At 41.6% G+C, this 57671-nt stretch carries 45 protein-coding genes and 1 pseudogene (2 of these 46 cut by a window edge); 30 read left to right on the top strand and 16 right to left on the bottom strand.

Annotation, left to right across the window (positions count from 1 at the left end; translation table 11 throughout):
* A protein-coding gene (locus tag K5Q58_RS06880; RefSeq protein ID WP_220753205.1) for a response regulator crosses the window boundary here: on the top strand, positions 1-1660 show its 3' end. It extends 4211 nt beyond the left edge of the window; the window shows 1660 of its 5871 coding nt (coding positions 4212-5871); its start codon lies beyond the left edge, outside the window; its stop codon occupies positions 1658-1660.
* A 42-nt stretch (positions 1661-1702) separates the two neighbouring features.
* On the top strand, positions 1703-2797 hold the full coding sequence (locus K5Q58_RS06875; RefSeq protein ID WP_220753204.1) for a two-component system response regulator: 1095 nt from the start codon (positions 1703-1705) through the stop codon (positions 2795-2797).
* A gap of 41 nt (positions 2798-2838) precedes the next feature.
* On the opposite strand, the gene K5Q58_RS06870 is transcribed toward K5Q58_RS06875, so the two are convergent.
* The gene (locus K5Q58_RS06870; protein WP_220753203.1) at positions 2839-4380 is read right to left on the bottom strand and encodes a response regulator; all 1542 of its coding nucleotides are present in this window, start codon (positions 4378-4380) and stop codon (positions 2839-2841) included.
* Between the two features lie 272 nt (positions 4381-4652).
* Positions 4653-6341: a nitric oxide reductase transcriptional regulator NorR gene (gene norR, locus K5Q58_RS06865; RefSeq protein WP_220753202.1), complete on the bottom strand. Its 1689-nt coding sequence runs from the start codon at positions 6339-6341 to the stop codon at positions 4653-4655.
* Between the two features lie 236 nt (positions 6342-6577).
* Between norR and norV the strand changes: the two genes are divergently transcribed.
* From norV to K5Q58_RS06795, 14 genes and pseudogenes are all read left to right on the top strand, one after another.
* Complete coding sequence (norV, locus tag K5Q58_RS06860; RefSeq protein ID WP_220753201.1) at positions 6578-8026, top strand: anaerobic nitric oxide reductase flavorubredoxin; 1449 nt, start codon at positions 6578-6580, stop codon at positions 8024-8026.
* Between the two features lie 41 nt (positions 8027-8067).
* Positions 8068-9222: an NADH:flavorubredoxin reductase NorW gene (gene norW, locus K5Q58_RS06855; RefSeq protein WP_220753200.1), complete on the top strand. Its 1155-nt coding sequence runs from the start codon at positions 8068-8070 to the stop codon at positions 9220-9222.
* Between the two features lie 90 nt (positions 9223-9312).
* Positions 9313-9648, top strand: a complete 336-nt coding sequence (locus tag K5Q58_RS06850; RefSeq protein ID WP_220753199.1) for a DUF1971 domain-containing protein — start codon at positions 9313-9315, stop codon at positions 9646-9648.
* A 153-nt stretch (positions 9649-9801) separates the two neighbouring features.
* On the top strand, positions 9802-10092 hold the full coding sequence (locus K5Q58_RS06845) for a hypothetical protein (RefSeq protein WP_374758483.1): 291 nt from the start codon (positions 9802-9804) through the stop codon (positions 10090-10092).
* 248 nt (positions 10093-10340) lie between these two features.
* On the top strand, positions 10341-11729 hold the full coding sequence (locus tag K5Q58_RS06840) for a DASH family cryptochrome (protein ID WP_220753197.1): 1389 nt from the start codon (positions 10341-10343) through the stop codon (positions 11727-11729).
* Complete coding sequence (locus tag K5Q58_RS06835; protein ID WP_220753196.1) at positions 11729-13180, top strand: deoxyribodipyrimidine photo-lyase; 1452 nt, start codon at positions 11729-11731, stop codon at positions 13178-13180. The genes K5Q58_RS06840 and K5Q58_RS06835 overlap by 1 nt, the downstream gene beginning before the upstream one ends.
* Positions 13180-13326 (top strand): annotated as a pseudogene (locus tag K5Q58_RS21125) (DUF2256 domain-containing protein); the annotation flags it as partial. The gene K5Q58_RS06835 and the pseudogene K5Q58_RS21125, both read left to right, overlap by 1 nt.
* Before the next feature lie 107 nt (positions 13327-13433).
* On the top strand, positions 13434-15005 hold the full coding sequence (locus tag K5Q58_RS06825; RefSeq protein WP_220753194.1) for a cryptochrome/photolyase family protein: 1572 nt from the start codon (positions 13434-13436) through the stop codon (positions 15003-15005).
* Positions 15006-15141: 136 nt separating this feature from the next.
* Complete coding sequence (locus K5Q58_RS06820) at positions 15142-15849, top strand: flavin reductase family protein (RefSeq protein ID WP_220753193.1); 708 nt, start codon at positions 15142-15144, stop codon at positions 15847-15849.
* A 169-nt stretch (positions 15850-16018) separates the two neighbouring features.
* On the top strand, positions 16019-18202 hold the full coding sequence (locus K5Q58_RS06815) for an OsmC domain/YcaO domain-containing protein (protein WP_220753192.1): 2184 nt from the start codon (positions 16019-16021) through the stop codon (positions 18200-18202).
* A 325-nt stretch (positions 18203-18527) separates the two neighbouring features.
* Positions 18528-19205, top strand: a complete 678-nt coding sequence (locus tag K5Q58_RS06810; protein ID WP_080915005.1) for a response regulator transcription factor — start codon at positions 18528-18530, stop codon at positions 19203-19205.
* On the top strand, positions 19202-20539 hold the full coding sequence (locus K5Q58_RS06805; RefSeq protein ID WP_192022170.1) for a sensor histidine kinase: 1338 nt from the start codon (positions 19202-19204) through the stop codon (positions 20537-20539). Before K5Q58_RS06810 ends, K5Q58_RS06805 begins: the two co-directional genes overlap by 4 nt.
* 171 nt (positions 20540-20710) lie before the next feature.
* On the top strand, positions 20711-22759 hold the full coding sequence (locus K5Q58_RS06800) for a TonB-dependent receptor (protein ID WP_220753191.1): 2049 nt from the start codon (positions 20711-20713) through the stop codon (positions 22757-22759).
* Between the two features lie 69 nt (positions 22760-22828).
* Positions 22829-23380 carry a PepSY domain-containing protein gene (locus K5Q58_RS06795; RefSeq protein ID WP_119969140.1) on the top strand — a complete coding sequence of 184 codons (552 nt, stop codon included), beginning with the start codon at positions 22829-22831 and terminating at the stop codon, positions 23378-23380.
* Between the two features lie 219 nt (positions 23381-23599).
* Here the strand turns inward: K5Q58_RS06795 and katG are convergent, their stop codons facing one another.
* Complete coding sequence (katG, locus tag K5Q58_RS06790; protein WP_220753190.1) at positions 23600-25780, bottom strand: catalase/peroxidase HPI; 2181 nt, start codon at positions 25778-25780, stop codon at positions 23600-23602.
* Between the two features lie 621 nt (positions 25781-26401).
* Here katG and K5Q58_RS06785 point away from each other — a divergent pair.
* Positions 26402-26893, top strand: a complete 492-nt coding sequence (locus tag K5Q58_RS06785) for a tyrosine-protein phosphatase (protein ID WP_220753189.1) — start codon at positions 26402-26404, stop codon at positions 26891-26893.
* A 370-nt stretch (positions 26894-27263) separates the two neighbouring features.
* On the opposite strand, the gene K5Q58_RS06780 is transcribed toward K5Q58_RS06785, so the two are convergent.
* The gene (locus K5Q58_RS06780) at positions 27264-27482 is read right to left on the bottom strand and encodes a hypothetical protein (RefSeq protein WP_220753188.1); all 219 of its coding nucleotides are present in this window, start codon (positions 27480-27482) and stop codon (positions 27264-27266) included.
* 255 nt (positions 27483-27737) lie between these two features.
* On the opposite strand from K5Q58_RS06780, the gene gloA reads away from it, so the two are divergent.
* The 3 genes from gloA to K5Q58_RS06765 all read left to right on the top strand — a co-directional run bounded on the left by gloA (position 27738) and on the right by K5Q58_RS06765 (position 30527).
* The gene (gene gloA, locus K5Q58_RS06775; RefSeq protein ID WP_080915010.1) at positions 27738-28115 is read left to right on the top strand and encodes a lactoylglutathione lyase; all 378 of its coding nucleotides are present in this window, start codon (positions 27738-27740) and stop codon (positions 28113-28115) included.
* A gap of 56 nt (positions 28116-28171) precedes the next feature.
* Positions 28172-29272, top strand: coding sequence for an alkene reductase (locus K5Q58_RS06770; protein ID WP_220753187.1), 1101 nt, complete (start codon positions 28172-28174; stop codon positions 29270-29272).
* 403 nt (positions 29273-29675) lie between these two features.
* On the top strand, positions 29676-30527 hold the full coding sequence (locus K5Q58_RS06765) for a DMT family transporter (RefSeq protein WP_220753186.1): 852 nt from the start codon (positions 29676-29678) through the stop codon (positions 30525-30527).
* Between the two features lie 237 nt (positions 30528-30764).
* On the opposite strand, the gene K5Q58_RS06760 is transcribed toward K5Q58_RS06765, so the two are convergent.
* Positions 30765-31337 (bottom strand): ELKS/Rab6-interacting/CAST family protein, encoded by a 573-nt coding sequence (locus K5Q58_RS06760; protein WP_220753185.1) that lies wholly within the window; start codon positions 31335-31337, stop codon positions 30765-30767.
* 1226 nt (positions 31338-32563) lie between these two features.
* Between K5Q58_RS06760 and K5Q58_RS06755 the strand changes: the two genes are divergently transcribed.
* Positions 32564-32905, top strand: coding sequence for a cytosolic protein (locus K5Q58_RS06755; RefSeq protein ID WP_220753184.1), 342 nt, complete (start codon positions 32564-32566; stop codon positions 32903-32905).
* Between the two features lie 250 nt (positions 32906-33155).
* On the opposite strand, the gene K5Q58_RS06750 is transcribed toward K5Q58_RS06755, so the two are convergent.
* The gene (locus K5Q58_RS06750; protein WP_220753183.1) at positions 33156-34076 is read right to left on the bottom strand and encodes a LysR family transcriptional regulator; all 921 of its coding nucleotides are present in this window, start codon (positions 34074-34076) and stop codon (positions 33156-33158) included.
* Positions 34077-34200: 124 nt separating this feature from the next.
* On the opposite strand from K5Q58_RS06750, the gene K5Q58_RS06745 reads away from it, so the two are divergent.
* The 5 genes from K5Q58_RS06745 (at position 34201) to K5Q58_RS06725 (ending at position 39547) form a co-directional block, all read left to right on the top strand.
* Positions 34201-36108, top strand: a complete 1908-nt coding sequence (locus K5Q58_RS06745; RefSeq protein WP_220753182.1) for an alkyl/aryl-sulfatase — start codon at positions 34201-34203, stop codon at positions 36106-36108.
* Between the two features lie 110 nt (positions 36109-36218).
* Positions 36219-36533 carry a hypothetical protein gene (locus K5Q58_RS06740; protein ID WP_220753220.1) on the top strand — a complete coding sequence of 105 codons (315 nt, stop codon included), beginning with the start codon at positions 36219-36221 and terminating at the stop codon, positions 36531-36533.
* Positions 36534-36718: 185 nt separating this feature from the next.
* Positions 36719-37261, top strand: coding sequence for a magnesium transporter (locus tag K5Q58_RS06735; protein ID WP_259651264.1), 543 nt, complete (start codon positions 36719-36721; stop codon positions 37259-37261).
* Positions 37258-38247: an efflux RND transporter periplasmic adaptor subunit gene (locus tag K5Q58_RS06730; protein ID WP_119969129.1), complete on the top strand. Its 990-nt coding sequence runs from the start codon at positions 37258-37260 to the stop codon at positions 38245-38247. Before K5Q58_RS06735 ends, K5Q58_RS06730 begins: the two co-directional genes overlap by 4 nt.
* Before the next feature lie 79 nt (positions 38248-38326).
* Positions 38327-39547 carry an OmpP1/FadL family transporter gene (locus K5Q58_RS06725; protein ID WP_080915020.1) on the top strand — a complete coding sequence of 407 codons (1221 nt, stop codon included), beginning with the start codon at positions 38327-38329 and terminating at the stop codon, positions 39545-39547.
* Between the two features lie 135 nt (positions 39548-39682).
* On the opposite strand, the gene K5Q58_RS06720 is transcribed toward K5Q58_RS06725, so the two are convergent.
* Positions 39683-40507, bottom strand: coding sequence for a polysaccharide deacetylase family protein (locus K5Q58_RS06720; RefSeq protein ID WP_162928483.1), 825 nt, complete (start codon positions 40505-40507; stop codon positions 39683-39685).
* Positions 40508-40946: 439 nt separating this feature from the next.
* Positions 40947-42500 carry an amidohydrolase family protein gene (locus K5Q58_RS06715; protein WP_220753181.1) on the bottom strand — a complete coding sequence of 518 codons (1554 nt, stop codon included), beginning with the start codon at positions 42498-42500 and terminating at the stop codon, positions 40947-40949.
* A gap of 329 nt (positions 42501-42829) precedes the next feature.
* Between K5Q58_RS06715 and K5Q58_RS06710 the strand changes: the two genes are divergently transcribed.
* A complete protein-coding gene (locus tag K5Q58_RS06710) occupies positions 42830-43588 on the top strand; it encodes a hypothetical protein (RefSeq protein ID WP_220753180.1) in 759 nt (252 codons plus the stop codon).
* A gap of 171 nt (positions 43589-43759) precedes the next feature.
* Here K5Q58_RS06710 and K5Q58_RS06705 read toward each other — a convergent pair whose 3' ends face one another.
* The 4 genes from K5Q58_RS06705 to K5Q58_RS06690 form a co-directional block, all read right to left on the bottom strand.
* The gene (locus tag K5Q58_RS06705; RefSeq protein WP_065109939.1) at positions 43760-44662 is read right to left on the bottom strand and encodes a LysR family transcriptional regulator; all 903 of its coding nucleotides are present in this window, start codon (positions 44660-44662) and stop codon (positions 43760-43762) included.
* A gap of 278 nt (positions 44663-44940) precedes the next feature.
* On the bottom strand, positions 44941-46422 hold the full coding sequence (locus K5Q58_RS06700; RefSeq protein ID WP_220753179.1) for a phospholipase D family protein: 1482 nt from the start codon (positions 46420-46422) through the stop codon (positions 44941-44943).
* Between the two features lie 125 nt (positions 46423-46547).
* The gene (locus K5Q58_RS06695; protein ID WP_220753178.1) at positions 46548-48614 is read right to left on the bottom strand and encodes a carboxylesterase family protein; all 2067 of its coding nucleotides are present in this window, start codon (positions 48612-48614) and stop codon (positions 46548-46550) included.
* Positions 48615-48905: 291 nt separating this feature from the next.
* Positions 48906-50588 carry a hypothetical protein gene (locus K5Q58_RS06690; protein ID WP_220753177.1) on the bottom strand — a complete coding sequence of 561 codons (1683 nt, stop codon included), beginning with the start codon at positions 50586-50588 and terminating at the stop codon, positions 48906-48908.
* Positions 50589-51150: 562 nt separating this feature from the next.
* Between K5Q58_RS06690 and K5Q58_RS06685 the strand changes: the two genes are divergently transcribed.
* Positions 51151-52329: a patatin-like phospholipase family protein gene (locus K5Q58_RS06685; RefSeq protein WP_259651263.1), complete on the top strand. Its 1179-nt coding sequence runs from the start codon at positions 51151-51153 to the stop codon at positions 52327-52329.
* A gap of 211 nt (positions 52330-52540) precedes the next feature.
* On the opposite strand, the gene K5Q58_RS06680 is transcribed toward K5Q58_RS06685, so the two are convergent.
* Positions 52541-53374: a patatin family protein gene (locus K5Q58_RS06680; protein WP_220753216.1), complete on the bottom strand. Its 834-nt coding sequence runs from the start codon at positions 53372-53374 to the stop codon at positions 52541-52543.
* 280 nt (positions 53375-53654) lie between these two features.
* Here K5Q58_RS06680 and K5Q58_RS06675 point away from each other — a divergent pair, with 280 nt between their 5' ends.
* Complete coding sequence (locus K5Q58_RS06675) at positions 53655-54314, top strand: NAD(P)H-dependent oxidoreductase (RefSeq protein WP_220753176.1); 660 nt, start codon at positions 53655-53657, stop codon at positions 54312-54314.
* A 146-nt stretch (positions 54315-54460) separates the two neighbouring features.
* Here the strand turns inward: K5Q58_RS06675 and K5Q58_RS06670 are convergent, their stop codons facing one another.
* The 3 genes from K5Q58_RS06670 to K5Q58_RS21245 all read right to left on the bottom strand — a co-directional run bounded on the left by K5Q58_RS06670 (position 54461) and on the right by K5Q58_RS21245 (position 56882).
* Positions 54461-55663, bottom strand: coding sequence for an ammonium transporter (locus K5Q58_RS06670; protein ID WP_220753175.1), 1203 nt, complete (start codon positions 55661-55663; stop codon positions 54461-54463).
* 347 nt (positions 55664-56010) lie between these two features.
* Positions 56011-56202 carry a hypothetical protein gene (locus K5Q58_RS06665; protein WP_220753174.1) on the bottom strand — a complete coding sequence of 64 codons (192 nt, stop codon included), beginning with the start codon at positions 56200-56202 and terminating at the stop codon, positions 56011-56013.
* A gap of 185 nt (positions 56203-56387) precedes the next feature.
* Positions 56388-56882: a type II secretion system protein gene (locus tag K5Q58_RS21245; RefSeq protein ID WP_220753173.1), complete on the bottom strand. Its 495-nt coding sequence runs from the start codon at positions 56880-56882 to the stop codon at positions 56388-56390.
* Between the two features lie 186 nt (positions 56883-57068).
* Between K5Q58_RS21245 and K5Q58_RS06655 the strand changes: the two genes are divergently transcribed.
* Positions 57069-57671: the 5' portion of a TetR/AcrR family transcriptional regulator gene (locus tag K5Q58_RS06655; protein ID WP_220753172.1), read on the top strand. The gene runs 42 nt beyond the window's last position; 603 of the gene's 645 nt are visible here — the first part of the coding sequence; the start codon lies at positions 57069-57071; the stop codon falls past the right edge of the window.

Below are 57671 nucleotides of genomic sequence, written 5' to 3'. Positions count from 1 at the left end.
AGCCTCTGGCCATGAAGCAATAGAAAAAATACAAGAAGCAGATGAGAAGGGGGCTCCATATCAGTTAGTGCTTGCTGATTGGAAAATGCCCCAAATGGACGGGTTAGACCTGTGTAGAGCAATTAACACTAACGAGACTTTATCAGCCTTGCCTAAGATGGTGATAGTCACTGCCTACGATAGAGACGAGATGCTTAAAAAAGCCAGTGATATTGGCTTAGATAGTGCCATCACTAAACCGGTTAGTGCCTCTACATTATTAGATACCGTGATGAGTGTTATGGGGAAAAAGTCACTGATAAAACCGAAATCAAACAGTGACAAGTTGAATGTTTCAGCGGCTAAAGACATTGTCGGTGCTCATGTACTATTGGTTGAAGATAATGATATTAACCAAGAGATTGCGATTGAACTGCTCAATATGGCAGGTATCAAGGTTTCTTCTGCATGGAATGGCGAAGAAGCGGTGTCAATGAGTCTAGCCTTTGAGTACGACGCTATTTTGATGGACATTCAAATGCCAGTTATGGATGGGTATGAAGCGACCAGAGCAATTAGGTTACAAGCGAATAGGCAATCTATCCCGATTATTGCAATGACAGCCAATGCAATGAGTGGAGATAAAGAAAAATGTACAGATGCAGGAATGAACGATCATATTCCGAAGCCAATAAACCCACAGGAAGTGTATAAAACCTTAGCTAAATGGATCGAACCGACAGGGAAAACATGGCAGGAAATAGCCCCAGAAGAGCCATCAGATGCAGAGGCTTCAGCTGAAGTAAGTACGCTCGACTTACCTGATTTTGATGTTAGTGCAGCGCTTGAACGTTTATCTGGGAATGAAAAAACTTACCGTAAAATGTTGAAAAAAGTCGCTGCCAGAGAGGCGGATGCGATTCAAAGAGTTGCTGATGCCATTGCTGAAAATGATATAACTTCCGCAATTATAGCAATCCATACGATTAAAGGGGTGGCTGGTAATATTGGGGCGAGTTTTGTTGTGCCGCCAGCAGCTAAACTTGAATCAGCCCTTAATGTGCAAAAACAAGATGATGAGTGTGCTCTTAATGAAGAAATAGAGAGGCTTATGAGTGAGTCTCAGATCCAAATCAGTAAGATGGTATCGACAATTGAAATGGCGATAACAGCACCAACATCAACACCAACAACAGAACACACCTTGTCGATTTCTAATGCGCAATTTGAGTTGCAGTGTGAAAAGTTAAGGGAGCAAATTGAGCTTCTAGATAGTACCGCAGTAGATCAATTAGATATGCTACTCGAGTCAACTAAAGGGCTTGAACAGCACTTTGGTTTGAAGCTACATGCTGCGTTATCAGAGTATGATTTTGATGAAGCTGAAGTCTTACTTGAACAATTTAAACAAGAAACCATTGAACAATTAACAGCTGAGAGTGTTGATATCAACACTGTGACAATGAGCTCTGAGGCTCTGCTTGAACCACTTAAAGCAATAGAAGCACAAATAGAAGATTTTGACGCCACCGTGGTAGACAGTGTTGAAACATTATTGGAAAAAGAGCTGGAAGCGAGCATAAATCAGCAGCTAGAGGCATTGCATAGCACGCTTGGCGAGTATGACTTTGAAGCAGCAGAAGCGCAAATTAAGCAGTTAATCGCTACATTAGAGCACTAATTTACGGATAAAGAAGCAATCAATATCGATAGGGATAGGGAAATGGTTGAAGTTAAAAAAGCAACAATACTTGCCGTTGATGATACAGCGACCAACATTGAAGTGGTAAAAGGGGTGCTATCGCAAGATTATCTTATACAAGCAGCATTAAGTGGCAAAGTTGCATTAAAAATTATCGAAAAACGAAAGCCTGACTTAATTCTACTTGATGTCATGATGCCTGAAATGGACGGTTATGAAGTCTGTAAGACATTAAAATCGAATGAAGAAACCCAAGATATACCTGTTATATTCTTAACCGCAAAAGTGCAAGAAGAAGATGAAACTAAAGGCCTAGCACTTGGCGCTGTGGATTATATTACCAAGCCCATTAGCCCTGCAATTTTGAAAGAGCGAGTGAAAAATCATTTACTGTTAAAAGCTTCCCGTGATCTCATGGCGCGTCAAAATGAAATCCTTGAGGAGCGTGTTATTGAACGCACTAAGCAATTAGCTGAAATACAAGATGTGGCGATGGTGGCGATGGGGGCATTAGCTGAATCGCGTGACCCTGAAACAGGTAACCATATTCGTCGTACCCAGCACTACGTCAGAGTACTGGCTAAACAATTGGCTAAAAAAGAAGGCTTTAGCGATATTCTAACACCGGAAGTTATAACTGCCATGTATAAGTCGGCACCGCTACACGATATCGGTAAAGTGGGCATTGAAGATAGTATCTTACTTAAACCAGGTAAGCTGACCGATGAAGAGTTTGAAATCATGAAGAAGCATACCACCTATGGTAGAGATGCTATTTCGGCGGCGGAGAAGTCCATGAATGTGGCTGATAACTTCTTAGTGTTTGCCAAAGAAATCGCCTATTCTCATCAAGAAAAATGGGATGGTTCAGGTTACCCAGAAGGGTTAGCAGGTGAAGCTATTCCGTTATCAGCAAGATTAATGGCTGTAGCGGATGTTTACGATGCACTGATTAGTAAACGGGTTTATAAACCTTCATTTACCCATGAAAAAGCAGTGAGTATCATTTTAGAAGGTAAAGGCAGCCATTTTGACCCAATTATGGTCGATTGCTTTATGGAAATCACTGATGAATTTAATGACATTGCAAAACAATTTTTTGATGAAGAGTCGTGAAGTGCAATTTAATAGCGACTCACGATAGGTGAGTCGCTTATTTATTTCGATCGTTTTAAGCGAACACTTAATGTTGTGCCACTTTGTAGATCACTGGTAAAAGCCACATCTCCGCCTTGGGCTTTTGCTGAAAGCATAGCTGAATAAGTGCCGATCCCCGTTCCGTTCGATTTACCTGAAGTCACAAATTTATCAAAAAAACGTTGCTGAATTCTTGCCGGAATTTCCCCATCATTATGGATATTAATTGTTAGCCAGTTTTCATCAGTTAATTGGGATAGATGAATTTTACTTTTCTCTGGTGCGGCTTCTATAGCATTAGCGATGAGGTTATGAAACAAGTTTAAACTCAATACTTTATCGCCCATAAAATGTACGTCTGCGGCAATTTTCGTTGAGACAAAAACTTGGTGGCTTAGGCTTTTTGGCTTGAGCCCGAATAATACTTCATTGATTAATTTAAATGCGTTAATCGCCTCTGAATCACATTGAGCTGAGTTATTTTCAAGCTTGTAAATCAGCATATGATCATCGACCATTTTTTGTATAGAAGAAGCAGAGCTTTGCAATATCTCGACTTCTTCATTACAACCGACATTTTTACTGCCGATGATTTCTGTAGCAGCAACAATCGTTGATAGAGGCCCTTTTAAATCATGATGCATGATCCGCTCTATTTCATCTTTCAAACGGGCATTTTCAAGCAAAGTATCAAGCTGTTTACTGACATCTTTACGTTGTTCTACAAGGCGTATATGGGTGGCGACTCTTGCTTTAGTGATTTCTGGTGAAATAGGTTTAGTAATGTAATCAACAGCACCTAAATTTAGACCTTTAATTACATCTTTATCTTGGGAAAGAGCCGAGATAAAAATAATCGGGATATGCTCTGTTAGCGGATCTGACTTGAGCTGTTTACACACTTCAAGTCCGTCCATGTCAGGCATCATAATATCAAGCAATATGAGGTCAGGTTTAACTTCTTGCTGGCAAATATCTAATGCCTTCTGCCCAGATAAACAAGCTTTTAATTTGTATTGGCTTTTCAGTAACTCAGTTAAAATAGCGACGTTATTAGCATTATCATCAACAATTAATAATGTGGATAAATCAGCCTTGATATCTTTGATTTTTTCAGCAGGCTTATCATTTACTGTTTTTACTGCAACTTGTCTGACTGGGCTATTGAACGCACTTGAAATCTTATCTTTGAGTGTAGACTGATTAAATGGCTTGATAAGATACTCTGTTACGCCAAGCTCGATAGCTTGTCTAACATCGTTATGATTTACATTGGCGGTAAGCATCATAAATGGCACATTACGATGTTCAGATTGGCCCTGACGAATCGCTTTTAAAAGTCCTAAGCCATTCAGTTTAGGCATATTCCAGTCTGAAATGATTAAGTCTACTTTTTCTTCTTCTAGTATTTGCAGCGCCTCTTTACCGTGGGCTGCTTTAATCACTTTTTTAAATCCTATGGAAATTAGCATGCTGCCAACGGTTTTCAACATGGCAGGAAAGTCATCGACAATTAGCACCGTTAATCCTGAATATTTATTGATAAGGTGAACAGGCTGCAAAGTATGACTCCTAGAATTCGAACGTTATTAGATAATACTCTGCTTTTATTTACTTTTCAGTAATCATTGTGAAACAAAGTGCAAATTAATTTGAGAGGAGATTTGTTAAGTTTGAAAGGTAAATTAAGCAAGCTTTGTCGGTCAAAAGTATTGAAATTGTTGTTATTAAGCATGACCGACAGACTATGCAAAAAACCATATTAATTAGGAAATCGATTAATACTATTTGTAGATTTAAGACTATTCATATTGATTAATACTCTTCATATCGATTACTGCTTTATGCCTAAACGTTTAGCTAAGCGATGTAAGTTACCTGTATCTAAACCGAGTTCACGTGCTGTGGCAGACCAGTTTTGTTGATTTTGCTGGTAGCTTTGTTGAATTAGCTGTTTTTGAAAGTCTTCGGTGGCTTGTTTGAAGTTTTGACAGCTGATGTTCGCGCTGGTGTCGGAGTTGTTGGCTGCCGAAATATTGGCTGCTGAGCTACTAACATTTGAGCCATGAGCATTTGAGCTATGAGCATTTGAGCTATGAGCATTTGAGCTACTTTCATTCGAGCTACTTTCATTCGAGCTATTATCATTCAAGCCGTGAGCACTCGAGCTTTGCAAATTAATATGCTCAATGTCGAGGGTGATTTGCTTAACCTTCTGTCTATTATCTGCAGTTAATGGCGCCTTACTACTTGCCTTTGCTAATACTGCAGCGCGGCTAATGAGGTGTTCAAGTTCGCGAATGTTTCCCGGCCAAGTGTAGTCTTTTAAAGTTTGAGTCAGCGACTCACTTAAACGTATGTTGCTAAGATTTAACTTACGGCACATGCGCTCAGCAAAGAATCCTGCTAGTAGAATGACATCACCTTCACGTTCCCGAAGCGGTGGCACTGCGATGGGGAAGACGCTTAAACGATGGTATAAATCGGCTCTAAATCTACCTGCTTTAACTTCTTCGTGCATGCTGCGATTGGTCGCTGCGACGATACGGGTATTAACAGTTATATGGCGGTCATCACCCACACGCTGGATGTCACCATATTGCAGTGCTCGCAATAATTTAGCTTGCAACGATAGTGATAACTCGCCGATTTCATCTAGGAATAAAGTTCCGCCATCGGCTTGTTCAAATTTACCTTTGCGGTTGCTGATAGCACCAGTAAACGCGCCTTTTACATGGCCAAATAACTCACTTTCAGCTACCGATTCAGGTAAAGCTGCACAGTTTAAATAAACTAGTTGATTGCTTTCACGGTTCGATTGCTGATGAATAGCACTGGCGACAAGCTCTTTACCAACACCGGTTTCCCCCATGATAAGTACAGTCAAATCGGTATTGGCCACGGCATTTATTTGCTCTTTTAGCGCTTGCATATTGGCTGACTGACCAATCATTTCAATTCTGTCACCACGGCGTGAGGTGAGAGTTTGATTTTCAATTGTAGAAACACTGGTTTGTTTTTCTAATTGCTCAATGAGTAAAGCCGTGTGCAAGCCGCTGGCAGCAAGGGCACTAACAAAGCGTAAATCTTCGTTGCGCAGTAAATCGAACTGACCAGGGTCAAAGGCATCAATGGTAATCGCACCAATCAGGCGGTCATCAATCAGCAGTGGTAACCCAATACATGAATGCACCTGCAGCTTTTCATCATGGTTTGAGATTAAGCCATCATAAGGATCGGCAAGGTGGCTATCAGCTGGAAATCGAACGATATCGCCAGCGCGAGCTATGGCTTCAAGGCGAGGGTGATCATCGATGACAAAGCGGCGACCGAGTACATCATCCGCTAAGCCATTGATAGCCAATGGGGTAAATTGCTGATCTTGATACAATAAAAGCGCCGAGGCATCGCAATTTAACACCTGACGAATGGTGGCGAGTAAACGATCGAATCTATCGGGGGTTGTGAGCCCTGAGTTTAAGTCTTGGGTAATACTTTGCCATTGCACCATTAAAGAAATCATCAGCAGTACTCTTTCGCCCAGCGAGTTAATTGAAAGTTTGTCAATATGACAATTGTAGTGTCACTTTGACAAAAGTAAAGTTTGTCATTATGACATGGTTTGATGGGCTGGTATTTACCAATTCGTTATTTTTTAATGGGTTATACAATTGGCACGTCTAGTGCAATTACTCAAATAGGAAACGAAATAACAAATTATTTAACTCGATTACTATTTGAAGCACTAGGTATTAGATTATGACTATTCATGTAAAAAACAACATTCATTGGGTCGGACAACGTGACTGGGAAATCCAAGATTTTCACGGCACCGAATATAAAATGACCCGCGGCACCTCTTATAACAGCTATCTGATCCGTGAAGAAAAAACCGTTTTAATTGATACCGTCGATCATCGTTTTAGTCATCAGTTTATTCAAAACTTAGCAATGGAAATCGATTTAAATACTATCGACTACATTGTGATTAACCATGCTGAAGAAGATCACTCGGGTGCGTTATCAGCCTTAATGGAAAAAATTCCTAATACACCTATCTATTGTACAGAAGCGGCAATCGATTCGATTGTTGGGCATCATCATCACCCAGAATGGAATTTCAAAACCATTAAAACCGGTGAAAGCTTGGATATTGGTAATGGTAAACAACTGATATTTATTGAAGCGCCAATGCTGCATTGGCCTGACAGTATGATGACTTACATGACAGAAGATGCGGTGCTATTTAGTAATGATGCCTTTGGTCAGCACTATTGCGATGAGCATTTATTTAACGATGAAGTTGATCAAAATGAATTAAAAGAGCAGTGCTTACGCTACTACGCCAACATTCTTACCCCGTTTAGTAGCCTAGTAACGGCTAAAATCCATGAAGTATTAAGCTTTAATGTGCCAGTGGACATGATTGCTACTTCGCACGGCATTGTTTGGCGTGATAACCCAACGCAAATCATTCATCAATACCTTGAGTGGGCGGATAATTATCAAGAAGACAAAATCACCATTTTCTACGATTCCATGTCAAACAACACCCGCATGATGGCTGATGCCATTGCCCAAGGGATCCATGATGTAGACCCCGGAGTAGCGGTAAAAGTGTTTAATGTGTCAAAGCATGATAAGAATGAAATCTTATCGCATACCTTCCGTTCAAAAGGCGTATTAGTTGGCTCATCAACGATGAACAACGTAATGATGCCTAAGATTGCTGGCATGCTCGAAGAAATCACCGGCCTTCGCTTTAAAGAGAAAAAAGCTGCAGCCTTTGGTAGCTATGGCTGGAATGGCGGCGCTGTAGATCGCATTCATGCACGCTTAACTGATGCGGGTTTTGAAACTGCAATCAGTTTAAAAACTAAATGGCGCCCAGATGGCAAAGCCATGCGAGAGTGTCGTGAACATGGCCGACAAATTGCTAAGCAGTGGGCTTTGCATGCGTTATCACCTGATGTGCAATCTGTTGAGGTTCAAAATGAAATGGCATTGTCAGAGTCAACAGCGCCTGAGCAACATCCTGCAGATTGTCAGTGCATGATTTGTACTGTGTGTAACTGGATTTATGATCCTGCCATCGGTGAGCCTAATCAAGGTGTTGAAGCGGGAACGCGTTGGGCGGATGTGCCTGATTACTTTCTCTGTCCTGAATGCAACTTAGGTAAAGATGTGTTTGCAGAGCATAACGCTTAATTCGCGTTTGTATTGATGAGTTACAGGTTGAGGATATCATGATGACAGCTCCAATTATCATTATTGGCAGTGGTTTTGCTGCCTATCAATTGATTAAAAATATTCGTAGACAAGATAACGAAGTGGCTATTCAGGTTTTTACTGGCGATAACGGTGATGAATATAACAAGCCCGATTTAAGTCATGTATTTACTAAACAGCAAGATGCAGATGCCCTAGTACTTCAATCTGGAGCTGCATTTGCAAAGCAATACAAGGTCAGCTTATTTGCTAATACTTGGGTTGATGACATTGATACCCAAGCACAAAGTATTTTCGTTAATGGGCAAGCATACCCATATTCGAAACTGGTTTTCGCTACAGGCGCCAGCGCTTTTGTACCGCCAGTGTTAGGTGATGGCGCAGGAAAAGTGCTGACGTTAAATAGCCTTGCAGAATATAAACGTTCGCAGGAGCAGATTAACTCAGCTAATGCTGTGTTGATTATGGGGGGAGGACTTATTGGTATTGAGCTTGCGATGGATTTACAAGCCAGTGGTAAGCAAGTGGTTGTAGTTGAACCCAATGGCAGAATATTGGCTAATGTCGCCCCTGATTTTGTTGCACTCAAACTTGAGCAGCAGCTACTGAGTGGTGGAGTGAGATTATCGTTAAATGATGCGGTTACCACTGTTCAGCTACAAGGCTATCTATCTGGCTCGAACAAACTGAATGTGGTGACTAAAACGGGTAAACAGTTTCAGGTTGATTGCGTGATATCTGCAGCAGGGCTTAGACCTAACACTCAGTTAGCTAAGCAAGCTGGTGTCGATGTTAATCGCGGCATTATGGTCAATAGCCAATTGATGACCTCAGATAGTCAGGTTTATGCCTTAGGTGATTGTGCGGAAATAAACGGCAAAGTCATGGCTTACTTACAACCGATAGTACTTAGCGCCAATGTCCTCGCTAAACAACTTTTAGGACAAGAGTCTGAACTTAAATTACCGCCAATGATGGTGAAAGTGAAAACACCTTCATATCCGATTCAAGTGGGTGGTCAATTTAGTACTGATTCTGCTTGGAAGGTCAACTTTAATCAACAAAGTGTCAGTGCTGAAGCCTTTGATGAAAATGACAATATGACAGGGTTTGTGGTCACGAATAACCATGTGCAGCAGGCGTTTTCGTTATTGAGAAAAGTGCTAATTAATTAGTCGTCAATTTATGAGTGTTCAAACAGCTAATACTCAATTAATACTGAACTAGTGTAGGCGGTAAATAAGCCTGCTTATGAGGAGATTTATATGAGCCATCAACGTATTCCTAGCCATTGGAAAATCCAACGCTCAACGCCATTTTTTACCAAAGAAACGGTGCCAGCAGCATTATTGAGTCATCATAATACGGCCGCTGGTGTATTTGGGCAGTTATGCGTCATGGAAGGTGTGGTCACTTATTACGGTTTTGCCGATTCTGAGGCAACGGAACCAGAGGTCAAAGTTGTTATTCCGGCAGGCAGTTTTGCCACAAGTCCACCAGAGTATTGGCATCGTATTGAACTCAGTGATGATGCACAATTTAATATTAACTTTTGGTCTGATAAGGATAAGTCAGGCGAGAAAATGTTTAACGCAAAATAAAGACAATCACCTATCTTTGCTGGCAGTGAAGGCTTGGCCCGTTGGGACAAGCTTTGATTGTTGAGCGAGCTGTTTTTATCTGCGGTTTTTTGTAAGATGAGATAACCCCTGTCATTATCCCGCTAGATTTTATTATCAAGGACGTGAACCATGATAAAAAGCTCAACGTTAATAGTGATACTTAGGACTTGTATTTGTTGTGGCATTTGTCTGATTTTACTTGGTATTTATCTACATAACTTTAACCACACTGTTGAAGTGATGGGAGTGAAGGGGATTATTCTCAGCGCCATGTGTGTGGCATTTGGGATGGTGTTGTCTTTGCCGACGAAAATGTATTTAACCCTAGTGCTGGTTAATCATGAAAACCATCAACGTGAACTTGAGCAGCAACAAAATGCCAGTCGCAAGTCTCACACCAAAGCGCAGCCAAACGATCCCTAACATCTCCCTTAGCTGTGAATCAAAAGCCGTAGCAAAGCGGCATAAACTATCACAGAGCGACTTAAGCCTTAGCAAAGCGCTATAAACCATAGCAAAGCGGCATAAACTTTAGCAAAGCGGTATAAGTCTATTTGTTATTGTTCAGTACAGATCTTCCCACCTCTCACTTAGCTGTTCACTTTTCTAGTAAACCTTTCAGGTGTGCGCTTCGTATCAATAGCATGTTTGAATAATCTCTAGGGTGTGTTTTGTCAGACAATCGCTGCTTATTTGTGTTTACTCAAGACCTTCGCTTACACGACAACGTGGCGCTGAATTCGTTATTGCGTCACGCGCAATCAGTGCAGCATGGTGGTCGCTCAAACCAGCAAACGCCAAGTTTGGCTTTTGCCTATGTGTTTGATGAGCAATGGTTTACACCAAGATGTTACCAGCAGCAATCAATGGGGCCACACAAACTCAGTTTTTTACTGCAATCCTTGGCAGACCTTCAACAACAGCTCAGTGTATTAGGGCACTCATTGCAGTTATATTTTGGTAATCCTGTTGCAGTGGTTACTCAGTTGGCCGAACAAAACCGCATAAATGCGCTAGGTTACAGTAAATCAGTGGGCTGGGATGAAAGGCAATCTTGGCAGCAAATAGGTAAAAACCTGCCAGATGTCACTCTACTTGCACAGTGGAATAATGGTTTGTTCAATCAACAACAAATGACGCCTTATATTGATGCAATGAACAGCTTCTCGCAGTTTCGCCGTAAAGTTGAAAAGGCGAAGTTAGCAGTGGAGTTACCTTGCGATACCTTCAATGGTATTTCGCCACACCCAATCACTTTAGTTAGCCAATATGAAACCGACTTCAGTCAGTTTCAAGCGACATCTTCCGTTATATTTTCTGGCGGTGAAAAGGCGGCTAATAAGCATATTGAGCATTATTTTTCGAGTCATTATGCCAGCGACTATAAACAAACTCGTAATGCACTCGATGGCTTTGAACATTCGACTAAATTCAGTCCATTTCTCGCTTTCGGTAATGTGTCGGCAAGGGCGTTATGGTCACAGCTAAAGCAATATGAGCGCATACATGGCGCGAATGACTCTACATACTGGATAGGCTTTGAACTGCTTTGGCGGGAGTATTTTCATTGGCTTGCTTGGCAACATGGCCCGCAGTTATTTAATTTCAAAGGCCAAGCAACAGTCATGCCTCTGACAAGTTTTTTCCCTGAGCGATTTAAAAAATGGTGCTTAGGTAATACTCCTTATCCTTTGGTCAACGCTTGCATGAAACAGCTTAATACGACGGGTTACATGTCTAACCGTGGGCGACAGATTGTAGCCAGTTGTTTAGTGAATGAATTAGGCCTTGATTGGCGCTATGGCGCTGCCTATTTTGAGCAACAACTGATTGATTATGATGTGGCATCTAACTGGGGAAACTGGCAGTACATTGCTGGCGTTGGTGTCGATCCACGTGGTGGTCGCCATTTCAATATCGAAAAACAAACAGCCATGTACGACCCTCAGCATGTTTTTATTCGCCATTGGTTGGGCGAGCAATGGCAGCAAGAGCTAGCGTTAAACTTAGATAGCCTTGATGCTGCCGATTGGCCACAAGAACATCAGGAGGCTGGCTAATGCCTATAGCGGTTGTGTGGCTTAAACGAGACTTACGCTTGTCTGATCACGCGCCTTTATTGGAGGCAATTAATTCGGGTTTGCCTGTATTACTTTTATATTGTTTTGAGCCCATAGTCGTTAACGACAAACACACTTCCGCTCGCCACTTACAGTTTATTAAGCAATCCTTGCAGGATATCGAGCACCGAGTCCCTCAAGGTGCGTTACGTTGCAGCCTTGATAACGTGACAGAAACCTTAACAGACTTACATCAGCAATTTGGTATATCGGCGTTATATTCACATCAAGAGGTGGGGCTTAATAGTACCTTTGAACGTGACATTGAAGTAGGGCAGTGGTGTGAGATTCAAGGCATTGATTGGCATGAAACACCCTATGCGGCAGTGATACGAGGTTTATCTGATAGGCAAAATTGGGACAAGCACTGGCAAAAGGTCATGCGTGCGCCCTTGGTAAATATTGATTTATCGGTAATTGATTGGCTGATTGATGATGAAGCGAAAGGTTCATTGAGTCGATGTGCTGCCTCGCTGCCCAACGCTATAGGCACATTTCAATATGGTGGCGAACAATCAGCTTGGCAAACGCTAACGTCGTTTTTTGAAGGGCGTGGCCAATCTTATGCGTACTCATTATCGAGCCCACTGTTAAGCCAAACCCACTGTTCACGCCTGTCGGCATATTTGGCGTGGGGCAATATAAGTTTGCGTCAGGTATACCAGCAACTTTTACAACACTGGAACACCAAAGGCTGGCGGCGCAGTCTGGTGGCGTTAAGCTCAAGGCTGCACTGGCATTGCCATTTTATCCAAAAGTTTGAAAGTGAATCAGCAATGGAGTTTAGACCAGTTAATCGTGGCTACATTGATTTACCACGAGCCGAAGGGGTCGCTGCTATGCTCAAGTTAGAGGCATGGAAAACCGGTAAAACAGGTATTCCTATGGTGGATGCGTGTATGCGATGTTTAATTCACACGGGCTACATCAACTTTAGAATGCGTGCCATGTTAGTGAGTTTTCTGACCCATCATTTACAGCTTGATTGGCGTTTAGGTGTGCAGCATCTTGCCCAGCTGTTTTTAGACTTTGAGCCAGGGATCCATTACAGCCAATTCCAAATGCAAGCTGGGGTTACTGGCATCAATACCATTCGGATTTATAACCCTGTAAAGCAAGGTATCGAAAAAGATTCTGATGGCGAGTTTGTCAAAAAATGGTTACCTGAACTGGAAGATATTCCAGCTCCTTTAGTGCATTCACCTTGGATGTTGTCACCAATGGAGCAAATGATGCATCAAGTGCAACTCGGTATTGAATACCCTGAGCCAATCGTCGACCTAAGCCAAAGCTATAAAGCGGCGCAAAGCCTATTGTGGCAATGGCGCAGCCGACCTCAAGTCAAGCAAGAGGCCCAACGCTTGTTGCAGCGACATGTTAGGCAGGGTTGATGAGAAAATCACAAGGGATAAAAAGCACCTTACCAGACAAAATATGTCTAGTGTGTCAGCGACCATTTAGCTGGCGTAAAAAATGGAAACGGGATTGGCCTAATGTGAAGTTCTGCTCTAAGCGCTGTGCGGGTGAAAGACGATCAGTTAATGCAAGCTTAGCGAAAACCTTACCCGCAAATAGCTTACTCGTGAATACAAAACTGACTAAGGCTGAATTAGCTAATAAGCCATTAGTTAAAAAGGAAACGTCATGAAAACAGCCAATCGATTACGACTGATTTTAGGCGATCAACTTAATGCGTCACACTCTTGGTTTCGCCAGACCTGTCCAGAGACTTTATATGTTATTGCTGAGCTAAAACAAGAAACAAACTACACCCGTCATCATGGGCAAAAGGTGTGTGCTTTTTTTGCGGCAATGGCCGCCTTTGCTAAAGCACTGCAGCAAGCTGGGCATCGTGTGTGCTATTTAACGTTAGATGACACTGCGTCATTTACAGATTTACCTGAATTACTCCATAGCCTGATTGAGCAATACCAAGCTACACAGTTTGAGTATCAGCGGCCTGATGAGTATCGCCTGCGAGAGCAGTTAGCGAATGACATGCATTTCAACACAGGCGTTACGACTCAAGCCTACGAAACTGAACACTTTTATTTATCTGATTCAGAGCTCAATGAGTACTTCAAAGCAGGTAAGAAACACCGTTTAGAGCACTTTTATCGCAAGATGCGTAAACGCGTTAATTTACTGATGGATGGAGACAATCCAGAAGGTGGGCAATGGAACTATGATGCTGAAAACAGGAAAAAGTTAACTCCTGCCGACTTTGAACATGTACCCGAAGCGTTAGTCTTTAGTCATGATGTTAGCGAAATAATTGCACGGCTAAAACGCCATGACATTCACACCATAGGTAACATGTCACAGACCTTGCTTTGGCCAGTAACACGTCAGGAGGCACAGGATTTATTAGTGCATTTTTGTCGCGTTTGTTTAGTGCGTTTTGGCCAATTTCAAGATGCGATGACAGGCCAACTTGATACCTTGCTTTCTCAGCGACAATGGAGTCTATACCACTCTCGGCTATCCTTTGCCATTAATAGCAAAATGCTCAGTCCACAACATGTGGTCGACACCGCGATTGCATCTTATCGCCAAGCAGAGGGTGCCATCTCAATAGCTCAAATTGAAGGGTTTGTTCGTCAAATTTTAGGTTGGCGTGAATTTGTCCGTGGCGTGTATTGGGCCAATATGCCCGAGTATCAACAGTTAAACCATTTAGATGCTACCCAAGCTTTGCCCAGTTGGTTTTGGGACGCTAATACCAAGATGAATTGTCAACATCATGCCATTAAACAATCCCTCGATTATGCCTATGCTCATCATATTCAGCGTTTAATGGTCACGGGTAACTTTTGCCTGATTGCTGGCATTCATCCGGATGAAGTAGACCAGTGGTATTTAGGTATTTATATTGATGCGATTGAGTGGGTTGAAATGCCCAATACCCGAGGGATGAGCCAGTTTGCTGATGGTGGCATTGTTGGCTCAAAAGCCTATGCCGCTAGCGGTAACTATATTAAAAAAATGAGCGACTATTGCACAGACTGCCACTACAAGGTGAATCAAATTGACACAGAGGATGCGTGCCCGCTGAACTCGATGTATTGGCACTTTATGGATAAGCATCAACACAGTTTTAATGCCAACCCTCGCACTAGAATGGTGTACGCCAATTGGCTTAAAAAACCAGAGGCTGACAGGGCTCGTATACTTAAGCATGCCCACGGGTTATTAGCCAATTTAGATAATATCTAATGCTCAGTCTAATGCTCAGTCTCAATCTCAATCTCAATCTCAGTCTCAACGCATTGGCACCGAGAACTTTTACTTTAAATCAGGGCTCAGTCTCGCTTGGATTTATTTTACAACTTACAGGAAACGTCACCATATTATGGCAATTAAGCATTTCAGTTCAGCAGACATTAATGGCTTTGCAGATCGTCAACGAGCAAGGTTTATCAATAGCTTATCAGGGTTTAAAAGTGCCAATTTAGTGGCAACAATTGACGAGCAAGGCATCACTAATTTGGCGATGATAAGCTCGGTGTTTCACATTGGCGCATCACCTGCGTTAGTCGGTATGATCATTCGCCCAACCGCTGTGCAGCCTCCAGCAAAAAACACCCTCAAAAAAGCAAACATCAACGACGCTGACAATAAAGCTGTTCCCAGAAATACCTTAGCCAATATCAAACGCACTGGGATTTACACCATTAACCACGTATCGGCAGATATTTATCAGCAGGCACACCAAACTTCGGCTAGGTACGATGATGCTATTTCAGAGTTTGATGCAGTAGGGCTTACAGAAACCTATATTGATGGAGTTGCTGCGCCATTTGTTCAACAAAGCCAGCTAAAGTTTTCGCTGTCAGTGCGGGAGATGACGCCATTAACTATCAACAATACGATATTGGTGATTGGCGAAGTCAGCCATGTATTAGTGGATAACATCGCGGTGAAAGATGATGGTTATATTGATATCGAGTCGATAAATACCGCAGCTGTGTCGGGGCTTGATAGTTATCATACGACGACCAGATTATCACGCTTGAGCTATGCCAAAGTTGATAGGCCAGTACAAGCATTGGATATTTGATTGTAGCTGATGGCGGAAAATAGCGGATAATCAGCCACAATCGAGTTTTATTTTAATTAATCCAAGACTAATGGAGCAAAAACACCGATAATTCACCCAATTCGATAGATAGGCGCGATCGTTAGCGCTGATTTAAACATATTAGCTAAGCAAGTTGTGGGTGTATTCAATGGAAATCAAAGTTAACTTTCTCGATAACTTAAGGCTCGAAGCCAAGTTTGACGATTTTACGGTTACGGCCGATCAGCCTATTCGCTATAAAGGTGATGGTTCAGCGCCAAGTCCGTTTGATTACTTCCTTGCATCATCTGCGTTATGTGCGGCTTACTTCATCAAGGTTTATTGTAAAGCACGTGATATTCCGACCGACAATATTCGCCTATCGCAAAACAACATTGTTGACCCTGAAGATCGTTACAACCAGATTTTTCAAATTCAAGTTGAACTGCCTGATGATATCTCAGAGAAAGATCGTACCGGCATATTGCGTTCCATTGACCGCTGTACGGTAAAAAAGGTCGTGCAAACAGGCCCTGAATTTAAAATAGAAACGGTTGAAAACCTCGATAGTGATGCGAACGCCATGCTAATGGGACAACCTGATGGTGATGAGTCTACCTACATTTTAGGTAAAGACTTACCGCTTGAAGAAACCATTAAAAATATGACCGGGATGCTGGCTGATCTTGGGATGAAAATTGAAATCTCATCGTGGCGCAACATCGTCCCTAACGTGTGGTCATTACATATTCGTGATGCAGCATCGCCAATGTGTTTTACCAATGGTAAAGGTGCAACCAAAGAAAGTGCATTATGCTCAGCGTTAGGCGAGTTCATTGAACGTTTAAACAATAACTTCTTCTATAACGATCAGTTTTTTGGCAACGAGATCGCCAACAGCGAGTTTGTTCATTACCCCAATGAAAAGTGGTTTGAACTTGAAGAAGACGATGCTTTACCACAAGGCATTTTAGACGAGTACACCCTTGAAATTTATAACCCAGATGAAGAGTTAAATGGCTCGCATTTGATTGATACTAACTCAGGCAATATTGAGCGCGGTATTTGCACGATTCCTTACACACGTCACAGCGATGGTGAAACGGTCTATTTCCCATCAAATCTGATTGAAAATTTATTTTTAAGTAACGGCATGAGCGCAGGTAATAACCTGCAAGAAGCCCAAGTGCAGTGCTTGTCTGAAATCTTTGAAAGAGCCATTAAACGCCAAATCATTGAGCAAGAAATTGTCCTTCCTGATGTACCAATGGCCGTATTAGAAAAGTATCCAAGCATTCTTGCGGGTATTAAAGGGTTAGAAGAGCAAGGTTTCCCTGTCGTGGTAAAAGATGCCTCACTTGGTGGTGAATTCCCAGTGATGTGCGTGACCTTAATGAACCCTAAAACGGGCGGCGTATTTGCCTCATTTGGCGCCCACCCAAGCTTTGAAGTGGCATTAGAGCGCAGCCTTACTGAGTTACTGCAAGGCCGCAGCTTTGAAGGCTTAAATGACGTGCCAAAGCCGACATTTAACAGCATGGCAGTGAGTGAGCCAGAGAACTTTGTTGAGCACTTTATTGACTCAACCGGTGTGGTTTCATGGCGATTCTTTAGCAGCAATTCAGAATATGAATTCTGTGAATGGGACTTCTCAGGTACATCTGAAGAAGAGGCAAACGGCTTATTCGGCATCTTAGAAGCCTTAGGTAAAGAGGTGTATACCGCTGAGTTTAACCAGTTAGGTGCATCAGCTTGTCGTATGTTGGTCCCTGATTTTTCTGAAGTTTACCCTGTGGAAGACCTGATTTGGGATAACACCAATAAAGCCTTAGATTATCGTGAAGATATTTTAAATCTGCATCGTTTATCTGATGAAGAGCTGGTGGATTTGGTTAACCGTTTAGATGAAAGTCAGCAAGATAACTACACTGACATTCGCACCATGATTGGTATTGTGTTTGATGAAAATACCGTCTGGGGACAGTTAACGATTATTGAGTTAAAAATCTTAATTTACCTTGCATTAGGTGCTCTTGAAGAAGCCCTTGAGTTAGTCGAAGACTTCCTGCAATTTAACGATAATACGGTTGAGCGTGGCTTATTCTATCAAGCTGTTAATGCTGTATTAGAAGTTGAGTTAGATGAAGAGCTGGAACTTGAGCACTTTATCCATAACTTTACCCGTATGTTCGGCGAAGAAGTGATGCAAAATGTGGTTGGTAGCGTAACAGGTGAAGTGAGATTCTATGGCCTAACTGAAACCAGCATCAACCTTGAAGGCATTGAGCCTCATTTACGCTTGATTGAAAGCTATAAGAAACTGCATCAAGCGCGTAAATTGGCTGCTCAATAGATTGCATCAAAAATGAATGGCAATACATTGCTCATTCATAATATGAAACTGGGTGGTCAGTTACTATCAGTAGTGCTGACCATCGGTTTAACGAGGAATTTTAAAAGGATACTAAAGCCGTTAGCCGTTAGCAATTAGCCAGTATCCAGCTAACTCTATACCACACTCTCACACGCCTGTTATTTTGTCGCACCATTATCTATTTGTTATTTCTAATTCTCTTAAATTATCATTATTTACATTGTCAGTTATAGAGTTACCTATAGCGGATGAAATACACTGACTAAATAATGGCTTTTATTTAACCAGTGATTATGGATATAACGTGACGATACTTATCATTGAAGATGACCAAGAATTAAACAATCAACTGGCAGAGCTTCTTTGCCAAAAAGGATATGAAGTTGAGCAATGTTTTGATGGTGAAACAGGATTAATTAAAGCATCGTCAGATCATTATCAGCTTATTTTATTAGATGTCATGCTCCCTAAAAGAGATGGCTTTTCATTACTTAATATTTTACGAAAATCCTCTCAAACTCCAGTGATCATGGTGACGGCAAAGGGGGCTGAGCAAGAGCGGATTCAAGGCTTTAGTCAAGGCGCTGACGATTATGTGGCTAAACCTTTTAGCACGACAGAATTACTCTTTCGTATAGAGGCGTTATTAAGACGCAGCTCACCCGAAGACAGGGTTGTGCTATTGCAGCAAATGACCCTTGAAAACTTATTAGTTGATGCCAAATCGCAACAGGTTGCAGTAGATGGCCTGATCCTCGATTTTACCCCGATTCAATTTAAGCTCTTATGGGAATTGATGCTGAATCAAGGTGAAGTGCTCAGTAAAGCTTACCTGTATCAAAAAGTGCTAAATCGCAGTATTAGCGCTTATGACCGCAGTTTAGACATGCATTTAAGCCGTGTGCGAAAAAAAATTAATCAAGCTCAAGGCCCCGGCCAGCGTATTACCACCTGTCATGGAAAAGGATACTGCTGCATATGAATCGTCGATTATTTTGGAAGCTTTGCTTAGTCATTGCCACGGGCGTTGTTGCGCTATTTTACTTAATTAACCATCTCACTACTCGAACAGAAGAAGGGATGAGTTTACTGGCGCTGCAAGATCGCCAGCAACTAACCCAGTGGGGAGAAAAAGCTGAACAGCTTTATCAAGCAGGTGATTTAGATAAATTAAACGCTTGGTTAAATGAGCTACAAACTCAAGAAAATACTTGGGTTACCATTGCCAGCTATGACATCGAGCATATCGCCGGAGATAAGTTAAAAGAGCGTTTTTATACCGGGTATAACTTAGGGCGCAGCGTGGATTGGAAAATCCATTTATATTTTGAACAAAACCCAGTAATGGAGTTGCCATTTAGCCAAGGTCAAACGAGTTTACTGATCCAACTCCCTAATAGAATGCGACCCGGTACCTATTGGCAATATACAGAGGCTACAATGCAAATCATTGTGCCAACGATTTTATTAGCCTTATTGTCGTATTTTCTTTATCGCTACATCATGCGGCCGTTACAACAAATGCAATTAGCCACTCGTCATTTTAGTGCAGGTGATTATGATGTTAGAGCTGCGACCTTGATGGGAAACCGAAATGACGAGTTTGCTGATTTAGCCCTCGCGTTTGATCAAATGGCCATTCGCATCGGGGAGCAATTAATTAGCCAGCGGCAACTTATTGCGGATTTATCCCATGAATTGCGTACCCCATTAACACGCTTAGATATTGCGCTAGCATCGGCCGAAACCTCAGCACCTTCGGCGCATTTTGATCGCATTAGCCGAGAATCGAAACATATTCGTAAGCTAGTAGAAGACACCTTAACCCTTGCATGGCTTGAGAATGAGCAGCCCAAACTTCAAAGTGAATCACTGGAGTTAACTGACTTACTTGATGTGGTCATTGATGATGCTAAGTTTGAATTCCCGAAAGTGGACATTCAATGTGAACTCCCCGCAAGCGCATTGATTGAGCACTCAAGTCACCGCGCGGCAGGTCAGGCAATCGAGAATATTCTTCGTAATGCACTGCGTTATACACCCAATGGAAAAAGTGTGATGGTGAAGCTTAAAGATGATGGATATCAATATCTAATCACTATTGAAGATCAAGGGCCTGGGGTTCCACATCATCTATTGAACACCATTTTTAATCCTTTTTTCAGAGTCGATAAATCACGAGAGCGTGATGGTAGCTCATTCGGATTAGGTTTAGCCTTGGCTAAAAGGCAGCTATTGGCAATCAGAGGTCAAGTCACAGCAGATAATCGTATCGATGGTGGGCTTTGTATGACAGTTGTCTTACCTAAAGTGTAAAGCTTAAGTGCTAACGCTTTATGCATGCATTGTAGGAGCTAACGGCTCAGTTGTGGCTCAGTTATAACGAAGTGGATATTGTGCAAATGTAACAATTGTAAAAGTACTATCGTAAATGTTAGTAAATGATAATAATTCGCATTAACTTTTGGATGTAGATAAAGGCGAATTATGAAAAACACTAGATCACCAATGACGCTTAAACCATTGGTAGTAGCCGTTGCGCTAGCCACATTTGGCCCCCAAGCCATTGCGGTTGAATCTGAAGAGGAGCAAAGCTTAGCCTCGATAGAGAAAATGACAGTGGTAGGACAAACCACTAACACCGTCATTACACCGCAAGAACTAGAAAAGTTTCAAGCAAATGATCTTGCAGATATTTTTAGGCTTGTGCCTTCTGTATCTGTCGGTGGCTCAGTTGGGATTGCGCAAAAAATCTATATCCGTGGTCTTGAAGATACCTTACTCAATATTACCGTCGATGGTGCTCCTCAAACGGGAACACTATTTCATCACATAGGCCGTGTGGCTATTTCCCCTGAATTATTAAAAGAAGTCGATGTGCAAGCGGGCGCTGGTGAAGCGACCAGTGGTGCAGGAGCGATAGGTGGTGCCATTCGCTTTAAAACCAAAAATGTTGATGATCTACTTGCAGCTGATGAACGCTTTGGTGGCACAGTTAAAGGGGGTTATTTCACCAATGATGGTTATCAAGCCAGCGGGACTTTATATGGCAGATTGACGGATAACTGGGGCGCTATGGGGTCTTATGTTTATGTTGATCGAGAAAACATGGAAGACGGTGCTGGTAACGAGTTGTTTGGCACGGCAGCTGAGCAGCAATTAGGCTTTTTCAAACTGAATGGTGAGTTAACTGAAAATCAGCAACTGAGCATCAGTGTTGAGCAGCGTAATGAACAAGGTGACTTTGGCGCACGTCCAAACTGGCCGACATTAGAGGGCGACACTTTATTTCCTATCGAAGGTGATCGAACCACCTTTGTGCTGAACCATCAATTTAACCTTAACCGATATGTGAACCTTGAAACCAGCTTATACCATACCAGTGCTAGCGTTGAGCAAGACAGGTACGATCGCTGGGGGAAATACGGTGGAGACATGACGACCTATGGTTTTGATATTCGCAATGTATCGCTAGTTGGCAGTCATACCTTGACCTATGGATTTGAGCTGCGCCAAGACGAAGTCTCTAGTGAATACTTAGCAGAGGATGCTATCTGGCAAGATTGGGCATGGGATGCCAGTGTCGGTAAATTCGAAGAAGAAGGCCAAGTACTGGGTATTTACATCCAAGACCATTGGCAAATCACCGATGCTTTATTGTTGAGTGTGGGTGTACGTTACGATCAATATGACTTAGAGCAAACCACTTATCAAAATGAAACCGACAGTGACGGTGTTAGCCCAAATATTGGTTTGAATTATCAGTTTAATGATAATTGGTTATTAACTGTTGGTTATGCAGAAGCCATGCGCGGCAAAGAAGTCGGCGATGCCTTTACCTTAGAGCAAGCGCCAGATTGGGTATCAATAGATCCTGATTTAAAAGCGGAAGAAGTGGACAATACTGAAATAGGCTTAACCTACAGCGACAACCATTGGCAAGTAACTGCATCGGTTTATCAAAGTAATATTGATAATGTGATATTAGATCAAATTGGCCGTGGTGTATTTTATGAAAATGTCGGCGAGCTTGAAATGCAAGGTTTTGAGCTGAAGGCAAACTATTGGTATGACGGCCTGAATGTTGTTGCTAGTTACAGTAACAATGATTCTGAGCTAAACGGCAATACCGTAGAAGGCTATGAGCATATTGGTTTAGCCAATGCCCGTGGTGATACATGGGGATTAAATGTCAGCTACCTATTATCTGATAGCTGGGAGCTAGGCTGGAACTTCATGTATGTTGATGATCTGAACAATATCGAAGTGTTGCAACGAGGCGTTGAGATCGGCTGGATCGATCAGACACAGTTTATCGATAAACCAAGCTATGACGTCCATGATATTTATGTGCAATGGCTACCACTAGACAGTGATCAACTTAAAGTAAACCTTGCGGTTCAAAACTTATTTGATGAGCACTATCGTGACCATTCGAGTGTCGGCGATTATAACGATATTCCTGGCTGGGAAGGCGTAGCGGGTTTGTATGAAGCTGGTCGTGACATCAGAGTGTCGCTAAGTTATCAATTTTAATTTTGTTTAAATGACTGTCGCGGTTATGGCGTTTGCCATAACCGTTTTTTAGTTTGATAGGTGACAAGAATGAAAGCAAAAACACGATTGTTATGGATGAAGTTACACGGTTATATTGCGTGTTTTTTTCTGCCCATTACCCTGATTTATATCATCACAGGTATGTTGTACTTTTTTGATATTAAAGGTGAAGTCAGCAAAGATATCGAATACTTTGTGCCAACAACTGAAGGCTGGCCTGATAACGAGCAAAGTGCTAAAAAGTTTGTGGTTAACTTCTTAGAAGGGAAGTCACATTTACCGCTGCCAGAAGATTATTATTGGGAAGGCGTGCATGATTGGTACGGGCATCGACAAGAGGTGATTTTAGCCAAGACTGATGATCCGAATACTTTAGAAATTCACATCAAAGAACATGACTTTTTGATGCAATTATTAATTATTCATAAAGGGTTTGCTGGGTCTTTTTTCAAAGTATTTTCTATCCTGTTTGGGATAAGTTTAGCATTTAGCATTATCAGTGGGGTGGTGATTACACTGCAGTTACCGCAATTAAAAGTCCCATCACTCATTAGTATTGCAGCAGGAGCATTAGCCCTTTCTGTAGGGTTTATATTGTGATGAATCAACTTAATGAAACTGGCACTTTAGTGAATTTTTAAAACGGTTTAGCAGGATATATTGAGAGGTATTAGATTATGGTTAAACAAGATAACGGTTAATACTATCTGCGCTAGAATACTATCTTTACGAGAATACTAGCTTTACTGAATACTGTCCTTAGAGAATAGAACCCGCGCGAGCATAAGGGGGCTCGCGCGGGTAGCTTAATCCAATAAATTATAAATCAAATCTATCGGCATTCATCACTTTGACCCATGCGGCAACAAAGTCATTGACGAACTTGGCTTTATTATCATCTTGCGCATAATGCTCACAATAAGCACGTAAGATGGAATTAGAACCAAAGACTAAGTCAACACGTGTCGCAGTCCACTTCTGAACCCCACTTTCTCGTTCAACAATATGATAGAGGTTGTTAGCAACAGGCTTCCAAGCGTAGTTCATATCAGTGAGATTAACGAAAAAGTCGTTAGTTAGCTTACCGACATTATCAGTGAACACGCCATGAGTTTCACCGCCATAGTTGGTGCCTAATACTCGCATGCCACCAATTAATACCGTCATTTCTGCTGCAGTAAGCCCCATGAGTTGACTGCGCTCTAACAATAGCTCTTCAGCGGTCACAACATAGTCAGACTTTAACCAGTTTCTAAAGCCATCATGAATGGGCTCAAGAACATCGAATGACTCAGCGTCTGTCATTTCAGCGGTTGCATCACCTCGACCTTGGCTAAATGGCACTGACACATTAACGCCTGTTTGAGCAGCTGCGTGTTCAACAGCGCAGCTACCGGCTAACACAATTAAATCAGCCATCGAAATGGATGAATTCTTTTGTGCTTTAATCGCTGCTAATGCCGCGAGAACTTTATTAAGCCGTTCAGGTTCATTGCCTTGCCATTGGTTTTGCGGCGCAAGTTGAATACGAGCGCCATTTGCACCACCACGTCTATCAGAACCACGATAGGTTCTGGCGCTATCCCATGCGGTAGTAATGAGTTCAGCCGCCGTTAACTCACTTTGTAAAATAGCCGCTTTAAGCCCATTAATTTCAGTTTCACTGAGAGTATGAGGATTACTAGGGATTGGGTCTTGCCAAATTAGCTCTTCATTTGGCACATCATTACCTAAGTAGCGAGCTTTAGGGCCAAGATCTCTGTGAGTAAGTTTAAACCAAGCTCGGGTGAACACTTTGGCAAAGTAGTCGGGATCGTTATAAAAGCGCTCGGCAATTTTTCGATATTCAGGATCAAATTTTAATGCCATGTCGGCATCGGTCATGATCGGATTATGGCGCTTAGTTGGGTCTTCAACATCAACTGGCATATCTTCAGGTTTGATATTGACTGGTTCCCATTGCCATGCACCAGCTGGGCTCTTGGTTGTCCACCAATCGTAGTTTAATAACAGGTGAAAGTATCCGTTATCCCACTGGGTAGGATTTGTTGTCCAAGCGCCTTCAATACCACTGGTGACAGTGTCACTGCCTATCCCACGGTTTTGTTTATTGAGCCAACCAAAACCTTGATCTTCGATTTCAGCCGCTTCTGGCTCAGGGCCTAATTGCGCTGCATCGCCATTACCATGACATTTACCCACAGTGTGACCGCCAGCCGCTAAAGCGACGGTTTCTTCATCATTCATGGCCATACGCGCAAAGGTGATGCGAACATCATGGGCGGTTTTAATTGGATCTGGCTTACCGTCGACCCCTTCTGGGTTAACGTAAATCAGCCCCATCATGACCGCTGCTAATGGATTATCTAAATCTCGCTCACCAGAATAACGGCTATTTTCGTTATCACTGGAGGCGAGCCATTCTTTTTCAGCGCCCCAGAAAATATCTTTCTCTGGACTCCAGATATCTTCCCGTCCGCCAGCAAAACCGTACATCTTAAGGCCCATTGACTCGTAAGCCATGTTACCAGCAAGAATCATTAAATCTGCCCAAGATAAACTGTCGCCATACTTCTTTTTAATTGGCCAAAGTAGGCGGCGGGCTTTATCTAAATTGCCGTTATCAGGCCAGCTGTTCAAAGGAGCAAAGCGCTGGTTACCGCGGCTTGCGCCACCGCGCCCATCGGCAATACGGTATGTCCCAGCTGAGTGCCACGCCATGCGGATCATCAAGCCACCATAATGTCCCCAGTCGGCCGGCCACCAGGATTGTGAGCTGGTCATTAGCTCAATTAAATCTTGCTTAACTGCATCTAAATCTAATGCATTAAACGCATCGGCATAACTAAAACTGTTGGGCATAGGATCGGTTTTAGTATCGTGTTGATGCAAAATATCGAGGTTAAGCGACTTGGGCCACCATAGCTGATCTTGGCTTTGTTGATTGGTGTTGCCCCCATGCATGACAGGGCATTTTCCGGCTGACTTTGAGCTATCCATTACGCTATTTCCTTGCTGAGTGATGTGATAAACATAATCAAGAACTCCCACTAAACTGGGTGACTTCTTGATTGAACGTACTTAAATCGTTGTTACCATTAAAAAAGACAGAGAAATTAAACGGTTATACAGGCTCGGCTAGTTAACAGATGGCTGAGCCTACATGTTAAAGCTGACTTTGAAGCCGTACTTGCGTTATACCTTTTAGAGTGGGGTAAACACAGTAAGAAATATTTCAAAGCGGAATTATTGTATACGGCTGTTTTGGCGTTTTATAAATCTAGATCAATATTTGGCCAATATCCTGTTGTTCTTTGCAGTAATTTACATTGGCAAGTCTTTAATATCTAAAAACAGTAAGTTAACGGTTTAGTGATGTATTTAGAAAACTGCACAAGTTGCAAGGTAAACGAGATTAATCGCTAGTTTTCTCGTTGCTATGTTTCAGCTGTTGCTTATGAGTCGATATGAAGATTTTGTCTTCTAATGCCAACAGTAAAGTTAATGTTTCGAGCCGATTGCAGTAATATTTGTAAAGTAAATTTGAAGGATACTGTTCACCTAGCCTAAATGATTAAGTAAGCTTGGTAGTATTAGCATGACTTTTTATAGGAACTTATTATGTCGACACATCCGTTTGATGCATTAACTTTGGATAACGGTGCTCAGCTGATTTTTACACCTTGCCCTGGCACCAAAGAGGCGTCGTTGACTGACTCTGTTGGCACATTAAAGCAAGCCGGCACAGATATGTTACTGACACTGATGTTTGATAAAGAAATGGCTGTTAATAACGCTGAATCTTTACCGACTGTGTGCAGCGATAATAATATCGTTTGGGCGCAACTTCCGATCCTTGATGATGCAGTACCGAGTGATGATTTTGAAGCTGCATGGGCAACATATCGATCGCAAATTTTGGCGCTGATTGCCAATAAAGGCAAAATCGCTGTGCACTGTAAAGGCGGAACTGGCCGAACAGGTTTGGTCATTGGATTGATTTTATTAGCTCAAGGCTGGCCAGTAGATAAAGTGGTTGCTGAAGTGCAAAATATCAGACCTAAAGCCCTTAGAAACCCTGTCCAATTGGCTTATTTACATGCCTATGCATAGCTGATTTATTCAAGCTTGCCTTTGGGCTATGTGAGCGCGCATTTAACTAAAAAAGCGAACCCAATGGTTCGCTTTTTTTTGCGTGTAATATTCAGTGGCCAGTTCAAATAAGTCAATTTATCGAGTGGTTAAATACCCTACATAAATGTCGAGCTGACAAATAATTAAACGTAATTAGCTCAATAGCGAACAGTAATCCAACAACGCTAGCGCATTAAAAAATCAGGTGACCGACCATCCTAATTAAATGGCTGAAACCTAGCACTGGTAAGGGTTTGTGGCATAGTTTGTTATCTGAGCAATGAAGAGGGCACTGGCGAAATCAAGATAGATTAATGATTAATCTGTTGTAGCAAACCAAGATAAAGAATTACTTAATGCGGCTTACAGTTAGCTGATTACCTTTGGCATTCTCATGAAAGATATCCGCTAAATACTTATCCAGTTCAGATTCTGTTAAATCGGCGGGGATCACAACATCATAAATCCTAGATCGCAATCCCGTTCCTGAATCTAAAAATAATTGCCATTGTTCGTTTTTACGCAATACCGCCATGGTTTTGCCAAACACATCAAACGTTAAAAACATAAACCACTCCGATCTAAACCTTAGCTACAGTGTAGTGAAATGATCCCATGGGATCCATTGATATCGCAGGCACAATTTAAGTGATTTTTTCTGCTATTTGAATGTCTCGTTTGATAACAAAAAATTATGATTATAAGAATAAATGCTAATTATATTTTTATATTTGATAGGCGTAAAATGATGTTATTCCATTGAGGCACACTCAAGCAACAAGCTTAATGACTTTTGTTTGAGGCCAACTTTGTAAGGCAAATTATGAAATTTTTACACACAATGTTACGCGTCGCTGATCTTGATGCCTCTATCGAATTTTACACGAATGTGTTGGGTATGAAGGTACTTGAGCGTCACGAGAATAAAGACTATCGCTACACCTTAGTGTTTGTCGGTTATGAGCAAGGTGGCACCACAATCGAGTTAACCCATAATTGGGACACCAATGAATATGAAATGGGTAATGCTTTTGGTCATTTAGCCTTAGGTGTTGATGATATTTATGCCGCTTGCGACAAGATTAAAACATTGGGCGGTAATGTCACTCGTGAGCCAGGCCCAGTTAAAGGCGGCGAAACTCATATCGCCTTTATTACAGATCCTGACAAATATCAGATTGAATTAATCCAATTAGATTAACGTCATCATATTTGCTTTCAGATTATTTTTGCTGTTTTCGATTTTAAGGAATTCCCATGAAAGACTCACTATTTCAAACGATACAGTTAGGTGAACATGCCCTAAATAATCGTATCGTCATGCCACCAATGACACGCTCACGTGCATCACAGCCAGGCAATGTCGCCAATGACATGATGGCGCAGTACTATGCTCAACGTGCGCAAGCAGGATTGATCGTCGCCGAAGGCACGCAAATTTCAGCAATGGGTCAAGGTTATGCGTGGACGCCGGGGATTTACTCAGCCGAGCAAATTGCTGGTTGGAAGAAAACCACTGACGCAGTACATGCTAAAGGCGGAGTGATATTCGCTCAGTTATGGCATGTAGGCCGTGTGACGCATCCTGAAAATATTGGTGGTCAGCAACCGATTTCATCGTCAGCGCTGAAAGCTGAAAATGTGAAAGTGTTTATTGATGATGGCACTAACGCACCAGGCTTTGTTGATGTGGTTGAGCCGCGTGCAATGACTAAAGCTGATATTGAAGCTGTTATTGCTGAGTACCGTCAAGCGGCGCTAAATGCGATTGAAGCAGGTTTTGATGGTATTGAACTGCATGCTGCTAATGGTTATTTGATTAATCAATTTATCGATTCAGAAGCCAACAACCGCACTGATGAATATGGTGGCTCGATTGAAAACCGCCTGCGCTTTTTAAGTGAAGTGGTTGCCGCCATGGTTGATGCTATCGGGGCTGATAAAGTAGGCGTGCGTTTAGCGCCGTTTACCTCGCTTAATGGCACCGTTGATGCAACACCGGTCGAGACTTACACCGCAGCTGCAGCATTATTAGAGACTCACAACATTGTATATCTGCATATTGCCGAAGTTGACTGGGATGACGCGCCTGAAACGCCAATCGAATTTAGAATCGCGGTTCGTGAAGCTTATAAAGGGGTATTAATTTATGCGGGTAAGTATGATGCTGAAAAGGGCGGAGACGCCATTGATGATGGCTTAGCTGACATGATTGGCTTTGGTCGTCCGTTTGTATCAAACCCAGATTTACCGAATAGAATTAAGCATGGCTATCCGTTAGCGGCACACGACCCTGCTACCTTATTTGGCGGCGATGAAAAAGGCCTAACAGATTACCCTGAATACAGCCCATCATGAAAATTACTGGTTAGTTAACCCAGTCGTATTTAGGCTAACATAGACTAATAAAAAGCAACCTTGCAGATGCAAGGTTGCTTTTTTATGTTTAATACGCCACACAATTACTGACAAATGAATTAACACAAACTTGATATAATTGTTGATTTCACAGTTTATTGATTCATTGTTCGTCAGCTGAGTCTTTATCGTTTATAACAACCTCAGTTTATTATTCGTCACTAGGGCCTGTTGAACTTTGCTGGTTAAGTTTTGTTCGAATTAAAAGTGTTTTAATTGAGATGGATGCCTTGATGCCTAGTCATCTAGTCATCTAGTCACCTTTTATTCACAAAGATGCATCCAAAACTTGCGACAAAATAACCTTGAAAGATCAACAGCCCCAGCCATTAAGAGTCTTTTTATGCGCGGAGCATTGTTTTTATTTATCGCCACCTTGTTGGCAGCATTTGGCTGGATTGCCTCGAAAATTGTGGTCGCTGAAATGCCCGGTGAAAGTTTTATTGCGAGTCGTTTTTTGCTGGCAAGTCTAGTGCTGCTGCCATTTTGTTATAAAAGTTTATGGCGACTTAGGGCTAAGCAAGTTTTATTAGCCTGCGGTGTCGGCGTCTTTTTGGGGTTAGCTCTGCTGGTATGGGTACACGCGGTATCTGTGACTGCAAGTTTATCGGAAGGGGCATTTATCATGAGCTTAGCGATGATCATCGCACCGATGACAGCATGGTTATTGTTTAAGATTAAGCCCAACAAAGCCTTTTGGTACGCACTGCCACTCAGCGTAGTGGGGATGATGTTGATGACCTTGACCAATGGTTGGCAGGTGGATGAATCTCAGTGGTACTTTTTATTTGCATCAGCACTTTTATCGGTGCATTTTGTATTAAACAAAAAAATCAGTAGTCGTATAAAGCCATTAGATTCCATTTGTTTACAGCTCTTTACCGTTGGTCTCGTGGGCGGTATTTATGTGCTCTTTACACAACCCGCCGCTTTTGAGCTAAACAGCACCTTACTGGCGTGGTTTGTTATATCGACAGTCTTTGCCACATCGATGCGTTATTTACTGCAAACACTAGGACAATACTCGGTGAACATGGAAACAGCGGCACTCATCATGATCCTAGAGCCGATTTGGACATTAATGTTGAGTGTATTGATGCTGGGAGAGGCGGTTGAAGTTCAAAAGCTGGCGGGTGGTTTAGTGATCTTTTTATCTTTGTTTATGTATATTAAGTTATCTAAACGAGCAAAATGATGCTCGCTTAAATGGTAGGTTTTAGCTTCATTGTTTTCACTGCTTTGACATTACAGCTACAGCTCTCTTATAAGCGAGTAGTAGGGAAATTGAAGAAAGATGTCACGAGCATTGTTAACTGACTTTTGGACAGGTATGAGTGTAACGCCGAGTTAATAAGTGAGGCAAGTTAGCGCGTTGTTTTTGCGGGTCTCTGCAAAAACCGCGACAACTTGCAGAATCTTTTTCAACTTCTTGTTAGGTTTCTTCCATTCGGGTTAACAATGCCCTTTTAGTTTTCACGTTACCTTGTAATTTTTTCATAGACATTTTTACAGTGCCTATTGCTCTAGTAATACTTCTTAATTCCGACTTGATAGCCATGAATGATTCAGAGTTTGCACCTTGGGTTTCAGTTAAATTCGTAGCGATTTTAAGTAATTTATTTTCTAAGGCATCTATGTCATCGAATTGCTTATTAATCGTATCTTCAAAAGTTCGAATTAGAGACTTATGCTTTAAAGTGATACTACGAAGTCTTTGAGCGTCAGTTTTAAGTTTAAATATAGTTGCGCTTTGTTCTTTTATGTCCACATTTAGCAAATCTACTTTTTCCTCTAAAGTAGTTACTTTATTAGTCAACTGTGAAACATCACGCTCTAATTTTTCTTCTGATTGCTTTATATTTTCAATTGTTGCATCTCTTAATCTGTCACCTTCTTTAGCTTTTAATTCTGATCTTTTTACAATCATGTTAGAAGCATAAATAGATGCCGCCAAAGTAAAGCCATTTGTGCTTAATAATAAAGTGATCCACTCATTTGATGTCATAACATATCCCTATTTAGTGACACTCTGAAACCTAACAGCTTATTAGCGAGAATTCCGATAAACACCCTTAAACTATTTACCAGAAACCATCTGCTTTTTATCTTTATTTTTTAATAATTTATCAGCCATAATAATTTAAAGCAATCGACTAAATAGTGGATAAAAACGAGAATTGAGATAACCGAGAATTATGTTGGGTCGTTATGTAAACTTTCTCAAATGTAAAATACATATATTTCAATGATATAAGTTTGTTCGTTTGAATAAATCGAGAATTTTTGCTTTTACATAACGAGAAGCAAATGCTGTCAAATGCTGCATTTTAATTATAACTGTGTAGATATACAGGTATCTGCAGAAGTTTCAGGGCAAAAACGTTTTAAGTCCATCAATTCTATACTTCATTTATATTGGCTATTTTTTCAGTAGTCCATAACTTCAGCTTAACCAATTGCCTGCCGCAGGCTTATGTGCAGATACAACTGCGAGACGCTGCAAGTACGTCCCTGTAAGCTCTGCCAAAACAAATAACATCCATGATAAACGGCCAGTTCGGCATCCCTTCCTCTCGCTCAGAGCGTTTCAAACAATGAAACTTCGCCATGTTTTGGAAGCTCGCTGCTGCATCTACACTGGGTTTATTACCTCTTCGATTTGACTGAATTTGTGGCAACTAAAAAAGCTAGAAAGACCAAAAATCTATTCAGCTAATAGACTCAATTTGAATTGAGGACGTTGAAGAAAATAGCGTGATGCTCACACGGATGTGAGCATAGCTTTCGCGGTGCATGGATGCACCATCGGAAGCGTTAGCATTTTCGAATAAGTCTGAAGTTAGCAACAAACGAAGTTTAAAGCTGGATCAATCCCCATCGAAAACCATGCGCTTTTCAGCATTTTTCGTTAGGGGCGCTGAGGGCTTGTTAAGGGGGACAAGCGCTTTCCCCCTTGACCCTGGTGTGGGCGAAGCGCCACGACGTTAATCCAAACGGAGTTTGGAAACGCAGAGAACCCCATGACGTTAATCCAAACGGAGTTTGGAAATCCAGTGTAAATTCCATATGTCTAAAACTGATATTAACTATGCAACAGAATGTTGATTTACCAAATAATGGCTTAGTGAATATCCCAAATGGCACAGAATGACGCGCTTTAGTAACTAAACCGCTACTAGGTTCTCCCCTGATAGTGATAAAATCTTTGCATCAGAATTAACGAGACACTCTATGTTTATCCATCATGTTAACGGCATCGACTGGCTGGTGATTACCGCTTTTGAAGAACTGAAAACGATGTTTATTGAAGAAGCAGGCGCTATCCCTTCTTGTTTCTCAAGCGCCAGCGAATTGAGCCTGATTGATCAAGCGAAGCGCAGTTATGGATATTTGCCTACATTCAGCGGCGTAATCACTGACACGGGAACCTTTCAAAGTCACGATAACGAAGAAGATTTGAACCCACAGCTTGCTTGCATAGTTGAAGGGCGTGGTCGGGTGTTTATCTATCACGGCGGCTATGTTGCTTTTGTGGATGACGAACACACGCTTATTACCCGAATGGACAGATAATTATTCAGTAAATTGAAGTCGACGTATTGGCATTCCTAGCAAACAAACTTTGAGCAATGTTGATATTCATTGCTTCGGTGAGATAGGAATTAATCGCATCTTCGTCATCGAGTGATCAAGCCCAAATATCTTTATAAGTTTTGCGGAAAGCTTCTAACCAGAATATCGCATAACTAATCATGGGATGAGGGATATTGCTGATATTTTCATATCAGACAATTAAGAGCTTTAAGGCGGCTCAAATTCACCTCTAGATTTTATTGTATTTTTTGGTCGCTTTTTCAAGTTGGTTACGTAGCCATTTATGGCTTGGGTCATTGGTTCTGGATGAATGCCAGTACATGGCGACTTCCACTGGATCTTGTAAAAAACTGGCGTCGAGCTGTTTGAGGTTGAATACATCAACGTATTTATCGACTAATCGCTGCGGTAAAATGGAGATGTAATCACATTGCTCAATCACTGGAAGCATTTCAATAATACTGCTAGCTTGCCATGCGATTTGTCGTTTCCCTAAAGTGCTTTCATCTTTTAACCCACGTCCCATCAAATAACCGTCTTTTTGATCTAATTGAGAATGAATCACATGTTTTTCTGCGAGGAAAGATTCAATGGTGATTTTATTATCTTTGAACCTTGGATGCTCCTTACGACACATCACACACAGGTTGTCTTTCATAATGACTTTAGAGCGTAAATCACTGTGTTGATTCGAGTGCGCCTCAATGACTAAGTCGCATTGTTGTGAACGCAGGATATTGGTGAGGTCATGGTTAAATAGCGGTTCGACTTTGACACTGGCTAATGGCGCTTCATGGCTCATTAAGGCTGCAAGCTCAGGGAGCAGGGTATAACCGAATACACTTAATGACGAAATAACAAATTGTTTGTCACATTTTAGCGGATCAAACTTTTTAAATTCGGGCATGGTATAGGCGATATTTTCCACCGCGCTTGCCAATGTTGGATAGATATCAAAAGCAAACTGAGTGGGTTCAACACCATGGCTGCTTCGAATAAAAAGCGGGTCTTTAAAAACTTCTTTAAGCCTTGTCACGCCTTGGCTGACAGCCGATTGGCTAATGCCTAAACGCTTGGCTGCTTTGGTGTAACTTTTCTCTTCGACTATGGCTACAAAGGTCGGAATAAGACTGTAATCTGAATGCTTCATTTCTTAACTCAAGTGTCATTATTGCTCTTGATATAAGTTAACTTATATCATATATCAGCTAACTTCTGCAGTATTTATATACGATACCTCCATCAAATATTGATAATTATGAAACGAGGTTTATATGAAACGATCTATCATTACGTTATCTGTTCTTTTAGCTACTTCTTTTTCAAGCACAACACTTGCAGCTGATGCACATCAACATAGGTTTGATGGTGTGAGTGTCGATATTCCAACGCTTTCTCATGATTATTACTTGGGAGAAAACTCAGGTGCCACTCATTTTTGGCACGGTGATACCCAAGATATGACTTTCATTCCAACTGGCGGCAATGACGCCTTTGACGCTGAATCTGACAAGGTTCACCCACAGTTAACTGCTCACTCAAAGAAAATGGACAAAGGCTTATTTGTTTATAAAGACAAATTTTATCAAGTCTATGGTTATGGCTTAACGTCGCCGATGATTGTTGATGGTGACAAGGGGTTATTGATTTTTGACCCTGTTGAGTCAGTGGACAAAATGCAAGCTGTAATGGCTGATTTTCGTAAAGTGACTGGCAACGAAAAACCTGTTGCAGCTGTGATGTATTCTCACTGGCATCCAGATCACTACGCTGGTGTTCGCGGTATTGAAGGTGTAGAAAACGCTAAAATTATTGCCCACGATACCTTTATGAAAAACGTGGTTAAAGGCTCTATGGGCGGCACCGGCCCAGCACTTGGTTTCCGCGTTGATTATTCATTAGGCACTTTACTTAATGTTGAAGAAGGCGGCCGTATTAATGGCGGCTTAGGCCCTGACTTTGAAATCCGTGAGCACAGCTTAATTAAGCCAAATACCTTAGTTGAAGGAATGTTTGGTAAGTTAGAAATGGAAATTGAAGGGGTGAAAGTAGAATTTAAACATGTACCTTCAGAAGCTTCTGATGAAATCACTGCTTACTTCCCTGAATTTGACATGCTGTTTGGTTCTGAAGTCATCCAAGGTGAGAGTTTCCCGAACTTACACACTATTCGTGGCACCCAGTACCGCGACCCAAGTGTTTGGTTTCCAGGTGTTGATATGCTGCGTGAGTACAAAGCGAACACTATGATGTTATCTCACGGCCGCCCAGTTAATGGTGCTGCCCATGTAGATGACACTTTAACGTCTTATCGTGACGCGATTCAATTTACCTATGACCAATCTATCAAAGCCATTAACGATGGTGCGACACAGGAAGATTTAATCCGTCAAATCACCTTACCTGAGCACTTAGTTAACCATCCTTGGTTAGGTGACTTCTACGGATCTATTCGTCACGCAGCAAAACAAATCTTTGTTGGTGAAATGGGCTGGTTTGATGGTGACCCAACAACACTTAACCCAACTTACTCAGTTGAAGCATCTCAGCGTTATGTTGCGATGGTTGGCGGCAAAGACAAGATGATGGATTTTGCGGTTGATGCTTGTGATAACGGTGACTTCCAATGGTGTGCTGAATTAGCAACCCACGCCATTCGAATCGATTTGAACGATATGGAGCCTCGTGAGCTAAAAGCGATGGCGCTAAGAGAGTTAGGTTACAGAGAAACCAACAATAACTGGCGCAACTGGTACTTAACCTCAGCGCAAGAGTTGGATGGCACAATTGATTACTCGAAGAAGATTAACCTTCAAGCACCTGACTTAATGGCAGAGTTTGAGCCATCGCAGCTAGTGAATGCATTACGTTTCAGCTTGAACGCTGAGCGTAGCCAAGACAAACACTTTACGGTTGCATTTGAATTTGGCGATACCAATGAAACCCATGCTCTTGAAGTGCGTCGCAGTGTGGCTCAGTTCCACAAAGACTATCAAGGTGAGCCAAAGGCCACAGTTAAGTTAACTAAAACGGTGTTCTTAGGATTACTGGTCGGTAAGGTTGATTTTGTTAATGCGGTTCAACAAGGATATATCCAAGTGAGCGGCGATGCGACTGCGGTACCTGAGTTCTTCGGTTTATTTGATAAGCCTTTAGAATCACCAAAAATCACCCTTCGTTAGTCCTCGTTAAGGTTCATTAAGCAGAGTATGCCAGCAAACAGATTGGCATACTCAAGCCTTAACGCTTATCAATGCACACTTAATTTGAGTCACAAGTAAGGAGCTAGATGATGAAAAACAGTTTATTGACCACGTCATTTTTGTTCGTTATCGGTGTATCTGCAACGCCATTGACTGTGAGCGCATGTGGTGGCGATGTCGATATGACTGTCCCGCATATTCATGACGAAAATGGCTTTATGATTGCGATTAAACAGGCTAATAACCAACCGTTAAAGCACATTGATATTAATCAGATTTTTGCTGGTGAATTAGCCAATCATGATAGCCACGATAGCCATCAGCACCATGATAATAGTCTCCACCATGAGCATAATCATCACCATGACGAACAACAGGTTAATCATCTACACGCACCTGAGTAATACCAAAGCAATTCGCTGAGTCATTACATTAGTCAATGAAATCAGAAGGCATTTTTCAATGTCGTCACATGGAAGTTCACTGATCTTCGCGACGTTATTAACACTTGCAGCCAACGAGCGTGAGTTGTTATTGACCTAACTTTTCAACATGTTTGCACCATGGTGAATGTTAAAGAGGAAAGGATATGAACGTTTTAAAAAGTATTTTCCGAGTAATATTTATTATATGTAAAGTATTACTGAAGTTTATGAGCTTTATGGCAGTTATGATTGCCGGCGCTTATCTGCTTGCCCCTATGGGCACAATCAATTCTAAAGATATCGATTTAACCCAATTCAGTAACACCCCTAATGACGCCATGATGATGATTTTTAACTCTGAGTATTTCAGTGGTTATCTGTTTTCGGTCACTATCGCGCTCGCCTTATTTGTTGCTTACTTATTGTGGGATCTTCATGAAGTCGCGGTACATAAAGCCGAAGAAAAGAAGAGTTCGCATATTCAATTAGTGTTTGCCTTGTCTCTTTGTGGCTTGTTTGTCCATAAAGCTTGGTGGGTACTTGCCATCATTATCGCTTTTGCCAATTGGGAACAATTAGGCAAGTCACTCAGTAATATTATCCGTAATAGCCGCTTCGAAAAGGAGCGACAAGATGTTGTCGATAATGCTGACAATGCAGCACCGGCACTTAATCAGTCTGAAACAAAAGTTGAGGTGAAGTCATGAAAGAAGTGATGATCCCGTACATTTTATTAATGTGGATTTTAGTCTCTACCGGTGCAATCAAATGGACATTGAAAAGTGCATTTTGGATAGTCTCTGGCGGGGTATTAATTCTGGTGTTATTAGGTGTGTTATCACGCTTATGGGCACCTGTGGATTTAACCTATTCATCGACCATTAAAGCTCCGCATTCTGTGCTTTCAACCGTACTTCGCGAGCAAATTGATGAGATCCATGTTGAGCATAACCAGTACGTCGAAAAAGGTGATGTGATTTATACCTTAATCGATACTAGCTCAAATGCTGACTTGGAAAATATCAATGCATCCATCGTGACTCAAGAAGAGTCTATCGCGCAGATGCTACGTGATATTAAGCGTGCTGAGATTTCTCCTGAAATCTTTAAAGAACGCGATATCGAGAGCTACCAATCGCAACTACGTATTGCTCGCTCAAGTTTAGTATCGCTGCATGCCGATTATAAGCGTGTTGAGTTTGAACAAGACAGAAAGACGGTTCGTGCGCCTTTTGATGGTCAAGTTGCAGTGGTCAATGTCGCTGATGGCAGCCGTATGGGTAATATGCATTTATATGATACTTCTCGTAAATTTTTAGAGATGCGCATACCAGATCAAACCTTTAGATATGTTGAAAAAGGCCAATTTGCTGAGTTTTATGTTGATGCATACCCAGGCGAAGTGTTCCGCGCCAAAGTACATAGCTTTACCGCGGGTACTGGTGAGTCATCTATCTCGCCACTTCAAGGCCCTCAAAGTGTCCGTCAACATGTTGGGGCAAACACTAGCTCTCACGGCCGCACTGTCATTTTAGAAATCTTTGAGCCTGAAGGGAAAATTATTCCAATTGGGGCGACCGGATCGGCGTGGATTGCAGCGAAAAAGCCACATGCTTTCTTTGGTTTTATTGACGTAATTGGCGCTGCCACAGTCAGACTTCATTCTTATAAATCTTATCTCAACGCCATGTAATTGTGCTGGCTAGGTCTTCACTGGCATTAACTGAAACCTAGCCTACTCATCCATCAAAGATGACTCATTTGGAATAACCATGAAACAACATACTATTTCGATTATTGCGCTATCAATGTTAGTCGCAACCAACGCCAATGCTGGTGCTTATATGTTCCCAGAATTAGGAATGATGAGTAACAGCACCGCTGGAGCAGGAGCACAAGCAATTGCAGAAGGCGCAGAAACAGCTTTTGCTAACCCCGCAGCTATGTCTGAGTTTGATACGCCAGTGATGGCATTTAATATTCAAGGCATGGTATCGAGTATTGATTATACCGATAGCGGTTCAACGGGGGTTTTTGCTGGTGGCGATGATCAAACTGCCGCTGGTACTAGCATGCCTGTAGGTTCTTTTTATTATATTCAACCTATTAATGACAAATGGACTGCTGGTGTCGCTTTGGCTTCAAGTGGCGGTTCGCTGATTGACTACGGCCCTGATTATGCAGGCGCTTTATTACTACAAGATGCGCAGTTGCTGACTGTGCAACTTAACCCAAGTGTGTCATATAAAGTGAATGAACAGCTGTCATTTGGCGTTGGGTTAGTGTCTGAATTGGGTGTGTTAGAGCAGAATTTGGCTGGCAGCACCGATGGTATTATTCCGAAAATTGAAGTCACTGGTGACAGTCTAGATTTTGGTTATACCTTGAGTAGTTTTTATAAAATCGATGCTAATAACCAAATCGGTTTTACATATCGCTCGGAAATCGATCATGAATTAGATGGCGAAGTCACTGCCTTAGGTGCAAGTAACGACTCATCAATTAATGTGGTTATGCCGGCGATGGCATTATTAAGTGGTCATCATCAATTGACCGCAGACACAGCAATGATGTGGAGTCTAGGCTGGACTGATTTCAGTAAAATTGCTGAAACACCTGTGACACTAACCAATGCAAGCGGCGGCATTGCTCGCGATTGGAAAGATACCGTTTCAGCCAGTGTTGGGGTGCATTACCAGCTTAACAGTAAGTGGCGTTTAGAAAGTGGTGTTTATTATGAGACATCACCCCAAGATGATCCGACTTATCAGTACCCTGATGTACCAACAGGTGAAATTTGGAAGTTGGGTATGGGCGCAAGTTATGAGCTGAACTCACAATGGCGCTTACAGATGTATTATGAGTATTTATATGCAGGTCAATCGAGTATTGAATATACCTTGTTAGAAGGTTCGCCATTGGAGAGTACGCTACAAGGCGATTACGATATCGATTTACACTTTTTTGGCTTGTTGATGAATTATCGTTTCTAGTCATTTATGTTTTATCGCTAATTAGCGCTTAAAACAGAGTAGATACAGCCAGCGTAGAAAACGACTAGCCGCTATTTAAATAGCGGCTTTTTTATTTCTTGTATCGGTTATTTAATGGTTAATTTCGAGCAGATATTAATTGGCAATTGCTGTGCCGTGGGCAGTGGTACGCTGCTTTACATGCTGCATAATATTTAAATAGGTATCGACCCACAGTAAGTCTCGGTTATCGCTCAAATACTGCAGTAATTCATTGTGAGCTTGATTGCTGACGCTTAAGTAATCTTCTTCAATGCCGTGAAATAATATGTTGGCAATGCCCCCTTGTTGCTGGGCTTGCTTGACAAAATTAATCAAGGTTTCGCCATCTACATTTTCAGGCATTAATAGCAAATCGAACTTTGGAGCCAGTTGTGGGTTGTAACCTTTTATAGCGACAAAGTTTTCACGTATGGCATCAATATAATTACCATCTGCGGCATAAAAATCACCGCATGGCGGCGTAAAAGTACGCTCAGTTTGTTGGTCTATGGCTTGGAGGAAGGTATTGGCGGTTTCGATTTCTTGCTGCATTTGCGCCACGGTTTTAGTATCAATATTACTGTGAGGCTCGACCCACTCACGTCCTTCAATACTTTTACTGCAGGCATGGAATAAGGTGTGGTTGCCCAGTTCGTGGCCATCAGCGGCAATATCACGCCATCGCGCTAGGGCGGTTTGGGTACCAGAATTAGATAGCGTGAGATAAAAAGAGGCTTTAAAACCATGCTTATTTAACGCTGGAATTGCGTAGTTTAATTGACTGAGTAGTGCATCATCATAAGATAAACTCACCGCAGCTTGATAGTTGTTTGGCCATTTTAGATCAGCTAGGTTTGTTGCAGCATATGCAGTGCTAGTGATTTGTAAGATCGATAACGCCAAAAGGGTGATGGCTGATGCAAGATTTTGGCGCAACATAACTAATCCTTGTACTTGTAATGGTGTATTGAATTGTAATGGTGTATTGAATTGCTTTTTCAGCTTATAGCCATCAAGTTTCAACACCACTGACTGAAGCGGCTCATTAAGTAAAAAACTGGTTTCGTCTTAGTCGTCAGCGTGAACGTGTTTATAAAGTAACAATGCCAGCCATGAAAGCAATCAAATTTATGGCGTGTGGCTATTCATGTAATGAATGGGGCAAAGGGATATAACCAATGATGACTTTTGATATAAATGACTTTTGATATAAATGACTTTTGATACAAATAAATAGTGCCTAGAGATATAAATGACTTTTGATATAAATGAATGGTGCCTAGAGATATAAATAAATGATGCGCAATGAACACAGTAAAAAGGGGCGTTAATGCAATCATTAACGCCCCTATACGTTTTGTTGAGACCAATAAAACGCTTAGTTTCTTACCGCTTGACCTGGGTAGATATCTTTTAATACCACAGAGTCATTAACAATGACGGTACCGTTAATCAATACATAGGGAATACCCGTTGTTGGTAAACCTGCATCAGTTAACGTGGCATTATCTGTTACGGTTGTAGGGTCAAAAATAGTAATGTCTGCATCTTTGTTCACTTGAATACGGCCTTTATTTTCCATCGCATGCACACCGTTTTCTTGTAAGTATTTCGCAGGCTTGTAACTCATTTTAGAGATAGCAGTCATGAGTGGCATGATGTTTTGCTCACGCACTAAACGTAATACTTTGCCATGAGTTCCCGCAGCTCTAGGGTGACCTTGTAAGCCTTCATAAGGGGTGTCAAAATCAACAGCCATTTGCCCTGTAGCAGGGATTGTTAACGGCATAGCATCACTACCAACATGAACATTTGGATCCACTAACGCTTCCAGCATACCTTGCTTAGAAATACCTGCAAAAATTACTGATGCACTTGGGTTGTTTGCCACTAACTCATCGTAACGTTCTTTAGTTAACGGCTTCATGGTTGCTACTTCAATAATGTCTTTATACGTTCTCCCCATGTTTGGACCATAGTTATCAGGGACGAGGTAATCTGCACCAGCAATAGTTGCACCTTGATAATATGGGTAAACTTCTGCTGAAACCTTTAGTCCAGCTTTACGCGCATCTGCAATCATTTTTAATGCTTCAGGTGTTTTCTCTAATGATTGTTGGTGGATATGTTGGATCAGTAAGCCGCCGCCATAAATGCCAACATTTGAGATCATTTCTTGGAAGCCTAAAATGCCAGTCGTTGCCGGTTTTTGGCTTGAGAATCGGCCATGTAAATAAGTTGATGAACCATATTTAGCTGCGGTTTCTTGCCATGAAATGGTTTCTTCTGATGTCGTACCTACTGACATATAACCTACAGGAACACCAATACCGATTGCGCCTTGCTTCATTTCTTCATCAACCATTTGGTTGATCTGGCCAATTTGTTCTTTATTAGGTAAGAAGGTGGCTACTGCCATGCTGGCATGTGAATGCTCATGTTCATGCTGCTCAAATAAGTCAGTAACAATTGATGCTGTATTTGAGTGATATTCTGGGTTAATAATCGATTCACGTATGCCAGCGGGTGATACCGATGTGCCGTAGTTGGTCATCGACTTGCCTTCTAGTCGGTCGTAGAAAGTATTAACAGGGTAAGAGCCAATCTCTAAATCTAATGGGGTCGTTACACCGTCACGTAAGTGCAACTTTTGCCCAAATGGAATGTTTGATACATGAGAGTGAGTGTCAATAAACCCAGGTGCAACCACTAACCCCTTGGCGTTGATTGATTGCTTACCTTCGATGATGTCTTTGGTAATGCTTAAAATTTTACCATCTTTAATACCAATATTGGCGACTTGATCAAAACCTGTTTCAGGATCCATCACACGTCCTTCGTTGATGACAATATCAAAGTCTTGTGCTTGAACTTGACCACCAATGAGTGCCATTGCGATAACCAATGGAGTGATTTTGCTGACTAATTTCATGATTATTCCTCGAGTTAGAAAGATGAACATTAAATCCATCGTATTCAGGCAGCGTGTTTGCCTGTTGAATGACGAGTAATTTACTGGCTAACTGCAAAAAAGTGATATCTCTTAGGGAGGGTTTAATCATCACCTTGGAGGGGGGAACTGCCCCTTTTGTGTACCTTTTGTGTAATAGAAAGGCTTTTATTCCCAAGTGGCGGGTTTTGATGTGGATGTTTTAACTGCATTGAAACCTGTGGTGATGAAATTATCATCGCTTGGCGATTATCTGGATTTATGAAGTGGTTTTACTATCTCGGTTTACACCAATACCGGAGATGGCACTAATGAAACGATCGACCTTAGCAACACTTTTATTGAGCTCACTAATATTTACTGGCACTTATTCCTCGGCAATCGTTGCCGAAGAAAAGCCTGAACATGACCCTTCTGATTTAACCAAAGCAACCACATCTGGCTACGCCGCGATGAGCAATAAAGGGGACTTGAAGGTGTCTATTTCAGGTTCGTTTAGTGTCAGTCCCACCCAAGAAGGAATGCTGACGCTTGAAGGGACGATGAACAATGAAGGTGAGTATAGCGACAGTCGTTTACAATACTTTCATGTGTTTGATTTAGAAAGTACAGCCGTACCTAAGGTCGCGATGTCATTGGATATGATTAACAATGATGCTTTTACCACGGCGGCTATTGGCGGAATTGCATCGATTACGTTACCGAGTGACAAGGTTAATTTATTCGTAAGAGCGGGCGTGCTAGGTGGTGAATACAGTGATGATTTTGTCGAGATGATGGGGGAGTCAGACACGGCAACTTATGGGGCAACAGGCGATATATTCTTGATTTTGAAAACGGGCAATGATGGCACCTATTTTATGATTAACCCTGAATATACCTACATGACAGGCAGTATTGAAACATCGGTGCTAAAAACCACATTAGAAGTCGCAACACCATTAAGCCAAGACAAAACTCGTTGGGGTCAGATTAAGATTGAAAATACACTAGCAAGTACGTCTTCAACTCATTTTGATTACTCAGCTGATGAGACGGTAGTTTGGGCGCTATACAAGGCTTATTTTTAATCGAGTGCCAATCTTATCTGGCGGCTGCTCACGATGTAGTGCGGCTTTTTCCGTGTTGATTGTCGTGTTGATTACCGTGTTAATTGTCATGTAACTGATGTAAAAAAGCGACGTTGAGTCGCTTTTTTATTGCGTGTTTTTTATGACGAGCATGTTTTCAGTAAAGGATTGCTATTGAACCTGCTGGCCTAACGATATGTATCGATCAAACGCCGCTTTTATCGACTTTTTCACTTCAATGATGGGTTTTGTTTTTAAACTCCACAAAGCCAGTGGAACGTAATAGTCATCGCTAATTTGCGGACATTGTATTTGCAGTAGCTCATTGGTGGCATTGGCATGGTCTTGATGTTTTGGGAGTAAGGTCCAGCCTAAATTATCGTTGACTAATTTGATGGCGAGCGACAATTGATCCACAACATCATAATGGGGTGACAAGGTGATTTTTTTTGCCATATTTTCATCTAAAAAAGATTTTAGAATAATTTGTCTTGATGATTGCAGCGCGGTAAACACTTCATTGCTATCGAGCTTGGCGATATCACTATTGCGATTAACATACGGAGCAAAAGGCATTTGGCCGAGTAAGACATAATCTAAATTACTCATGGCGCTGGCATTCGTGATATTCACAATACCAAAATGAATAGACTCATCTTCAATTCCCGCTCGGATCTCTTGCTGAGTCCGCACTAATAGACGCACCCGCATATTAGGAAAGTCAGAGGTGAGCTGCGCTCTAATCAATGACAAGGCTGTGTGTGGAATAAAGCTGTTATAAGCGATTGTAATTGAATCAAGTTCGCCGTAAGAAAGGCTAAGCGCGACTTTATCGAAAGTTTTGACTTGTTCTAAGGCTTGCTTAGCGTAATGGTACAGTAAACTGCCTTCGTGGGTTGGGGTGACATTTCGAGCTCCTCGTTCAAACAAGGTCACTGCTACTTGGTCTTCTAAATTGCTGATCACTTGTCCAACAGTCGTGCGGTGTTTATTGAGTTTGATTGCGGCTTTACTGATTGATTGTTCCTCATAAACAATCACGAAAGCTTGTAGCTGCTCTAGACTAAAATTCATTCACCGCTCCGAGGTTGGTTGCATCAGATTCCATATTATTATTAGCATAACTGAACTCAAGTGATGTTGCTGTTTGATTTTACGCTGTTTTCAATAAAAATGGCTGATGATGCAATGACTGAAGATAGTAATGTCTGAAGATGTAATGACTGAAGATCGTAATGGGCTGCGTTAGTTTTAAAACATTGTTGCTTTTTTAGGGCAGATAAAAATAGGGCATAACATGGAATTGTTATGCCCTAAAATCGTGAACGGTAAATATGCATTGCAGTATCAAGTTATAACTCTGACTCACCATCCATTTTTCTAAACAGCCAGTCGGGTAATTTATGCCAGCTTCCATAATTAGGATTGCTATTGAGTACCTTATCTTGACTTCGCCACTGGATATCCCCGTTTTCTTGTTGGGTTACATGCCAAAAAAGCGTGGCTTTTTGTTGTAAAAGGTACTGGTGTAGATGCTCGGCAAACTCAGTGCTGTGAACGAACAAGCCAAACTCTATGTTTAAGAAATCTGAGCGTGGGTCAAAATTTGATGAGCCCACATAAGAGACATGATTATCTAGAATAATGGTCTTGTTATGGTAGTAAGTATCACCATGGTAAAAATGATCGTCATTTTTGGCCGTGTCTTTATATTCATAAATATCGACTCCCATATCCAATAAGGTTTGACGGTGCTTTTCATAATATGCCGGGATAAATAGCGAATCATTTGACGCTGACGAGTTGGTCACTAACGTGACTTTAGATGCTTGGGCTGTCAGGTTTGCAATGACCGTAAACTCGTTATCTGTCGGCACAATATAAGGGGTTGAAATAACGACATCCTTGGCTTGCTGTAACTCTTCACTGACCGTCATTTCAGCTCGTGTTCTGAAGTAAGGTAAACGGTCATGCATTTTTTGCAGAGAATCGAAAACAGGTGACACTGTCACATCAATAAACGCTGGGTTTGTCATGTTATTGATTGTTAATTCAATGTCTTGTGTTATTTCTGGGTGCTTTTTTTGGGTTTTAGCTAAGGCTTTAGAAAAGTAGCGTGTGTCGCTAATATCCGCATTCACCTTAATTAATTCACTCACAGGGACAACAAAGTCACTTTGCCATTGCTGTTCATAATTGGTTGCAAATGGCGCAATAATATCGCCAGTGAACAGCACATCTAAGTCGAAAAAGTTAGCCTCTTTACTGTAACCAAAATACTCGTCGCCAATGTTTCTACCGCCGAGGATCATTTGCTGATGATCGACGTTAAAGTACTTTTCATGCAAACGATTATCTAGCACTTCTTGATGGATTTGGAAATCAAAAGCACGGCCAACCCAGCCCATTTTGCGCGAGTTAAATGGGTTGAAAATTTTGATTTTGACATTAGGGTGCTTGTCGACATCCGCCAGCCATTTTTCGTTAAAAACCAGTAAGTCATCTAAGGTTAGCCTAACCTTCACGCCACGGTCAGCTGCGAGTTTGAGCTCATTAAGTAAGCTGAGGCCTAAGGTATCGCCATTCCACGAAAAATAGGTCATATCGATGCTTGATTGTGCTTTTCTGACTAAATCAATTCGACGGGCAAAGGCTTCATTTGCCGCTGGAATTAAGTAAGCCTGTGCTTGATAGTCACGTTTTACAAACTGGCTTTCAAATCCTTCAGGGACACTTGGGTTAGGTGTGGCGCAGCCTGTCAGTAACAATATGCCGCAAAGCAATGTCAGCAGTGACATAGGCTTAATAGGCTTAATAGGGTTAAACAGCTTCATGAGGTATCCGTTAATCGTCAAAAAACGTCATAAAAAAGGCCAGCGAACTGGCCTATTTTTGGGGAGTTGTTAGGTATGACTAACAAAGAGTGAAATCTTGTGCTTTGATAGCGCTAAGTCACTGCTTATAGGTAACCTAAGATCAGGTTTAAATCTTCAAGTCCTTGTAAGCGACCTTGTCTAAGCGCCGGATCCGTACCTGGCTGTTTGCTATCCCAGTCTGACTCGAATGTATTGATTCCGTCTTCGTCGATTAACAACACGCTGTCGTTGTTGTATTGGTAGTTTTCAAATAATGCATCGCTAAACCACAGGCGAGACATTTTATCCATTAACGCTTGGTCTTTGCTGCTAACAGAGACTGGTGAACCATCCAGTTTCAGTGCTTTGTTAAATACAAATGGCAGTTCAGAGCCATTACACGCACCACTTATACAGCTGATAGTTTTAATCACATCGCCGATATCAAGATTGCCATCTTCACCTTCTGTGTTGTATGTCCATACGTTGAAACTTGCATGGTAACCAAACTGATAGAAGGTGGCGTCTACGTTATTTTCTTGGGTTTCTCGTGCTTGTTTACGTGAAGGTCCAGCAAATAACATGTCATTTAGCATCATTTTAAATTGCTTCATGTTGGTTAAAGCGCCCGATAATTCACTTTCATTGTTTGGATAAAAGTCTGCTAAATCGAGTAATGCATTGGTGGTGTCACCGTTACCAAGACCAAAGTAAAACTTAACAATGGCTTCATAGGCGCTGCTCGGTAAGATATCACCTAGCTCCACTTGCGCTTTAATATCATCAGCGGTTAGTTGAGCAATTTCTTGTTCAACTAAAGCCATGTTTTTCTCGTCAGCAAGCCAAGTTAGCATGGCTTGATTGATGTCACCTTGTTCGATTAACTCTGGATCGAGATTATTCATTAAGTTAATAATCGTTGGGATCAAGAAGGTTAAGCTTGGCAACATCGCGAAAGTATTGGCTTCTTCCGTATTCGAACCTACAACTGTCGGTACGGTAAAATGCTCCAATGAAGGCTGAGTGGTTAAGTGGTAGCCTTTAATGGTTGAACCAAACGTTGGCTTATAATATTCAACGTATGGTGCAAATGGCATTAGATTAGCCATTGGGCTTGCTTCACCTGATATTTTGCTGGTTAAGCATAATCCGCTACCCACAAGGTTATCCAGATCAACACAGCTAAGCCCAGTCCAATCACCGATGCGACCAATTGGCGAGTTCACTTTAGCCTGAAGTGTCATCAGCTGTTCTAAAGGCATCTCCGCTAAACTTAACTCACTGAGTTCTGGCATTTCAGCTCGGGTGTCTTCAATTCTAGTGGCAAAGCTTTTAGCCTGATTGTAAGTGCGATAATCAAATCCAGCGGGGTTACTTTGCATAATAGCGCGAGTAAAATACTCACCAGCCATCGGCTCTTCAGTTGCTTCTTGTTGTAAAATGCCTACCGACATTGCACCAGCGCCTTGACCGATTAGGGTGATGTTTTCAATATCACCGCCAAAGTCAGCAATATGGTTATTGACCCACTCTAAAGCGCGCTTTTGATCGCCAAGACCATAGTTGCCGCCTTGATTGTCTTTAAGCCAGTGGCTGCCTAACATGCCAAGGCGATAGTTAAGTGTCACAGCAATAAATGGGTTACCTTCAGCTGCGCCTTGAGCAACAACCGTATCGCCATGAATCAATGGCTCAGAGCCTGCGCCGTATTCAAAATCACCACCATGGATAAATACATAAACCGGTAGTACCACATCCGTTGACAGATCCGCTGGACGCCAAATATTCAAATTTAAACAATCTTCAGATTGAGGTTGTGATGTTGTTTTAAGCTGTGGACAGGCAAAGCCAAATTCTGTCGCATTGACGGTTTCGTCCATATCAAGTTGCGCACTATGGCTAAAACGCTCTGCTGTTGCGTAAGTAATGCCCTTGAATGTTTCGATACTGGCAAGTGATTTTTCACCTGTCATTGAGGTAACAACATGAGACTCTTTTAGGGCTTCAACCTGACTTTGGCCGATGGTTAACGTCACCTCTTCAGTCGGAAGTGGCGTGACTTCTGGTGGCGGTGGTGTCGGTGTTGTTTCGTTATTATCATCGCTGCCAGAACAAGCTGCTAATGTGAATGCGATTGAAACAGCAAGTATGGTTTTATTGAATATTGTCATTTTCGTGTCCTGTAATGGCCTAATCGTCCAAACGTAACCTGTTATTTGCTAATGAGGCTGATTGATTATTGTTAAGGCCTGATAGCTAGGTTGTCTGCGAATGTGGCTGTATATTAATTGTTCAGCTCCTACATGCGTAATCGGTTATGTAGGATGAAACCCTCATGAAAATTTAGCCCTGAATGTCAGCCTTACCCGTTGAGGTGCGTGCAAGGAGAAATGACTCACTCAACTTGATAGAGTGAGGTCATTGGTTTTCTCAGGTAGTGTTTTGGGTTACATCAAGTCAATTTAGAAGTGGTAACCGAAATTCAGTGTGACTGCATTACGGGTTTCGCCTTTGTTATACAGCACAGTTAAGTTGTAGTGCTTACCAAATTGTTTGTTAAAACCAACAAGGTAAGCCCACTTATCTAGGTCAACTCCTACGTTGTAGAAGAACTCTTCACCGCCGAGTTCAACGCCTTGGATAGACCCTTCCATGTTAGGTTTTAGGCCTTGATATTCAGCACCAACAAAGATTTGTGCGCGGTAATCTGCTAACTGGTAACCCAGCATTGGTTGAACAGTTAAAATACCGTCGCCCCACTTATCTGTTCCGACCATTCTTGTTCTCGAGTAGCTACCTGTAACAGAGGCAAAGAACTGCTTGTAACCAACCGATAAAGTTGTTCCAACCCCCATTAGGTCGTATTCAAGATGCAGAGGTACGCTTAAGGTGCCAGAGTTACATAGTGCTGATAGCTCATTACAGAATGCATTACCTAAACCGGGTAATTTGTTGTTTAACTTATCTTGTAACTGACGACCAATTTCACCTGTGTATTCAGCATCAACTTTGGCATCAACATTAATTTTTCCGACGTAACCAAATACATTCCAAAAAGGCAAAATATTCACGTCACCACGTAAACTTAAACTTTCTGCATTCACTTGAGCTATCGATTTAAATGGGTCAAATAGCTCATTTAAATTGGCGCCCATAATGTCAAAGTCACTAAAGCCAAAATTCATATCTTGATTACGGTAAGCAACGGACACGCCGAACGGTAAAGGCACATCGATACCTTGACGGCGGACTAAATCCCCCATTAATGGGAATACGCGGTCTAGCTTCACGCTTTCTTCTTTGTAGCGAGGATCTGATACTTGAGACAAACGTGCTTGGTTAACAACGGTTGATTCCATGTCACCATCGTAAAAAGCCACAGGTTCAACTATGGTTGCGATGCTAACGGCTGTGCCTTTTGAGTTTTCACCATTGGCTTCGATACGCTTGTTTTTAACGCCAACGTTACCATTGTCAAAAGTTTCAAAATTGACCACTTGTTGATAGTCATTAATACGGTAATTTTGATATGCAAAGTCACGGGTATTCTTAATAATCATTTTTACAGGTTGATTATTCTCAACCGTGATTTTGACTCGCATAAAACGAAAGTAAGCAATATCTTGCGGTAAGCCAAACTTAGAATAATTGAATGCGATTTCTACTTGGCCATTACCAAGCTCTGTTGCGATAACAGAGTTCGGATCATAACTTTGCGCATAGTTACGTAAGCGATACTCAATTTTAGTATTCGCTTCGATTTCTTTAATGATGTCTTCATTATCGTCAAGCTTTGCTGGGTCATATTTGATGCGAAGGTCAATGTTGCCTTTTTCGTCAGTATTTTGAATTAAAAACACTTCGGAGCTACGCTCTTCATCGCCGACTTTGGTGGTGCGTGTGACGTGCTCAACCAAGTGCTCACCTTGTACTAATGAATTCAACCCAAGCTTAGGTAAGTCATCTGCAATGCCGTATTTTTTGAAGATGGCTTTACCTGTCAAAATTTGCTGTTTATCGCTCTGTTCAACAGGTTGAAATTCTTCAGCTACTGCATTCATTGGGCAATTTAGCGCCATTAAACTGATGCCAATAGATAAAGTTTGCTTCGGGAAAGAGGTTATCCAGTTTTTAGTAAAACTCATGTTGTTGCTGCTCCTACTGAACCACAAAACTATGTGTATTCAATCGTTATTGATGTCGACTAACGCGTCATCGTCAGTCGTGAATCTCATACAAACCTCGCTAAAAAGATGGCGCTCTTTAGTGTGTCGCACACGCTTTTTTGCATTGATGAAACTGTGTTGGCGAGCATTCTAGGGAGAAAGATTAAATCTAGTTAATCGCGTTTGTAGGATGGAATCCTCAGGTTGATTTTTAGTCTTTTACTTCTATTTACATTGGAGTTAATCAGTAATAGTGAGAGAGGGCAGTTGTTTTAGTGTTGTACAAAAGAAGGTTCATATATTGAGTTGAGGGTTAATTAGGTATTTATTCAAGTAACCCTCACTTTCACTTTATTAAGTGAGGGTTTCATCCTGCAAACGTGATTCAAACGAATAATTGTTTATCTCTATAATGTCGGCATTCAACCTATTAATTAGCTTTTTATGATTCAATCTTGCTGATTTTAAAGGGTTATTTATTCATGGTTAACGCACTGTAACACCGTGATTATCATGATATTTGAATATAAAGAGAGAGAAGATGAATTATTTTAAGCAGATGGCAGCATTATTGTTGCTGACTTTACTGGTAGGTTGCAGCACAACTCACCCCCTTGAGAATCGTGTGCCTGAACAAGGTTATCAGCTTGCCAGTGTTGCCAACAAAGCCAAGCTGCACTCTAAAGAGCCGTTACGATTTTGGGCTGGTGAGCAGTCTGACTTTCTATATTCAGAATTAACACAATCAACCCCACTCAGTGTTAACGGTGATGCGTTAAATATTTTAGTGTTATCAGGAGGAGGAGCTAAAGGTGCGTTTGGTGCAGGTGTCGTTAATGGCTTATATGATCATGACCAACTCGAACAATACACAATAGTGACAGGCGTAAGTGCGGGGGCGTTAATCGCGCCGTTTGCGTTTTTAGGTGGCGATGAAGTGCCTAGATTAAAGCAGGTCATGTTAGGCATTAATGACAAACAAGTCATTGGCAGTCGTAATTTTTTAAATACCTTATTTAAAGATGCTTTTACCAATGGTGACAACATGCTTGAGTTTATTGCCAAGGTTTATAATCCTGAAATGATCGAACAAATAGCCAAGCAACATCAAGCTGGGCGTCGACTATTTATCGGTACCACTCATTTTGATTCAGGCCGTTTATCGATTTGGAATATTGGTCAAATCGCCGACAGTGATATTGAAAACAAAGTGGCATTCATTCATCAAATACTTGCTGCAAGTTCATCAATTCCTGGTGTGTTTCCTCCACAGTTTATTCAAGTTCAATATCAAGGCGAGCAATACGAAGAGCTACACGTGGATGGCGGAATGTCAGCGCAAATGTTTTTTGAACCCGTCACAACCGATTATGACAAAGTATCTAAAGCGCTAGGTTTAACTCAGCAGCCATATATTCATGCGATCCGAAATGGCATGTTAACTATGCCTTATGAAGTCATACCTGATAAAGGTTTGCCATTATTGACGCGCAGTTTAAAGAGCTTAACCGTGCTGCAAAGCCGTGGTGATTTATACAAAATGCTTTATGACAGTGAACGACAACACATCGATTTACGCTTCACCTATGTCGACAACGAATTTGATGCGCCAACAGGCAGTAAAGACATGTTTGATGCTGAATATATGCAAGCGCTTTATGGCTATGGCTATAACAAAGTGGTTAAGGGGACGGTGTGGACCCAAGCAGTACCCAATTAAGCGCTTCGACTTACAAAGATTCCAATAAGGCAATTGGCTAGAAAAAATAGAAATGAGAGAGCGTTACTGAATTATCAACCTACTCGTTGGTTACTGCCACTCGCCACCATGTATTGTGGTGTGTTGAACCGCACATTTGCTCAAGGGCATTTTTAGTAACCAGTGCACGGATGCAAGCTGTTAACCGGACTTTATGTCCGGTTTTTTTTGGCTATCGGCTGAGCCAAGTGTCAGCGGCGTTAATCCCCATTTTATAACCTTGCTCCAATATTGTTTGGTCAGTGGTGAGCCTAGCGACGTTAAACTCTGAAGGGGGGGCTATGAGGTTCACTTTACAATCAGCAGGTGGGTTTTCAATAAAATCGATGGCTTGGTTATAACTATTGGCTCGATTTACCATCGCCTCTGCTAATTTCGGATGTGTTTTTAAAGCGCGCCTTATTAACCATGGTATTTTAGGCGATTTTTTGCGGTAACCTAGCGGCCTTGATAGCACCACAGTGATCTCTTTTGCGCCCATTTCATACGCTTTTATTACCGGAATGGAATCGGCAATCCCGCCATCGGTCATGGGAGAATCTTGGTATTCAGGAAAGTCTCTAAAAGCAATTGGGACTGAACAAGATGCTTTTAAAATCAATTCAATATTGTCTGCGGTCGCCTTTGTATAAACTGCGGCACCTGTGTTTATGTTGGTTGTTACCACAAATAAAGGAATGGTTTGATGGACAAAAGTATCCATATCAAAATGACACTCTTTAGCGAGAATATCCCATAGCCAATTGAGTTCCAGCCAATGTCCACCTCGGACAAATCGACCAAAATCGATAAACTCAGGTAGGCAAGAGTAATGGGTGATAATACGATAATTACGCTGTTTTTGGTGAGACAACCAAGACGCTAAATTAGTGGAACCGGCAGATACGCCAATGCAGAAATCGAAAGGGCGGTATTGATGTTCAATAAACCTATCTAATACGCCCGATGCAAAGATTCCTCGCATTGCTCCCCCTTCAACGACTAAAGCATGAGAGTTTATTTCCATGTTATTTATAATTGCATCCGTTGCTGTTTCAACTGGGTTCATGGTTATTTTCTGAGGTAAGTGATGGTTTTATCTTAATAGCCATAGAGTAAAGACTCAATATAAGCACTTAGGGTTTAGCAGAGTAGGATGGTTTATTGTGGATTAATATGTCCACAATGTTTGGTGGAAATAGCTATGTTTCATCTGGCTGGTATTGGCTAGTATTCTCCCAACGAATTAATTCAAATGAATAGTTCACAAAATCGTTCATCGAAATAGCTTATTGAGGAAGTACATCATGTCTCATCAAATTATCCAAGACTTAAACAATCGTTACACTGCTAAAAAATATGATGCTTCAAAGCGCATTTCAGCAGAAGATATGAATGTATTAAAAGAAGCCATTCGTTTATCAGCCTCTTCGATTAATTCTCAACCTTGGAAGTTTATCGTACTTGAAACTGACGCAGCGAAAAAACGTTTCAGTGACACGTTTGCTAACATGCATCAGTTTAATCAACCGCATGCGACCGAAGCATCGCACGTTATTTTATTTGCCCATAATCCACATTACACCAAAGATGATTATCGTAAAGTGGTTGATTCAGAAGTGGCATCAGGTCATTTACCTGCAGAAATGTACGACAACATGCTTAATGGTGCATACGCTTTTGCCGACCTTAATACCGACGAAAGTGGTTTTAACGGTAACTGGACTAAAGCCCAAACCTATATCGCAATTGGTAATACTTTACATGTACTTGCACGTTTAGGTATTGATTCAACACCAATGGAAGGGGTTGATCCTGAGTTAATTGGTGAAATGTTCAAAGATGAATTGAACGGTTATGAGTGTCAGTTTGCTTTGGCTATTGGTTACCATAAAGATGGTGAAGATTATAACCATGGTCTACCTAAAGCACGTTTACCTGAAGCTGATGTGATTACTGTTTTATAGTCGCATTGGTTTACTAAAAAAGCTCAAGCAATTGCTTGAGCTTTTTTGTATTTGCCACTATTTTTGCTGTCACTTATCGGCCTGAAAATAGGGCAGAACCTTTTTCATAAAAACAGTCATAAAAACAGCCATAACAACTGACAGAACTACTTGTCAGCATTGGTTGAGCCAATTTTGTGAATGGCTAAATCAGCACCCATATATTCATCTTCTTGGCTTAAACGTAAGCTAGATATTTTATGAACAATACCGTAAACAATCACTCCGCCTACGATGGCAAAAGCAACACCCACAAGTGTGCCAACCAGTTGCGACATAATGCTTACACCACCAAGACCGCCTAAGCTCTGTTGTCCAAATATACCTGCAGCAATACCACCCCAAACACCGCATAATCCATGCAAAGGCCAAACACCTAATACATCATCAATTTTGGTGCTGCGTTGAAGTTTTGTGAATACAAAAACAAATAAGCCACCGGCAACACCACCGACGACAAAAGCGCCAACTGGATGCATTAAATCAGAACCCGCACAAACAGCAACTAACCCAGCTAGTGGACCATTATGGATAAACCCTGGATCATTTTTACCAACAATTAACGCGATAATCGTGCCGCCTACCATGGCCATTAAACTGTTTAGGGCCACAAGGCCACTTATGCCATCTAAGGTTTGTGCTGACATGACATTAAAACCAAACCAGCCGACAATTAATATCCACGACCCTAATGCCAGAAAGGGAATGTTAGATGGAGCAAAGGCAACTCCCGGCTTACGGCCACCACGAACACCTAAAAAGTACACAGCAACTAATGCTAACCAACCGCCCATTCCATGTACGACAACAGAGCCTGCAAAGTCATGAAACTCTGCGCCAAAGGTGTTGCCTAACCATGCTTGAAATCCATAGTTACCATTCCAAATCATGCCCTCAAACAGTGGGTATACAAACGCCACAATCAATGCAGAGGCAAACAAGAAGGGGCGAAAGCTACCACGCTCAGCAATGCCGCCAGAAACAATGGCGGGAATAGCGGCGGCAAAGGTGAGTAAGAAAAAGAACTTAACTAAGTCATAGCCATTATTGGCAGCTAATGTCTCTGCACTGACAAAGAAGTGGCTGCCGTAAGCGATTTGATAGCCAATGACAAAATAGGCAACGGCTGAAAAAGCAAAATCAGTTAAAATCTTAACTAATGCGTTCACTTGGTTTTTATGTCTAACAGTTCCCACTTCTAAAAATGCAAAACCTGCGTGCATCGCTAGCACCATAATTGCACCAAGAAGGATAAAAACGGTATCCGCACTTTGTGCAATTACCCCGATCGCGTCACTGATATTGTCCATTTATGCTCCCCAAAGCTATTCTCTTATTTATAATTCAGTCACTTAGTGAAGCAAGAATTATTCCTATGTTGTTAATTTGTTAAATGCTAGTGGGGCTAAAATGGTGCGGTTAGATAAAAATTCCATCATAACAATAAGTTCTATGATCGATATCGGTGCGATTTTTCTGCAGCTTTAGGTTGAGTGATTAAGTTCTGTTCAGTAAATGAGCGCATTTTGTTTCATGATGGTGCGATGGCTGAGTCACCACAGTGCAGCGCGTTATCAAACAGTGCAGCGTTATCAAATAGTGTGGAACGGTTTATTAAGGCCATTTAATTTGATGTGTTCTAATGCGCTAATAGCTTTTATGATGCCATCTGAATTATCAACAGCGTTGAGATCAACATGGGTTTTTGGCGGACTTGTTCTAGGATTACAGATCGCTTAACTCGATATTTTTCAGATACGCAAACGGCACAAGAGCGTGCACTTGATGCTCGATAAGCAATAGGGCGGCTTGTATCTAATGCACGTTTACGGCTAGAGCTAAATGACATTATTAACGGTATTTCATCGGCTTAGGTATGCCACTAATGGCTGAAGGCTCATCGCTTAAGGCTCATCGCTAATGGCACTTTACTAAGAGTGCCAAGTTAGCTTGATGATATATCGTTTATTGCTTTGTTTTACAGCAGTATTAATAACATTTACAAATGGCTTTTAGCCGTTTTTTCATCGAGGTCTAACAATCGTCAGTATATAAAGTGGTTTTAGCGGGATAAGTTGCTCCACGAGCATCAGTCCACTGGTGGCTGTATTGTACGAAGCAGTTGCCAGCCCCATCACCAATGGTAGGGTGGTCAGCAGGATGAATTCTCATGTTTACTTCATTGGTTTTTTCCATTTCCCATGCACTTGGGTCATCAATACCTTCGACAAACATCACTAAGCTTGTTTCATCAGACTGCATGCCGCCATATATGAGCGTTGCACCTGCATATTCTTCGCCAATCGCAGCAGCATCTATCGACGCTTCTTTTTCAACACCATTAATCGCAGACTTTGAGTAAACTAAACTGTTGGTGCTATCAATTGCACCCGCCATGGCTTCAACGGTAGCAGTATGGGCATCGCCTTTAAGATCGATAAATTTTGGTGCAGCCACGACAGACAAAATGCCCAGAATAATAATCACCACTACTAATTCAATCAGTGTAAAACCTTTATTGCGTTGCATTGTATGACCTCATCGTTAATGTGGTTGTATTATTAACCAATGAAAAAAATAAAAGTTACCATTTGGTGCCAAATGCTGACATTAGCCGTTACTGTTACGACTAGTTTTGAGAACGATCGCGCAAAATAGGTAAATGATCTTATAATTAAATTGTATTTATATAGACGATCGGTCTAATATGGTTTTATGACAGAATCAATTGTAGAAAACATCACTAAACCACGACGTGGTAGGCCGCCAAAGCAGGCGAGAGACAGTCAAGATACTCGGGCGGAACTAATTCGCAGTGGTCTTGAGCAACTGACTGAGAATGGCTTTGCCTCTTCTGGAATCGATCAAATTCTTAAAAAGGTCGGTGTGCCCAAAGGCTCGTTTTACTATTACTTTGCGAGTAAGGAAGCATTTGGTCAGGCTGTGATTGAAAACTACGCCACGTATTTTGCTTACAAACTTGATAAGTGCTTGCTTAACGAGGCTTACTCAGCGCTTGAACGTATTGGCCTTTTTGTTGAAAGTGCTATGGATGGTATGGAGCGCTACCAATTTAAGCGTGGTTGTTTGGTTGGCAATTTAGGCCAAGAAGTGGATTTATTGCCTGAAAGCTACAGACAGCAATTGATTGATATATTTTTAGATTGGCAACAAAGATTAGCGACTTGTCTAGAGGCTGCCAAAGTTGAAGGCGAATTATCCCCTGAGGCTAATTGTTCATTATTAGCTGAGCATTTTTGGGTTGGCTGGGAAGGGGCGGTAAGCCGAGCAAAATTAGTGAAGAGCACGCAGCCATTA

This window comes from Shewanella sp. KT0246 (assembly GCF_019654955.1).
GTDB lineage: Bacteria > Pseudomonadota > Gammaproteobacteria > Enterobacterales > Shewanellaceae > Shewanella > Shewanella goraebulensis.
The sequence above is the reverse complement of the archived record's forward strand: the minus strand, read 5'-3'. Positions and strand labels throughout refer to the sequence as shown.

Excerpts from the sequence above, each read along its gene's own strand:
- K5Q58_RS06760 (WP_220753185.1), bottom strand. The coding sequence starts at position 31,337 with ATGACATCAAATGAGTGGATCACTTTATTATTAAGCACAAATGGCTTT.
- K5Q58_RS06700 (WP_220753179.1), bottom strand. The coding sequence starts at position 46,422 with ATGAAGCTGTTTAACCCTATTAAGCCTATTAAGCCTATGTCACTGCTG.
- gloA (WP_080915010.1), top strand. The coding sequence starts at position 27,738 with ATGAAATTTTTACACACAATGTTACGCGTCGCTGATCTTGATGCCTCT.
- K5Q58_RS06675 (WP_220753176.1), top strand. The coding sequence starts at position 53,655 with ATGTCTCATCAAATTATCCAAGACTTAAACAATCGTTACACTGCTAAA.
- K5Q58_RS06720 (WP_162928483.1), bottom strand. The coding sequence starts at position 40,507 with ATGTTGCGCCAAAATCTTGCATCAGCCATCACCCTTTTGGCGTTATCG.
- K5Q58_RS06800 (WP_220753191.1), top strand. The coding sequence starts at position 20,711 with ATGAAAAACACTAGATCACCAATGACGCTTAAACCATTGGTAGTAGCC.
- K5Q58_RS06755 (WP_220753184.1), top strand. The coding sequence starts at position 32,564 with ATGTTTATCCATCATGTTAACGGCATCGACTGGCTGGTGATTACCGCT.
- K5Q58_RS06715 (WP_220753181.1), bottom strand. The coding sequence starts at position 42,500 with ATGAAATTAGTCAGCAAAATCACTCCATTGGTTATCGCAATGGCACTC.
- K5Q58_RS06770 (WP_220753187.1), top strand. The coding sequence starts at position 28,172 with ATGAAAGACTCACTATTTCAAACGATACAGTTAGGTGAACATGCCCTA.
- norW (WP_220753200.1), top strand. The coding sequence starts at position 8,068 with ATGACAGCTCCAATTATCATTATTGGCAGTGGTTTTGCTGCCTATCAA.
- K5Q58_RS06815 (WP_220753192.1), top strand. The coding sequence starts at position 16,019 with ATGGAAATCAAAGTTAACTTTCTCGATAACTTAAGGCTCGAAGCCAAG.
- K5Q58_RS06695 (WP_220753178.1), bottom strand. The coding sequence starts at position 48,614 with ATGACAATATTCAATAAAACCATACTTGCTGTTTCAATCGCATTCACA.
- K5Q58_RS06730 (WP_119969129.1), top strand. The coding sequence starts at position 37,258 with ATGAAAGAAGTGATGATCCCGTACATTTTATTAATGTGGATTTTAGTC.
- K5Q58_RS06825 (WP_220753194.1), top strand. The coding sequence starts at position 13,434 with ATGAAAACAGCCAATCGATTACGACTGATTTTAGGCGATCAACTTAAT.
- katG (WP_220753190.1), bottom strand. The coding sequence starts at position 25,780 with ATGGATAGCTCAAAGTCAGCCGGAAAATGCCCTGTCATGCATGGGGGC.
- K5Q58_RS06780 (WP_220753188.1), bottom strand. The coding sequence starts at position 27,482 with ATGTTTTTAACGTTTGATGTGTTTGGCAAAACCATGGCGGTATTGCGT.
- K5Q58_RS06820 (WP_220753193.1), top strand. The coding sequence starts at position 15,142 with ATGGCAATTAAGCATTTCAGTTCAGCAGACATTAATGGCTTTGCAGAT.
- K5Q58_RS06875 (WP_220753204.1), top strand. The coding sequence starts at position 1,703 with ATGGTTGAAGTTAAAAAAGCAACAATACTTGCCGTTGATGATACAGCG.
- K5Q58_RS06805 (WP_192022170.1), top strand. The coding sequence starts at position 19,202 with ATGAATCGTCGATTATTTTGGAAGCTTTGCTTAGTCATTGCCACGGGC.
- norV (WP_220753201.1), top strand. The coding sequence starts at position 6,578 with ATGACTATTCATGTAAAAAACAACATTCATTGGGTCGGACAACGTGAC.
- K5Q58_RS06745 (WP_220753182.1), top strand. The coding sequence starts at position 34,201 with ATGAAACGATCTATCATTACGTTATCTGTTCTTTTAGCTACTTCTTTT.
- K5Q58_RS06765 (WP_220753186.1), top strand. The coding sequence starts at position 29,676 with ATGCGCGGAGCATTGTTTTTATTTATCGCCACCTTGTTGGCAGCATTT.
- norR (WP_220753202.1), bottom strand. The coding sequence starts at position 6,341 with ATGATTTCTTTAATGGTGCAATGGCAAAGTATTACCCAAGACTTAAAC.
- K5Q58_RS06705 (WP_065109939.1), bottom strand. The coding sequence starts at position 44,662 with ATGAATTTTAGTCTAGAGCAGCTACAAGCTTTCGTGATTGTTTATGAG.
- K5Q58_RS21245 (WP_220753173.1), bottom strand. The coding sequence starts at position 56,882 with ATGCAACGCAATAAAGGTTTTACACTGATTGAATTAGTAGTGGTGATT.
- K5Q58_RS06785 (WP_220753189.1), top strand. The coding sequence starts at position 26,402 with ATGTCGACACATCCGTTTGATGCATTAACTTTGGATAACGGTGCTCAG.
- K5Q58_RS06670 (WP_220753175.1), bottom strand. The coding sequence starts at position 55,663 with ATGGACAATATCAGTGACGCGATCGGGGTAATTGCACAAAGTGCGGAT.
- K5Q58_RS06740 (WP_220753220.1), top strand. The coding sequence starts at position 36,219 with ATGAAAAACAGTTTATTGACCACGTCATTTTTGTTCGTTATCGGTGTA.
- K5Q58_RS06685 (WP_259651263.1), top strand. The coding sequence starts at position 51,151 with ATGAATTATTTTAAGCAGATGGCAGCATTATTGTTGCTGACTTTACTG.
- K5Q58_RS06665 (WP_220753174.1), bottom strand. The coding sequence starts at position 56,202 with ATGTCATTTAGCTCTAGCCGTAAACGTGCATTAGATACAAGCCGCCCT.
- K5Q58_RS06835 (WP_220753196.1), top strand. The coding sequence starts at position 11,729 with ATGCCTATAGCGGTTGTGTGGCTTAAACGAGACTTACGCTTGTCTGAT.
- K5Q58_RS06680 (WP_220753216.1), bottom strand. The coding sequence starts at position 53,374 with ATGGAAATAAACTCTCATGCTTTAGTCGTTGAAGGGGGAGCAATGCGA.
- K5Q58_RS06735 (WP_259651264.1), top strand. The coding sequence starts at position 36,719 with ATGAACGTTTTAAAAAGTATTTTCCGAGTAATATTTATTATATGTAAA.
- K5Q58_RS06850 (WP_220753199.1), top strand. The coding sequence starts at position 9,313 with ATGAGCCATCAACGTATTCCTAGCCATTGGAAAATCCAACGCTCAACG.
- K5Q58_RS06710 (WP_220753180.1), top strand. The coding sequence starts at position 42,830 with ATGAAACGATCGACCTTAGCAACACTTTTATTGAGCTCACTAATATTT.
- K5Q58_RS06750 (WP_220753183.1), bottom strand. The coding sequence starts at position 34,076 with ATGAAGCATTCAGATTACAGTCTTATTCCGACCTTTGTAGCCATAGTC.
- K5Q58_RS06725 (WP_080915020.1), top strand. The coding sequence starts at position 38,327 with ATGAAACAACATACTATTTCGATTATTGCGCTATCAATGTTAGTCGCA.
- K5Q58_RS06690 (WP_220753177.1), bottom strand. The coding sequence starts at position 50,588 with ATGAGTTTTACTAAAAACTGGATAACCTCTTTCCCGAAGCAAACTTTA.
- K5Q58_RS06795 (WP_119969140.1), top strand. The coding sequence starts at position 22,829 with ATGAAAGCAAAAACACGATTGTTATGGATGAAGTTACACGGTTATATT.